Here is a 53,952-nt window from a genome sequence, read left to right on the forward strand (position 1 = left end):
TGGTTACAATGACCGTGGCGAGATGGTTACCTTTTCTCGTGGTGGTTCCGACATCACCGGTGCGATTTTAGCTCGCGGCTTAATGGCAGAAGTCTATGAAAACTTTACAGACGTCTCTGCTATTTACGCCGTCAACCCCCGGTTGGTCAGCCACCCAGCAGCTATTAAGAACATGTCTTATAGTGAAATGCGAGAATTATCCTACGCTGGCTTTGCCGTCTTCCACGATGAAGCCATTATCCCAGCTATTCAAGCTCAGGTACCAATTAACGTCAAAAATACCAATGACCCAACTGCTCCTGGTACTTGGATTGGCCCAGCCGAACAAAATAAACCGGAACGCCGTGTAACAGGAATTGCCGCTTCAGACAACTTCTGTGCCCTTTACCTGCACCGATACCTGTTAAACAAGGAAATCGGCTTTACCATGCGCATTCTAAAAATTTTAGACCGGCATGGCGTTCCTTACGAACACATGCCTTCTGGAATTGATGATTTAACGATTATCTTCAACAAAAAGAGCCTCAATAAGGAACAAATCGAACAAATCCAAACAGATATTGAGCGTGAATTGTCCCCCGATACAATGGCTTGGCATGATGACTTTGCCATTATCATGGTTGTCGGTCAAGGAATGATTAACCGTGTTGGTGCCTTTACCGAAATCGTTACACCACTAAAGGACGCCGGTATTTCGTTGCAGATGGTGAACCAAGGTGCTTCTGAAATTTCAATTATGCTTGGTGTCGAATCCAAGGACGTTGATAACGCGGTCAAAGCCATTTATCACAACATCTTTTAAATCAAAATTAGTTTAGGCAAGACCATTGCACCACGATGGTCTTGCTTTTTTTTGCCCTCGGTTAAATTAGACGGTTAAGGTTTGCAAATCACACAAAAAAGAAGCCAAAACCTTTGGTAAGTTTGGCTTCTAATAGAAAAAGGCCGAACGGTTAAACCATTCAGCCTTTTTCTGATTTATTCGAACAAATTAAGCTTGTTGTACTTTGGCGTATGACTCAGACACAGGCTTTGTAACGATTTCGTTGATTTCACCCAACAACGTGTTCAAAATCTGTTCTGCAGCCATCAAGTCCTTAATCTTGTCGTTTTCTTGGACTTGCTTAGCGACAGCATCCCATTCCTTTTCTTGGTCAGGAGTAGGTTGTTGCTGTGCTTGCATCATTTGTTGCACAGTCATTTGGATTGCCTGGAATTGCTTAAACAAATCCTTCGCAGCATCATCGCCTTGAACTGCGTCAAAGGCAGTTTGCCATGACTTATATTGATCAGTTTCGACCAAAACCTTAGCCATTTCGTTTGCGTTATCGTAAATGTTAACTGTCATTATTATCCCTTTCAAATGCAAATCGGAGTAGTGAAATCACTAATAATTTCTATTTAAATGCTCCTGTAATAGTATCCCATACTTTAGCCGCACCAGCAACTGTGGTATTCACACCGTTACTAAAGTTATTTGCTGCGTTCGTGAACCAATTTGATGATGAAGATGATGAAGTATTAGTATTGCTAGTGTTCGTTTGACTAGCGTCTGAAACACTAAAGTTATCACCTGTCGTATTTGGTAAAATTTGACCCAATGAAGTCTTCACGAAGTAACCAATTGTCCCCATCAAGCCGATTGGTAGAGAACTTGTATTGTCGCCTTCCAAACCTTCCCAAGAAACTTGAACGATATCCTTGGTATAAGCCACAGCCCATGAATCCTTTGAGGAGTTCGCATTGTTTGAATCATTAGGATTTTCAGTAGTTCCAGTTTTACCGGCAATCTTATAACCAGATGGTGCTGCACCCGTTCCAGTTCCGCTGGTATAGGTACCAAGCATCATTTTTGTCATATTATCCGCAACTGATTTTGAAATCACTTGCTTTTGAGTTACCTTTGGCTGAGCCACAATCACCTTGCCAGAAGAATCAACAATTTTGGTAATATAGTGGGCTTGTGACATCGTTCCACCGTTTGCAAAAGCCGTATAGGCGGACGCCATTTGAGATGGTGACACACCAGTCGTCAAACCACCAAGGGCCAAAGCATAGTTTTTATCTGCATCAACCAGTGGCAAGCCAAACTTCTTACCAGAGTCCCAACCAACATTTACACCTAACTTATTCAGCAAATAAACAGCTGGAATATTGTAAGAATGCTCTAAGGCCACGTACATTGGTACATCGGCCGTTTCGACATTCAGCGCATTATTTGGCGAATAATTATTCGTACCAAAAGTCATCTTCTTATTAGGTAACTTGGTATTAATACTGTAACCAGCTTCCAATGCTGGCGCGTAAACAACCAAAGGCTTAATAATGGATCCGGGCTGCAATTGTGACTGAGTGGCACGGTTAAAGCCACGGAAAGTGTGTTGGGTTTCACGGCCACCAATAACGGCTCGAACACCACCTGTCTTAGCATCTAAGACAATCGAAGCCGCCTGTGCCTGTGACTGATTTCCAAAGAGACTACTCTTTTGGAAATCGTTTTGCATGTTTTCCTGGTCTTTTTGGTTCAGGGTTGTATAGATTTTATACCCCCGGTTCATGATGTCTTTTTCGTCCAAACCATACTTATTGACGGCTTCGTTAATCACGGCATCAAAGAACCATGGATAATGATACGACTCATCACCCGTATAGTTGTCATGCAGCACAATGTCAGTTGCCTGGGCAGCCTTTTCCTGCTCCTTAGTCAACTTCTTGTTTTCATACATTGTCTGCAAAACCAAATTTCTTCGAGCCTTCGATCGATCTGGATTATCGATTGGGTTAAAGCCAGATGGATTCGTCAGCATACCGGCCAAAGTAGCTGCCTGTTCGGTTGTCAAGTCCTTGGCGTGAACACCGAAGTACTTCTCTGAAGCATCTTCAACCCCCCAAACACCATGACCAAACCATGCATTATTCAGGTACATCGTCAAAATCTGATTTTTCGAATAAACCTGTTCAACTTGCATGGACAAGAAAATTTCTTTGGCCTTTCGAGTGAAGGTTTGCTCTTGAGTCAAATAGGCATTTTTTACCAGTTGCTGAGTGATCGTTGACCCACCACCAGAGATGACATGTGAACCGGTCAAGCGGTTACGAACAAACAAGTATGCTGCTCGACCAAGGCCAGAAACGGAGAACCCGTGTTCCTTATAAAAGTTACGATCTTCAATCGACAAAACGGCATCGCGCATGTTCTGTGAAATCTGATCATATTTAACATACGTACCCTTTTGCGAGTACAACGACCCAGCGTAGTTATTCGAACTATCGTAGATATTCGTCGTTTGTGACAGTGATGATTCTAGCTTTTGTACATGCGTCGTCTTGGCCATCGTCACTAAGTAGACTGAGGTCACTAAGAACAGCGACATAAAAATCAGAATCAGAAGTCGACCGATTTGATAGCGGTTCCAAGTCGGGGCCGTTCGTTTCCAAAAGGCTGTATTTTTAAGTGAAAATTTTGCTTTCATCCGTTTTCCTTTAACCAACAGGGCTCATGCCTGCCGCATAACGCACAGGTGGTCACCGATAAAAAGAGTTTTTACATTTCCTTTGGTGCTTGCACACCAAGAATTGAGAGTGCAATTGTCAAAGTCGTGGATACGGCCTTAACCAAAGCGAGACGACCATTCAAGTTTTCATCTTCTGCCAAAATCTTAGAATTAGCATAGTACTTATTGAACGAGCGAGCCAGCGTTAATGCATATTTAGCAATCACTGATGGTTCGCGGTGGTCAAAGGCCCGCGCAACAGTATCAGGGAAGTTCGCCAAAGTCGTGACAATGTCCCATGTTTGCGGATCATCAAGGCTGATTTGTCCTTCGTCAACGGCAACGCCAGCCTTCCGGAGGATTGATTGGGCCCGTGCATTCGTATACTGCACGTATGGTCCGGTATCCCCTTCAAAGCGAACGACTTCACCAAGGTTAAAGTCAAAGTTGTTGGTCCGGTCATTCATCAAATCGTGGAAGACCACCGCTCCAGCACCGACTTCTTCGGCAACCTGGTCTTTATTGGCCAAATCAGGATTTTTTTCGTTAATTTGTGAAAGAGCAAGCTCGTGGGCATCATCCAAAACATCCTTTAGCAAGACAACGTCACCCTTACGAGTTGACATCTTCTTACCGTTAAAGGTAATCAAACCAAAGGAAATGTGTTCAACATCATCTGCCCATGGTAGGCCAAGCAAAGTCAAAACAGCCTTCAACTGGACAAAGTGCTCACGCTGTTCGCCACCAACGACATACAAAGACTTCGCAAAATCATAAGTTTCCTTACGGTAAATGGCCGCTGCCAAATCACGAGTCATGTACAAAGTAGCACCATCAGTTCGCTTAATCATCGCTGGGGTCAAGTTCTCATTGATTGAGGACAAGTCAACGATTTGCGCCCCTTGTGATTCCTGCAAGAGGTTCTTTGCTTCCAACATATCAACAACCTTATCCATCTTGTCATTGTAGAAAGCTTCCCCATTAAAGGAATCAAATTCGATACCCAAACGGTCATAAATTTCCGTAAATTCCTTCAATGATTCCTCACGGAACCAGGCCCATAAGCGCTTCGCCTCTGGGTCGCCATCTTCAAGCTTTTTAAACCAAGCACGACCCTCATCATCCAATGATGGGTCTTCCTTCGCCTTATCGTGGAATTCCACATAGTACTTCAAAAGAGTAGCAATTGGGTCGGCCTTAACTTCTTCTTCCGATCCCCATGTCTTATAAGCGTAAATCAGCTTACCAAACTGGGTTCCCCAGTCACCAAGATGATTAATTTTAACTGGCTGGTAACCATTTTCTTCAGCTAAGTTCGCCAAAGCATTGCCAATCACTGTTGAACGCAAGTGTCCCATTGACATTGGCTTAGCAATGTTTGGTGATGACATATCCAAAGCGATGTTTCGCCCCTGACCTCGGTCATTCTTTCCGTATTGGTCGCCAGCAGTCAAAACAGCGGTCAATGTCTCTTGTGTCATCGCCTTCTTATCCAAGAAGAAGTTGATGTAAGGGCCAGTTGCGACAACCTTTTCAAAGCCACTTTGGTCGATTTGTTCGACAAGGTCGGCCGCAATTTGCTGTGGGGCCTTCTTTAAGACCTTTGCCAAAGTAAAAGTTGGAAAGGCCAAGTCACCCATCTTAGTATCCTTGGGCGCTTCCACCTTGCTTGCGATTTCTTCAGCTGTCATGTCAGGTAGGACCGCCTGTAAGGCGGAAGTCACTGCTTGATTCGTTGCCATTGTATTATCCTTTTATTAAAAATTTCACTATCTTGCAAAAGAGGACTCGTCTCTTATTAACCAAAGAGACGAGCCCTGCCCGCGGTACCACTCTAATAGCCATGCTGGCCACTTTGTTATCAAATTTTGAGCAGAAAAAGCCGCGCGGGCCAGGGCCAGCCCTTAACTCACACTAACGTTAAGGTCACTGCAAAGCTGGGCACCTGCCTTCTATCTTTTTCAATTACAACCAGGATGTCTTATTCAGACTTTTCGTCCTGGGGTGCTGCCTTGATGACTTCCACATCGGCCATTCGAACAACAGCGCGGTGGTTCATTTCATTGACGGCTGGTTGGTCGGCTGGATCATTTTCGATGATTTCGACCAACAATGCATTTTCGTAAACCTTTTCAACCTTACCGGTAAAGGGGTTTTCAAGGTTCCCGTATGCTGGGGCGAGCAACTCATCCCCCACGTGATACTTGGATTCTTGCTTTTCGTCTTCCTTGCTCATCACAGCCTCCTGCTTACTTTCATATAGGTCACTATTATACCATAAAGTTTTAAGATGTTAGTAAATCAGCTACCAAGGCGATAATGTCTTCGGCAACTTCTGTCTTCAATTTGGCCGCTACCTGGATTGGCTCCTGGTCAGCGGTGACCAACGTCACCTTGTTTGTGTCCTTATTGAAGCCAGCGCCTGCCTCCAAAACATTATTGGCCACAATCAAATCGGCATGCTTTTTGACTAATTTAGCCTGGGCATTTTCGACCAGATTTTCAGTCTCGGCCGCAAAGCCAACGACGACCTGTCCCGGCTTTTTCGTCTCACCAACGGTCTTTAAGATGTCGGGATTTTGCACCAAATCTAAAATCATGTGCTCATCACCATGCTTCTTGACCTTGTGATCAGCTACTTCAGCCACTCGGAAATCAGATACCGCTGCAGCGCCGATGTAAACATCAGCTGTGGCCATTTCTTTTTGAACGGCTGCCAACATCTCTCTCGTGTCACCAACCAAAATAACCTGAATGGCTGGGCTTACCTGCCGTGAGGTGGCCGCCACCAATGTGACGGTCGCACCAGCTGCGCGGGCCGCTTCGGCTAGGGCATAACCCATTTTACCAGAAGACTTATTGGTCAAATAGCGCACCGGATCAATTGGTTCCCGCGTTCCACCCGCGGTAATCACAACTTTTTTGCCGGCTAGGGGCTTTTCCTCAAAAACAGCATCTTGGAAGTCGTCAGAGTGTAAATCAGCAACGGCCTTCACGATTTCAGCTGGTTCCACCATTCTGCCCTTGGCTTCATAGCCTTCGGCCAAGAAACCACTAGCCGGTCCGATAAAGTCAAAACCGTCTTGCTTTAGTTGGTCAACATTTCGCTGCACCGCGGGATTACTCCACATCACGTCATTCATCGCGGGTACAGCCACCTTATGGGCTGCGCTAGCCATGACCGTTGCCGTTAACACGTTGTCGGCAAGTCCCGAAGCTAATTTAGCCAGGGTATTGGCCGTCAAAGGTGCCAGCACAATCAAGTCAGCCCACTTCGCTAAGTGAACGTGGTCAACAGCGCTGCTAGGTCCTTGCCAACTTGCATCAGTCAAAACGGGACGCGTCGAAAGCACCGCCAAAGTCTTAGCCGGTAAAAATTCTTGAGCCGCATCAGTCATCACCACTTTGACGTTCGCCCCAGCCTTAATCAATAGCCGCGTTAATTCGGCTGCCTTATAGGCTGCGACGCCGCCCGTTACGGCTAAGAGGACGTTTTTATCTTGGTAAAAAGCTGTCATGGCTAATCCTCCACGAGTAATCCCTGGCCGGCCAAAAGGGCCTGCTGGCATTGCTTCACAGCGGCATAGTCACCGATGTAGGGTGTATCAACGCCATCGACCTTTTGATAAGGGTCCTCACCCTTGCCGGCAACCACAACCAAGTCATTTTCGCCAGCCAAATCAATCGCCTGGTGAATAGCGGTAATCCGGTCCATCTCAAAGTGAACTTGGACATGGTCATTCGTGATACCATCAGCAATCGTTTGAGCAATTGTCAATGGGCTTTCGTACTGGGGGTCGTCAGCCGTCAAGAAGACTTGGTCAGCCTTTTGTGACAAGACCTTGGCAAAATCAGCTCGGCGAGAAACACCCTTATTTCCTGGTGCACCCAGAACAACAATGACTTGTCCATCTGGGGACTGTGCTTTGGCAAAGGCCAAAAGCGATAGTAAGGAAACGTAGTTGTGAGCGTAATCGACAAAGGCGACCCCATGACCAGGCAACTTTAATGAAAGCATCCGGCCTGGAATCGTGACCTCATCCAGCCCCTTCACCATTGACTGATGGTCAGCTCCAGCTAACCCAACCATCATCAGTGATGCCACGGCGTTTTCCTCGTTGAAGTCGCCGGGAAGGTTCAAGCGGTAGCCACCACTAATCGCTTGTAAATCAGGCACCGCCGTGCCAGCTGTCACCGTAAAGTGTGACTCATGCAAAGCAGACTCTTGACTCGTAAAGGTCACTAATGGTTGCTGACCATTTGCAGGCATCGTTCCGGCGCGACCATATGTCAACACGCGGTCATGCCGACTAGCAGCACGGTCAAAGATTTCTTGGTAATGATCCATTCCCGCGTTTAAAATCACGTGGTCGGAATTATCCAATAGCATTTCCTTATGTGCCAAATAATCAGCAAAAGTTGGATGCTCGTTTGGTCCGATATGGTCCGGTGAAATATTCAAAAAGGCCCCAACGTTAAAGCGCAAACCATAAACACGGTTGCGCAAGTATGCCTGTGAGGAAACTTCCATCACCAAGTGGGTCATCCCATTGTCGACCGCACGGCGCATGTCTTTAAAGAGTTCAAAAGATTCGGGCGTGGTCAAATCTGATTTTTTCTTATCTGCTGGATTTGGGCCAACAATCCGATCGACCGTTGAAAACAGCGCCGTCTTCCCCGCAGTTGCTTCTTTCAGCATCGTATAGGCAAAGTAGGCAGCCGTTGTCTTCCCTTTGGTTCCCGTAAAAGCGCCAATCCAAAGCTGGTCTTGCGGGTAATCAAAGTAGGCCATTGCCAACACTGATAAAGCCTTTTGACTATCAGTCACCAACCACTGGGGTAAATCAGCACCCAAATCATGGTCGGCTACCAAGGCCGTCACACCATCGACCCCGGCAAGGTATTCCGCCTTAAAGGCCCCTTTGACAACAAAGAGCGTCTGGTCCTGGACCTGACGGGTATCATAGTGAAGGTGGTCAAAGACCAAATCATCAGTTGGTTCACTGACGAGCAGGTCGTGTTTTTGTAAAATTTTTGTTACATCTTGTCTAGTTAATCGCATAGACTCATTATAGCATAGGCCAACAAAAAGCGAACCTTTAAAAAGACTGAAACCAAGCCTTTTTTAGCAAAAAAAACCGAGAAAACTCGGTCTTATATGCAGCCATTTTCTGGCAGTTACATTACTAAGATGGGGGGCCTACCTTTTTCTATCAGTTAACTTATTTCGTTTTCGCTAACTTCAAACCCCATAAATTAAAGGACGTCTTTATTATCAGTCCACTTATTTTCTTAATACCGATTTTAAGGCGATTGGCGTGAAAATTGTCGTTAACAAAATGACGAGCGTCAACATCGCATAATGACCCGAACTCAACGCATGAGCTGACAGTGCCAAATCAGCAATCACAATGGCCATCTCACCACGTGAGACCATCCCAACACCGACAACCCGAGCATCGCGAACCGGCACTTTGACCAGCCGGGCTCCAAAGTAAGCCCCAAAGAACTTCGTCAAAATCGCGAAGACTGTCAAAAGTGCAATCAACGGCAGATTAGCTAACTGGCCAACTAGCGTAACCTTTAACCCGATATTAACAAAGAAAATCGGAATAAAGACGGTTTGACCAATTAAAGTGACGCCGTGTTCAATCGCCGCGGCTGATTTCTGCCGAGAAAAGAGCACGCCGACAACAAAGGCCACGATGGCTCCTGAAAGGCCAATTTTTTCTGACAAAGTGGCACTAAGCAAAACAATGTCCAGCGCAAAGGTCAAAACAGCACCCGGCAGTGATAAACGACCGATTGCCGGCAATATTTTTGGTAATACGTAAAGCAAAATCGCCACTAACACAAGCAAAAACATGACCATCAATAAAATGGTAAACCATAGGAGGCGCTGAGTCTCCTCGCCAATTCCAAAGACCGTCTGGTAGACCGTCCACATCAAAATCGCCAAAATGTCATCTAAAACGGCTGCTCCCAAGATGGTCGCTCCGGCGTCTGATTTGACCTGATGATACTCAGTTAAAATTTGCGCCGTAATTGAAACGGATGTGGCCGAGAAGAGCACCGCCCAAAAAAGAGACTTTTCATCCGTCATCCCCAGGGCCAGTCCCAAAACCAAAAAGACCACAAAGGGTGTGACCACTCCGGCTAAAGCGACCGTTACCGCCTGCCGGGCATGACGCTTTAACAGCCCCAAATCAGATTCGATGCCGGCCAAAAACATCAAGAGCAAAACCCCGACCTCTGCCCACGTGGCCAAACTGTGATTAGCAGACAGCAGGTGGAAACCTGCCGGTCCCCAAATAATTCCCGCACCAATTTGACCAACAACAGTTGGCAGGCGCAAGCGCTCCGCTAACCAAGACATCGTCAAGGCCCCGAACAAAGTCAATCCAAATGTCCAAATCGTCATTTTCTTCCTCCCCATTTATATCCAGATCAGCTTGAAATGAGCAAAGAAAAAAGGCCCACTCCAAGTGAACCTAACTCCCCCGTTAGGCTCCGCCTTGAGTATGACCTCAACCAAAATTTTTATTCAGTACTGTTATTATAGCATTAATTAAAACAAGAACTCAAATCAATCACCACGTCCAGGTGTATTTGAACAAGCATCCCAACCTCCCTGTTGGCACTCGGACATCTTGGTGTTATAATGATGGTGTAGAAAAAGCGCTGTAGCAGCAACTCCAACGCTTTCTAGCAAACCCGTAAAACGGTGGCTACCTTTAGTTATTGTAAATAACCATCAGCGTGTCAAAGCTGTGATGGTTATTTTTTTGGCTTAATTTAATAATCAAACTTAACGAGCAGATAATTAAACCATTGCAGGTGTTCCCATCGTCAACTAACACAAGGGTTCAAGTCACTCATTGTGTCCAGGTGCATTTTAACAAGCATCCCAACCTCCCTGTTGGCACTCGGACATCTTGGTGTTATAATGACGGTGTAGAAAAAGCGCTGTAGCAGCAACTACAGCGCCTTCTAGCAAACCCGTAAAACGGTGGCTATCTGATTAGTTATAAATAACCATCAGCGTGTCAAAGCTGTGATGGTTATTTTTTTTGGCTTAATTTAATAAGCTCAATCACTAATCCCAGCAATATCAGAACAAAAGTTCCGAAAGCCAGCATTAACTGTAAGGCAGTCGTCACCGACACCTTGGCATCTCCTTTCTTAGAATGTGATTGTTGGTTTTGACACCATACGCACCACCTCCTTTGAAAAAGGATAGCCACCATCCACGCTTGTTTGCTATACAAATACTATAGCATAAAATCCCCGAAAGCATTGATATAAAGCTATTTTTAGACATTTATAATCAATTTATTCAATACCATACAAAAATAAAAAGGCACCGATTTACCACACCTAATGAGTCCATCAAAAATGAATTCACTACCACAATTTAAAAGCAACTTAAAAGGACTGACACCGAAAAATATCGGTTATCAGTCCTTTTGATTTATTCAAATAATACGTCTTAATTTGTTGGTTTATCTCAACGCACGTTAACCAATCACAATGATGACATCGCTTAACGTGCAGGTGTCTGCAAGAGATCACCAACGTGTTCCGCCAATAGAGCACGTACTTGGTCCGTTGCGTGAGTTTCCATCAGCAATTGGCGCAGCTGAGAAGCATGAGGGAAGCCCCGCAGGTAAATCTTAAAGTAACGCTTCAATGCTTCAAAGTTCTTGATAGAAGCCGTCTTATTCACTTCATCAAACAAGTCCAATTGCAATTCCAAAAGAGCAATTGATTCTGCCAATGTGTGGTCCTGATGGCCTGGTTCAAAGGCGTATGGGTCGTTTAAGACGCCACGGCCAATCATCACCCCATCAATACCAGGATGTTCGGCTGCCAAAGTCAAACCGTGCTCGTAGTCCTTGACATCCCCATTGATTTGGAGAAGTGTATCCGGTGCCAACCGATCACGCATGGCAATAATGTCATCAATTAACTCAAAGTGAGCATCAACCTTTGACATTTCCTTTCGAGTCCGTAAATGAATCGTCAGAACTTGAACATCTTGTTCGAAAATCATCGTCAACCAGTCGTGGTACTCCTCGACTTTATAAAAGCCTAACCGCGTCTTCACAGATACGGGCAAACCACTTTCCTTAGCTGCAGCAATCAAGGCCTTAGCTCGGTCCGGATGGCGGATCAAATCAGACCCGGCATCGTTCTTGATAACCGTGCCATCTGGACAGCCCATGTTTAAATCAACGGCCTCATAACCCATTTCAGGGAGCAACTTAGCTGCTCCAGCAATCACTTCTGGCTTTGAACCCCAGATTTGAGCAATCGGCATTTTTTCGCCCGGCGCAACCGCTAACCGACCCTGAACGGAAAACTTTGCCTCAGGGTGAACCATTGAGGCAGCGTTCGTGAACTCCGTATAATACACATCCGGCCCACCAGCTTTGGCAACCACGCGACGGAAAATTGTATCCGTGACCGCTTCCATTGGTGCCATTGAAAAGAATGGTCGCTTGTTCCCGTTTTCATCTTTGGCTTCATCTACAATCTTTTGCCAAAATGCACTCTTAGCAGTTGTCATAAGCCCTCCTTTCGGCTTTTTAAAAGCCCAGTAAAATCAACCTTACTATTTTAGCATGATTAGCTGTCTTTTTCAAAAATCGAGGTCTTCAATGAAAATCTTCCACGAAATCTACCAAAAGAAAAAACCGACACCACCATAGATATGACTTCCGAAACTTGTTCATCAAATTTCATCGTTCGTATCAACACAGTGGCAATCGGTCCAGTGTTACTTTCTGATTTTTAAAAAGAGTTCGGTTATTCTGCCGTTTTAATTTCCTGTAAAACCTGAGCCAAAGCTCGGGCACGGTCGTGATAGGTAACTAATTCGGACAGGGTCATTTCGGACAAAGTCAGCCCATTTTCGGCCTCCATAATGTCATCCAATCCGCCAATTAAGTCCCCACGTCGTGCCTCCGTAGCAATCTTAACGCCACCCTTGCCGGCACCAGTATACAGTTGACCGGACGGGCTGCAAGCGGCCAAAACAGCCAAAAGGTAGGCCGACCGATCCTGCCCTTGATCATAAAGGCTCAAAATATAGTCGATCTCGGCTTCCTTACCAATCACATTCAAGCTCTTAAATTCACGCGAAGAGGTCACACCAAAACGGTCGGGAAAAGCATGCAAGTATAGACCGGTGTCATCGGCTAAAATCCAATCATCCGGTAAATACTGGTGAATAAAAGTTGCTTTGGCCTTTGCATTCTCTAACTGTGAATCGGTCGTTTCCTCCGGAAAAGCCAATTCTTTTCCCAAAATATCTCGATAATTGGTCACGCTATGACCCATTTCTTGAGCCAAAACGGCCATTTCCTTAGTCTTAGCAGAATTATTCGAAGCAAATACAAAGTCCATGTCGGCAGTTCTCTTTCCTACAAATTTAAGTTTTCCAGGAGTTTAACCTTGGTCACCTCACCCGCATAAAGCGTCTGCTGTTGACCCGTAGCATCCTCGACCATGATTAAACCACCCTGGTCGCTAATACCGGTCACTATCCCAGTTTTTTCATCTGTACCAACCTTAACAGTTATAGTGTGACCAATCAATAAGGAAAGCTCTCGATACGCCGGCAGATACGCACCACTTTGGTAGGTATCCGTCATTTTTATGAGGTTAACAATCAATTGAGCCAAAATCACATTTAAGTCCAAATCAGCTTCGCCATCTGCCAGTACTGTCCCCGCCTTGGACTCGAGTCCATCTGGAAAAGCACCTGGCATTAGGTTAATGGCAAAGCCAAGGATCACAGCCGAATATTGTTGGCTCTCAAAGTCAAAAATCCCCTCCGTAATCACGCCACCAATTTTATGGTCATGTAAAATCAGGTCGTTGACCCATTTTAGTTGGAAAGGGGCATTCGGGAAAAAAGTTTGCAACCCCTGAACGAGGGCAACGGCTGCTGATGTCGTTAAGAGACTCGGTGCTAATTGTGTGCCAACCGGTACAGGCATTGCTAACGAAACGTATAACCCGCGGTCCTTTGGCGAATAAAACGTTCTACCCTGGCGACCATAGCCACCACTTTGCTCTCTAGCCACCAACAAGGCCGGTCTTATCAACGGCTGCTTGGCAACCATGTCCTTAGCATAGGCCTGGGTAGAATCAATTTGTTCAAAAACTTGCACCTCTGGCTGCTGATTTTCAACCAAATCAGAACCCAAAAGATGCAGCCACTGATTTAGCACGAGAGCATCCACTTGCTGACTGCGTAAGTAAGCATAGCCAGCCTTCTTGCGACTCGCAATTTGATGGCCGTCAGCCTTTAACGACCGCACGGCCTTCCAGATTGATTCACGTGATAAATCCAAGGACTGGGCCAAGCTGTCGCCAGAAAAATAAACACCAGGTTGCGTTAATAAAATAGCTAAAACTCGATTTTTGGTACTGAATTCCTGTTTCTTCATCAAGTCTTCCTTCCAATCGTCACCGACTAGTACGGCCGCAAAGCAGCCTCATCGCAACCGCTAAAACCTTAATGCTGACTCGCCTGCCAAAGAGCCTGATCTAAGAAGACTGCTAGAGCAATTTTCAGTAAATCACCAGGTACAAAGGCCATGTTTGCCCAGTAGGCAGACCAGAAGCCAAGCCCCTGGTTAAAGTGCAGCCAAGCGGCTCCCATGCCAAAGTCCAAAATCAAATCAACGATGATTAGTAAAATAACACTCTGCCACCAAGCCGGTTGGGCTAAGTTTCGATGACCAAAAACCAAGCGATTCAAACCCCAGTAAACGGCCGGGAAAAGCAACCAAGCCCAGATATAACCAGCTGTTGGACCAATCAAGACAGCTAAACCACCTCGACCACCGGAAAGGACAGGCAAACCGACTGCTGCCAAAAGCAAGAAAACGGTCATTACCATCGTTCCTCGTTTCGGCCCTAAGATAAGGACCACCAGCATAACGGCTAAGTTCTGGAGTACGATTGGTACCGGTAGGAAGCCTAGCGGAATTCCTGGAATCATTGCAAAAACAATTAATAGCGCAACAAAAACAGCGCCTTTCGTTAAGTCTTGTAAACGTGATGTTGTTGTCATCAACATGCTCCTCTTTTTTAGTAACCCTATTTAATTTGACTAGGTAACTAAAATATTAGCAAGAAATACTTCGATTGTCAAAATAAAACCAGTAATCGTAATCGATTACTGATTTTATACTTATTATTGCCGTTCCTTAATCGTAAAGGAACGCTTATTATTGGCTGATTTTGCCCGAGATTGTGTATTTTTACCCTTTGAAGGGACAGAAGTTTGCTTTGGCGAATTAGGTGACATGTTATTGCCTTGCTTTGCCCGTTGCAACTTTGAATTCTTACCAGCCTGGCCCGCCTTGGTACTTTGACCTTGGCGAGTGTTCTTCTGGTTGAATCCATCCTGACGGTTTTGACCTTGAGTCTTCGACTTTTGGCGTTGACCGCTACCTTGACCGCCCTTCGTTCCTTGACGCCGGCGTTTTGGTCCACCGGCCTGGTTGGCCTTCTGCTGTTGATTGCGGTGACGGTTATTAACTGTCGACTCCTTCTTAGCCAAGTCTTGACTAGCAGTTTCTCCCCCCTGCTTCTGATTAGATGATTCTTGAACCGCCTTATTAGTATTCCGCTCAATTTTTTTAAAGCGATGTTGATTATTATTCCGCCTTGAGCCGTTTCCGTTTTGACCACGCTTAGCCGAACCACTGCTATTCTTTCTTTGGTCACTATCCTGTCCATCCCTGTTACTTGGGCGTTGGTTACGACCATTAGAAACCTTAGCAGTTTTACGGCCATTAGTGGGTTTCTTTGGACTTGATGGCTTGCGTGCCGGCTTCTTAGGGTTAGCAGCCTCCCAGTCGGCTAAGAAATCATGAACCCTAACGGGACGGAAGGCCGGAGCAGCATTCGATAAGACAAAGTAAGGGGCACCGAAATTAACATATTCATACAGATAATCAGCCAAGGCACTGATTTTTTGGTCAGCAGTCACTTCCCGGTCTTCTTGGTAAAAACCACGCAGACGCAGTTGGTCGGCTGAAATGTCACCAACAATGTAGTCATACTGCTTTAAAAGTGGGGTATAGCGGATTGCTAATTTGCTCGCATCAAAGGCATCCTTGAAGTTTTCCTGCAAAGTCAATTTCAAGCCATCAATAGTAATTTCATCCCCAAAAACGCTGACCTGAAATTCTTTTTCACGCTCAGCTTGTTGGGTAATTGTCCGTTCTTTAAGACTTTCGTGGTTCATAATTCCTCTTCAGCCACTAGTAGCTCTTCAATCTACTGGGCATGTTTTTGATAATATTGTGCGAGTAATTCTCGCAGAAAGATTTTTTGATTGATTTTAGCGGGCGCCTCATCCAACACTTGAAAAAAGTTAATCCAGCGATAATGGTCCAAGGTTGCAATTTGATAAGCTTTTTCCGGTTCAACTACCCGACCCGCATACCGCAATTGGCCGTCATCATTACGGTCAAGGCCATCAATCAATAGGTGGCCAAAGACCTTACCGCGGAAACCAGACCCCTTCATCTTTTGATCGACCAAATCAGTGCGCCGCTCTTGGAACTCAGCGGCCAAGGCCATCAATTCCGCCCCAGTTAAAGTCGTCACCATTGGGTGAATCGCATGTGGCATGGATTCTAGGAAGTCTTCAGCCGTATCCGTTCCTTCCGGCAAATCCTGTAAGAACAGGCCAGAAGAACAAAAGGCAACGGGCAAGCCCGTCGTCTCCTTCAAGGCAGCCAAACAGGCCTGTCCCTGATCAGAAACTGTTTGTTCCTGGTTAAAATGAACAATTTTCTTTTCTTCTTCCAGTTCTGCCCCTTGATCATGAAGAGCCTGAATCTCGGCTAAATCACCAGGTTCGGTTGCTAATTCACCGAGCGGAATGGCTCGTGCCTGTTTCGAAACCACATGATGCTGGTCGTCTACAACCAAATCAATTTGGCCAGCATGGTCACCGTAACGTCCTGCAGCCGCCAACAACGTACCGTGATTCATTTCACCATCAGGCAAAACATGGTGCGTATGTGCCCCAATAATCACGTCTAAATCGTATTTTTCAGCCAAATCACGGTCGGTTGGTAAGCCCAAGTGCGAAAGCAAGATCACCAAGTCAGCCACTTTTCGCAGTTTTGGTACCAAGTCGTCCAAAACGTCTTCAACCGGTAGCGGTTGCCAGTCCAGTGACCGGTAAGTCATTTGATAGGGAGCCGTCAAACCAATAACAGCCACCTTCGTTTGATTGTTAGTGGTCAATATCTTGTAAGGTTCTGCCCAGGCAGGCTGATTTCCCCCTGGCAATTCCTTCAAGTTCGCCAGAGTCACCGGATAATTTGCTTGATTATATAAATGATTCAAATCAGCATGGGCCATGCCCAAACCTTCATTATTACCAATCGTAACAGCGTCATAATGAGCAGCATTCATCAAGTCGACATTCGCCTTGCCCAAAGTAGCGTCGGTTAGCGGATGAAAGCGGTCAATAGCATCACCAATATCGAAGTTAAAAGTTGTATCCGCAGTCTTTTCAGCTAGCAAAAAGCGATGTATGCGTGGCCAGGCCTCAAAGTGCGAATGCAAATCATTGGTGTGTCGTAATTGTATGGCTTCCATAGCTTACCCCCGTTCATCTTATCTTATCATTAAAGGACGTTTTTCAGAAAGCTTTTATTAAAAAAGTATCCACAAAAAATAAGGTCTAAATCGTCGAATAGCAAAACGCCTTCTTTGATAAAAATTAAATAACCTCATCGCCTAGTCGAATTAAATCACTAAGTTATTTTCCAAAATTAAAAAGGCCGAACACATCCGAGTTCGGTCTTTATTGAAATCACTTATACAATTAGTCAACTGGTAAAACAATCAAGTCCTTTGGCAAATCAGCAGTCAAAACTTCATGGCCATCCTTTGTAATCAAGACATCGTCTTCAATCCGGACACCACCCTTGCCGGCCAAATAAATTCCAGGTTCAACCGTCAAAAGGTTACCAACCTGAACTTCATCACTTGACCGTGATGAAAGGTAAGGACCTTCGTGAATATCCAAACCAGCACCGTGGCCAGTTGAGTGTTGGAATTCTTCGCCGTACCCCTTTTCCGTGATAAAGTCACGGGCAACGCGGTCAACTTCAGAAGCTGAAATGCCAGCCTTCAAAACATCAATCGTGTTTTCGTTGGCTTCCTTGACGATTTCATAAATCTTCTTCAATTCAGGATCAACTTCGCCCAAGGCAAACGTCCGGGTAACGTCAGAAGTATAGCCATCAACGTAGTAACCGAAGTCAACAGTGACCAATTCACCAGCTTCCAACTTCTTATCGCTGGCCATTCCGTGTGGCATCGCTGAACGGTAGCCAGAAGCGACAATCGTTTCAAAGGAAGGCTTTTCCGCCCCAAATTCCTTTTGCAAGACATCCAAACGGTTGGCAACTTCCTTTTCAGTCATCCCAACCTTAACTTCCTTCAACAAAGCATTGAAGGCCTTGATTGATGCTTGAGCAGCCTTACGCAAGGCATCAGCTTCTTGGTCATCCTTTGTTTCACGCAACGCTTCAACAGCACCTGGAACGGCGTCAAAACTTACATTGGCTGGTAACAAGTCATCCAACTCTTCATAGAAAGCATATGGCAAATCAGATTCGAAGCCGAGCTTCTCAATCCCGAATTCGCGAACAACTTCCACAGCCTTTTCGTAGTATTGACGCGTAACCTTCAGTGAAACACCCTGTGGTAACGTACCAACATACTCGTTTTCGTAACGAGCATCGGTAATGAAAGCGGCATCGGCCAATGATACAACCAAGACACCGTCACCAGGAACCCCACCAAAACCAATCAGGTAGTTCAAGTTCGAGGCATTGGAAATAATCATTCCCTGCAAGTCCAACTTCTTCAACAGCTTTTGAAACTTGTTCAAACGTTCTTCATAAAATCCCACGGTATGACCCTCCAAATTTTAATATATCTTGCGGTTATTGTACCATAAGTTTGAAGCTCTCTAAAAGAAAGTTCTCATTTTATTTTAAGAAATACAAAATGCTCGTCCAATGTTTCAAAAGACCGAATAAAGCAAAATTTGGGCAAAAAAAACAGCCGAAGCTGTTTTTCCCAATTAGTTAGGCGTTAGCAAGTAACTGATTGTATTCTTCCCGAGTATAAACGGAAACTTGGCGCTTGTCGCGACCCTTGCGTTCGAACTTAACAACACCGTCAGTCAAAGCAAAAAGTGTGTCATCGCCACCCTTTTTAACGTTTTGACCTGGGTAGATGTGCGTTCCACGTTGGCGGTAAATGATTGAACCAGCAGTCAAGGCTTGTCCATCAGCGACCTTCGTACCTAAACGACGACCAGCTGAGTCACGACCGTTGGCAGATGATCCCCCCCCCTTGTGGTGGGCAAAGAGTTGCAAGTTATCTTGATTCATCAACATAAGTCTATTCTCCTTTAACAGTGATGATTACGCGATGGAATCAATCTTCACGCGTGTATATGGTTGGCGGTGTCCCTGCTTTGTGTGGGAATGCTTCTTAGGACGGTACTTGAAAGTAACAACCTTCTTTTCCTTACCCTGCTTTTCAACAGTTCCAGAAACCTTAGCACCATCAACAAATGGGGTACCGATCTTTGAGTCAGTCAAGACGACTTGGTCGAAAAAAACCTTGTCCCCTTCTTGTGCGTCCAACTTTTCAACAAAGATGGTATCGCCTTCAGCGACTTTGTATTGCTTGCCGCCAGTAACAATAATTGCGTAGGCCATTATTGAATTCTCCTTTTATACTTAGACTCACCATCTCGAGGCGGCTATCGCTAGCTTCTTGAACCTGAGATGTGTGGTTGTAGCTGCGCTAACAACTAATTAATTTTATCAAAGTTCCCTCGTTTTATCAAGGAAATCTTTATTTTTAGCCGTTTTGACGCATAATCGAAGCAATGATTCCAATGCGACTCCACTAATTTAGATTTGCTTAATTTTGCATCATTAGCAACTAAACGTCAAAATCAAAAAGTAATAGTCCCGTCTTTTTCGTCCTTGTCATCGTTACCCGCCAAATTTCACGAAATTCTTCGAGAATTTCATCATAGGTCAGCGCCATCGAATCTTGTAGCCACAAAGACACACAAGCCCAAAAACCAGCGACAATGATTTCCCATTGATAAATCAAGTGTTTCTTTAATTTTTCATCACTTACATCAGCCAAGGCTCGATCACGTTGTTCGCGTAGTGCAGCCATTAAATCAACCATTAAAGACTTATCCTGACCGTTATTCAAAACGGCATTATAGAATATTCCTTGCTCTGAAATAACTTCCAACACTTCACGTACACGAAACTTTCCTTCAGTCTTTTCCGTAAACTGACGAATAAGTTCCCGATTGACATCATTGATCAAGTCCGCCTTATTATTATAGTGTCGGTAAAAGGTTCCGCGAGTCACGCGACCCTTCAACAGTAATTCGGCAATTGAGAAACGATCTGTTCTTGATAATAATTCAATCGCTGCTGAACGAAGAACCTGCCTTGAACGTAAGACACGAGCATCCGTTAACTTCTTAGTCATGTAACTTCTCCAATCTTTAAAAGGATAAAGCGATTCAACTTGTCTTGATTATAACAACAAAGAATTAAATTGACTTAAATATCAAGCAGATTAACACAAAAGGTCGAATAATTGTCCTAAACGACAATTATCGACCTTTTTCGTTGGTAAAAATATGACCGCTACCAAGCCTTATTTAGCATCAGCTGCCTTTGTAGCTCGTGACCATGGCGAGAAGAACAAGCCAATCACATCGTTTCCTAAATAAAGGATATAAGTTGCAAACAAGACCCAGTTGGCGTCCCCCTGCAATGCCGTTACTCCCCAAAGAGTCACTGACATTAAGCCTTGCAGTGTCCACATCCAATACTGTGAGTGGAACTTAGCAATTGTTAATGCAGCCCCTGTTACACCAATCGCAGCAGTGAAAGCATCAAGCCATGGCCGTGGGGAAATCAGCAAGTGCGTATCCATCATGAAGAGCAAGAAGAACGCCACTACGAACGTTACCAAAGCCAAAAGCCAACCGTTCGTGTTCATTGCCTTAATCTTCCGATTTTGCCAAGCGTTACCAAAAAACATGAAATTCAAATCCAATGACACCACATAAACCATCTGCATCACGATATCAGAGTAGTTTTTTGAGTGAAAGGCGACAATAGAGATCAAAATTGCTGAGATAAAACCAAGCAGGCCGTTAATTCGCTTGTTGGCCGTAATAGCCAAAGTACAAGCGAAACCGATTGCTCCACCAATCATGGACAAAATCGACAAAGTTTCCAAGCCATGTGGGAAACCGGTAGCCAAGATGACTACTAGACCAATTTCCAACCAGATGTAAGATTGCTTATCCCAACCAGAAAATCCCTCTTTATAATAAGACCAGGTGAAAATCTGTTTCATGTTCGTCTTTACGTCCTGCCAAGTATAACCAGACGTCGATTGTTCGTTACTCATAAATCTCCTCCAACGGCTCAGGGACAGTCTTCCCCGAACATTTTTAATGTACGTTGCCAAAGATGTTAACCAAAACCACCCCTAGGACCAAAAAGGTCAGGCCAACGATTGTTTGCCAGTTCAAATGCACGTTGAACAAGACAACACTTAAGCACGTGACAACTAGTATACCACTTGCAGACCAGATTGCATAAGCGAGGTAAACGGGCATCGATTTGACGACAAGCGCCAAAAGGTAGAAGGATAGGGCATAGCAGCTAAGAGTCAAAATTGTTGGTAACAATTTTGTAAAACCAGCCGTACTGCCAATCAAAGTCGTACCAGTCGTTTCAGCGATAATGGCCACGGCCAAATAAAAATAAGTTAACATTTCTATCTCCTTTTATGTCTGTACCCACAATTATCAGTGATGAACCTCTAGATAACAAGGATTTCCTTGTAACAATAGGCGAACGGGCTTTCCCCAACTTCTTTGTTGCCACAAATTTTTAATAGTAATTTTGTCTATTTTTTGCTATTCTTAATAGTGTTAGTTTTCTATCTTTTGCATCGGTAGCTCAGCTGGATAGAGCAGCCGGTTTCTACCCGGCAGGTCGTGGGTTCGACTCCCTCTCGGTGCATCGATTGTGTTGATATATCAACGTTTGTAAACATTCCACACGACTTTCACACGATAATGCATAAAAAACACCCCAATCTCAATCACGAGACTAGGGTGTTTTTTAATTGTCGTGCTTATTACAATTCATCAATCATAGACTGACTTGGTTCTTCTGTTCGATGAACATAATCACCTAGTTCGAAGATTTCCTGCTGATCAGTTAGTGTCTTCTTAAACTCATCAAGCAAGAAATGGAACAGCACTTTATCATCATCGTTGGGTTCTTCTTGATACAATTCAAGTTGGCTTTCCAGAATTTCCTTAAATTCTTTCCTGAAAACATCACGAATAATCTTATATTGTTCTGGCAACTCTACTGTGTTAATTCGCTTGTCGTACAAATCAGACAGTTTTTGGGCTGAGTCTAGTGATACGTTGCTAATTTCTCGTTGGCCATTCATTAGCCTATTTACAACTGGCTGGGATACTCCTGATTCTTTTGCAATGGCATATCCACTTATTCCGCTATTAAATAGTATCTCGATTTTTTGTTTAATTTCCATAATTTTCCTCCAATAAAAAAAGCCTTTAGGCTTCAGTGATATTTGTCAAACTCTTAATGTTATCGTTGTAGAATTCATTGTAATTTTTAATTTCTACCAACCAATTATTAATTTTGCTTACCCGGATTTCTCCTTGACGACTGTAGAAATCAAAAGCGTCTTCGATTTCGCTCTGCTTGATTCGGAATTCGTTCATGAATTTCGCTTGTTCTGTCGTCATGTTACCCCACGCCTCTTCACGATGGAACTTATCGATTGTATTATCTACTTGCTTCCAATTTCCAATAAAAGTTTCAACTAATTGTACGTCTGTCATGATTATTTCCTCTTTCTTTTTGCTTCTTACTATACTTATAGTATATATAACAATTGGTATATAGTCAACTCTTTTTAAAAAGTTTTTTTATTTTTTTGCACAAAAAAAGACCTGCCAATCGTGGCAGGTCCATGATAGTAAGAAAACCTCGAAAGAGGTAAATAAATTATATCATATGTACGCCCCGAAGGGCTTTTTTATTTAGCTTGCAAGGATGATAATTGCTTGCTAATCTCGTCCAACAACTTCATTTGCATCTTTTGGATTTCCAAATTGTTGGGTTGGTCTTCATGAATAATATGGTCCAGCTTTGAGTGAAGAATCCTGATTTCTTCTTCTGATTTCAAGTTGATGTGATAATCATTCTTCGAGTTCATCCGGTCATAGTCACTGGCACGATTCTGACTCATCATAATCAATGGCGCCTGGAGTGCAGACACCATAGATAAGAAGAGGTTAAGCAGAATGAATGGAAATGGGTCGAAATTAGCCCCAAATAGGTGTAATGAGTTGATTGTAATCCAACTAACCAGCACGACGATAAAACCAATCAGGAACGTCCAACTACCGCCAAATTTGGCCACTCTATCAGCTACCTTTTGGCGAAATGTCATTGATTGCTGAACTTGCTTATCCACGTCAACAATATCATAGCTGTGGTCGTTCATCATCTTGCCCATTCGCTTGTCCAAACGATTGGTGCGCTTGTGGTCTTCTTTAATAATCTTATCTAACTTATCGTTATTCACATCACTCTCCTATCAAGCGTGATTCCAGAACTTATCGGCATCGAACCAAATGATACCGTTGCCGTCCAAGAAATCGATTCCGACTGCATTAGCATTCTCTGAATAGCGGTCAATCGTACCAGATTGGTATTGTGGCTTGAACTGAACTTGAGCGCCGTCTTCAAACGTACGGCCGTTTGGATCAGACAAATCATTCAACAAATCAGTTGGAATACCATTGTCTGTCCATGAGAATGGGTCAGCGCACAAGTCATCGTCCATCACTTGGTAAATTCCGTTCACTCGTTGACAAGTGTTGCAAGTGAAGGCCCCACGCAGAACGAATCGGTCGCCACCGGCTTGGAACTTTTGAATTGCGGTTTGTGCCACTGGTTGTGGAGCGGAAGTGGCTGTTTGAGTTGGCACATAACCACCGCCATTGTTAATAGCATTAGCTCGGTCAGCAATTTCTTGCAACTTGCCAACCAATTGACCTGGGCAGGCTGTGCTAATGAATTGCGAGTGTGGGAATAGATTCTTATATGGTACAACTTGGCCGAATCCGTAACGCTTGGCAATGTCAGCTACCAACTTAGCACTCGATTCAACAGTGGCCTGTGCAATGTCATAAGTTGGTGCACCGTTGATATTGCAATGTTCAATACCAATTGAGGTCAAATTGGCATTCCAATCACCAGCATGCCACGCTGTGTTGTCTTCGTCTACATAGGAGCGGATCTCGCCATTTGGACCAATACCATAGTGAGCCGAAGCTGGGCGACTGTTCCAAATGCCAGGAACTGAATCATAGTCAGTCGTGGCCATATGGTGAATTACAATCTTATTAACCGAGTTACCCTGCCGCCCTTGGGTGAAATTAGGGAACGATTGAAATCCATATTGTGTTGCTAATCCTGATACTGTCATATTCTTCCTCCTTACTTATTCAACTCTGCAATTGCTTTTTCAACATAGCTCTCAATTTCGGCTTGGGTGAACTTTCCAGCCAATTTGTTATTAGCAATTCGTGATGTTAAATCATCTACTGCCTTCTTTCGATTTGGCAACGTGTTCAAGTCTGAATTGACCAATGCTGCTACCGCTTGGTTTGCCCATTCAGTAGCTGTCTTAACATGTTCGTTGCGTGTGTGTGCCTTGATGTAGTTATTGAATTTGTAAATTGGTGTGGCAAATACAATAATCATCATCAAGCCGAAAGTAAGCAGTGATTGTGCATCTGTAAAATTCATAATTTCCTCCAAATAAAAAAGAAGACTATTGCTAGTCTTCTTGATGTGATGTTTTTTCTAGAACGGTAATTCGTGTCTCGTGGTCATCCACTCGTTCATCAATTCGGTCAACGTCTGATTGCATCAATTTCAACGTTGAATTTAGCCCGGCAAAACTCTCGTTCAGTCGCTCCATTGAGCTGGTCAGTGGCTTAATAACCACGTATTTCAGCCCATAAGATAGCGCCGTGATTGATGAAGCAATGATGCCAACGAGGCTCGCCCATTCGTCAATTCCCCAATTTTGCATTTAGCCCCCTTTATTCTGCATAATCCTCGTTGGTTAGTTCTTTGTATTCATCAGTCGTGATGTATTCATATTTCACGCACGATTGAACAAACGCTTTATCCACGTATTGCGGGTACAATCCTTTTAACATATCAAACATTAGCAACACCTCCAGTCACCGCTGTTGTCGTTTGTGATGTCGATTGACTAGTTGACTGTGATGCAGACTGACTATCCTGTTGCGCTACATTCGATTGCTTAGCTAGTTGAGCAGTCAATGAGGCGATTTGTGCTTTGTTCATTACAGAATCCGCCTTCAATTGGACAATCATTTGCAATAAGTTAGCCAACTGCTGTTGTTGCGGGTCTACATTTTGCTGAGCGTTTTTCTTTTGTTCCGCCAAGTAATCATCAATCGACTGGCCGTCCCATTTGTTATCAGATTGATTCCATACTGGGTTCATAACACCGTTTGGGTCAATTGATGTTGTATTTTCTGGTTGAGTAGCGGCATAGACGGCTCGCGTGTACGCCTTAGTTGTAGCGTCAAACTCAAAGAACCATGTCTTGTTCTCACCACCACTCTGTTGCACTGAGTTAAAATCTTGGTTATTTTCCATTTCTATCCTCCTTACGATGGGAAATCGTCAGTGGTTGCCCAAACGGCGAATCCATATGCGTAATTGTCACCACCGTTGTTGTCAGAAGCCTTAAGCGGACTATCAATAATATCGACATCGCCACTAGGGTGGTATCTCATAATTGTCTTGGTATAACCGGCGGAAGCAATTCCTTGTGATTCGTATGCCGGGCGGAATCCAGCTGGAATCTTCCAACCAATCGTTGTGAAAGCACCGTGGTCAGTCAAGATACTCCCGTAAATTTGAACGACAACAATATTTCCAACTCGATAAATATGTGCGTTCAAACCGTTATCCCATACATTTGTCTCAACAGTTTTTTTAGAATGCGCACCCCAGTAGAAAATTGCATCACCGCCTGATACCGTCAGTCCGTTTTTAAAATTAGTCCAACCGTTATTAACGATATTCGTGACAGAAACACCGCCATCAAATGATGACCAACCAGGGACGTTTATTGATTTGAACGTCTGATCATTATTTGAATTAACATAATCTGCTGTACCAGATTTATCTGCATACGATGATTTATCCGCTTGTCCTGCTGTATCTGCTTTTCCTTGCAATCCATTAGGGGCGATAATTTTTTGATCAAACGTATTATTACCCTTAAATTCGTTATCTTTTCCCTTTTGAGCAAACAAGTCCGAATTATATTGTGTATTCAAATTATCAATGGTCACTTGAACAGATTTCAACGCATTTTCTAGCGACGTCAAATCAGTTCCGGCTGAATGGATACGATTGTTAAAATCATCAATTACTTTCTGTACGCTATCGAGATACATCTGTGATTGAGTCTGTGTCACTAGCATCGTGTTTTCGATAACGTTAAACGACACCGGAATTGATGTAATAATCGTGTCGTTCTGCTTAATTTGAATGTATGAATCTTGTACCGCACCAGGCGCTTGATACACTTCACTTGGAATGAGCAAAGAAAAATGACCAGTGGACAATCCAGTCTGGTCATTCATTGTTGATGCAGTTTTTACGACGCCTGACGCGTCTTTAACGAAAAGTGTGACAGTCTTGCCTGTCAAATCGTAACCTTGCGGGCCATTCTTCAACCACAAGAACACTTCTCGGTTGTTATCACCTTGCCGGCCGTTTAACGCCGGAACAAAAGTAGTTGAATTAATATCAGTAATGTTGATATTTAATTCGGCATAATTTTTTACTGCCATATTTCCTCCTATTTAGAAATTACATTATTTTCAACCAAAATATTTCTTAGTTGATTCAACAAATCCTGCATGTTTTGCAATTTTTCGTTGTAGTAATTGAACAATTTATCTGCTTCAATCAAATCAATATTGATTAAATCGATAGGTTGCAGTTCTTCACCATCGTTTGTGATAAACCCGTTCTTGTTGGTCAATTGGATTAACCAATTCACGCAACTACGCGACAAGTTCAAATCGTTATAAATCTGCCGATAGTCGTTCACATCATAGCGTGAATAACTATCATTAAATGATAATTCTGGGTATTCTTCGATTAACCCAATTCCAATTAGTGCTTGGATAACAGAACTATAATTATTTTTAATATCATTAAACGATTGCTCAATTTCGTTAAAATTCATCTAACCCCCCATATTAATGTGTAATTTTTAATTTCTGGAATCGTGAAATTGCCCCATTGGTCTTGTGGTAATTCAATAGGTTCAGGGTTTTCAATCGTAGCGCAATAAACGTGGCTAAATTTAGAATTAAACTTAGCCTGCTCGTTATAAACTGGGTCAGGTAGCTTTCTGTCAGCATTTGCGTCTTGCCAATCATTTCCATTTAATCCGTTCGTATTGATAATCGAAGCAGATGTAACCCAAGGGTCACTATTCTCAATAACAGTAAATTTAGTATTATCAACGTAATTCTTGCTATTAGAATGATTGTTTAGCACGAAATAATCAGTTGGGTTATTGATTATTAACTCACGCCGATAAGCAACCATGAAATCATATTGCTTGGGCAAATAATCAATTAATTCTTGAGTCATTGATACATCAGAATTAGGGAAATACTCACGACTTAGCATGTGTTCGCCCATCTCTAGATGACTAGCACCGCCAGCTATAATGACATCGTTCAACAATTTCACGCCGTCGGTATTAAATTGATAATTCGTGTTCCACCAGTTCTTATTCTTATGAATATAGGCTGGGATGATTAGCCCAATGTCACTTCTAACATTCCGCATTTGGCGGATTTTTTGGTAGATTTCATCATAAGTTTTCGCCTCAAAATCCCACTGTTCGCTGTATAAGTAATTAACAGACTCACTGGATATTGGATTAAATCCATAAGTTGCTACTGCATTAACACCTAGTTGTTTATTATTGCCGAAGTAATCTCTTGCGCTTTTAACAAAATATTTATATCCGACATTAGCTAACCAATTACTGTCAACAACATCAGCGTTGAATGGATATTTAGATCCAAAATCTCCCAACGTGTCAATGTGCCAACCATCGAACGGTAAGGCATTGAATACATCCTGCCATCTGTCAAAAATCAATTTCTTGGTATCGTCATTTAAGAAATTTAGAATGTATAAGTCATTCTTGAACATAGGGTGAGGTAGACGATTAACTGTTACACCATCAGGATTATGTGAGGTAGTCTTGTTGTCGTATAAGAACGACCAGTCGTTTAAACCGTTAATATTCTGATTAGTGCTTGCCCCATACATCAACCCGTAAGCCATCGAACGCATGTTGCGTTCCTTACATAATTCAATATATTTTTGAATAACGTCCAACCGTGTTGGCCGATTAGCGAAATCAGTCCAATATGCAGATGGTTGGTTATGATCGCCTGTATAGAGTGGAATATCATGGTACTCGAACCAGTCATAATATTGAACATAATTAATATGCAAACGGTTTAAATACTCAATAATCTTTTTTTGTTCGTTAGGATCGTAATTATCGTATTTCGACAAGAATCCCATAATTGGGAACACGCCAGGGTTACTGTTGACATTAACAGCAATATAATCGCTAAACACAATATTCCCGCTGTTGTCTAAATTAGAGAACTTAACAAGATACTGGGCATTGTCGTCGCCATTTACCTGCCATTGATATTGGAAATTATTACCGTAGCCGAGCACGTCTTCCGAACCTATATTCTGTTCGTTCCTAAATTTAGTAATACGAACCTTGGCAACGCTTTGATTCATTTTAAGGTTAAACGTAACAACATCATTTGGATTATAAATAGCCTTGTCAGTTTTCAAGTTCGAAAACTTATTAGCTAAATCTGCACTGTTTGTGTTCAATTCATTTTTTAAAACAAAATCATCAATTGATTTTCCATTCAGTTTCCCATCGATTGTTGTATCGCCGCTTACGTACAAGCTGTCGAAATTTGCCCAACCGTGGTTTGTTAACCCGGTGTATACTTCTAATCCTCCATGTGCTGTTGACCATCCATAGAGAAAAACAGATTGCATTTTTTGATTAACATCTTCGTACAAGCTCTTAGCAATGTCTGCAGTTCCTGATGTATCAGAGCGCTTAACGTTTTGAACGTTTACAATTCCATTTGAAATTGATTTTGATACAAAGTCAGTGGTGGCATATCCTGATAACTTATCATCTAATCCATCGACTGCTTGAACGTGGGTCTTGACGTACGCCCTATTACCATTGGCGTCAGGATATTGCACAATTGGTGTATCAGTCATCTTCACTTACCTTTCCGACTGTCCACATATTGAATGAAAAGCCTTTGTTTTTATTGTTTAGTTGGATATTGGACAGTTTCTTAGCATTAGCATTGAATGAATCTAAGAAGTTTTGCTTCGTGTTGTTCAACGTCACTTGCATGTTGTTCTTCAAGAACGGCGTATCGACAATGGACACAACCTGCAACTTTGTCGTGATTCCATTTTCTGGAATAACCAAAGTCCAAATATCGCCCATATGCACGTCGTTTTCTTGCACGTTGACTGTCAACGTCAAATTAGGCACTGTGACCATTTTTGCTTTGGCACTGACAATGTTGGGCCCAGTGTTGTTGTCTTTGTCGTTTTCAACTCGTTCACCGTCTCGAATACCCCACTGTTTTATTGAGTCATCGTCTGTGACATAAAACGGATTAAACTGTGATGTTTCGTTAGTCGATACAACCTGGACACGATTGACAATGCCCGACGAATCATACTGTAACTGCACATCACTCGTGTTGTTTCGATAGAAGAACTGTCTACCTACATCATTGGTCCAATTGGCTTCGCTGTATAAGTTAACAGTGTAGTTATCTGGAACAATGGCATACACATTGAATGTTGAAGCAATCGTACTTAGTCCGTCCGTGATGGTACAGTTTCCAAAATCAGTAATAGTGTGGGAACTATTCAAATTACCAACCACATTGAACGAATACCCCTGTATATCGCCCGTCAAAAACTGTAAGGCGGACTGAATCGTATAGGAAACATCCCCTTTTTGTACGGTGTTTTGTCGCCGATTATTAAGCTGATAAAAGACATGAGTAGCCGTGATTTGAACAGTGTGTACACCGCCAGAATATCCGTCTGTTGACTGTTTGATAATATACTCTTGCCCTGACCAAAACACGCTGTTTTCGACTGTTAAGAGGCTAAAAGCAAGGCTCTCATCATCGTATGCTGTAAACGCAATCTGATAGCTATTGTTCTTCTCCCATGTTGTTTGCAACGTTGAAAAATCAAGTGATGGTACTGGCACGGTCGTTGTCTGGTCTCTTGATCGCACCACCAACTTATCTTGGCTTTTCAATTAAAAGTACAAGAACGGGAACGACACCGTGACGTCAACATTTGATAGACCAGTTACCGTTATGTTGTTATCGCCACGGGCTAGAATGATGTGGCCAAAGTCCGTATCAATTCCGCCCTGTGTGCCGTTTTTAGCGAGTGTAATACCGTTCATGGTCAATGTGTCCGAGTTACCCAAACTGGTATTAGCGGTGAAACTAGTGCCGTTTGTAGCATTGCTAATCGTCACATTCTGACCTGTTCCCTTAATTGTCCAAGTCAATTGATGATGTTGGATATAGGGGTCAATATCCAGGTCACTTGGGTTGAACACATTGAAGTTATTACTATTGAAGTGGTAACTAGGTAGATTGTCCAAATCCAAGTTCATACCAAACGACAACTTATCTTGATTATCAGCCAGCTCATCACTGTTAAACGGAGTCAACTTAGTACCGCTGACGATTGTAAAAGCCAAATCAATCTTAGCGTCGTCACTGTTCGCCAGTGGGTTAATGTCAGTTGGATTAGCCAACACCCATACCGCCTTACCCGGATCGTCACTTGAACGAATCCGAATTGGAACTCGTGCATACAACTCACGTTGTAGTGCCGATTTCGCCAAATTGAACTCTGACCGATTGCGTGCCTCAATGAAAAAAGAAGCAACCGCCGTTGAACTATTGAAAGACACTGTCTGCAATAGTTGGCCATCACTTCCCTGGATTGAATTATAAGTCGGGGTCAATTGGGGTGCCCCGACATTTAGCTCTAAAAAATGCACAGAAGTCAATTTATCTGACAAATTAAATTCGTCATGACCCTTGCGCATAACGTAGAAATCTGACATTTATTCCTCCTAAATTGATTGATAATTGCGAATGGTATTATCACGAGCCATTTGCTCATAGACGGCCTTTAAGCCACTATTTTGCGAACCAGAACTTAACTGTTCTTTATTGACTCCTAGAATCATGCTAAGCAGTGTAATCATTTGGTCCATCTTACCGACAACTTCTGAATTATCATTCGTGTTCTGACTAGATTGACCATCACGAGCGGCCATTGCTACTGCGGTCTTACCCAATAATTCAAAACCACGAGATGACTTCATTGAATCAAGCGGAATAATCATTTCCGGCTTATTTCCTTCAGCAATCTGGGCAATTTGATGGCGTGATACTAGACCACCATTTGCATAGCCGTGCCCTTCGCCAATTCCTGACATGTTCATGCCATAACGGTTCTTAATGTAGGCAATAGCAGCCAACAAGTTGTCATAACCATTGAAGATGTTCTTGTGACCAGGGAAAGCATAACGATTAAACGTTGCGCTAATCGTTTGCATCAATCCCTTAGCTAAGTCACCAGTCTTCGTGTTGATGTCGGTATAACCCCCTTGGACAGCCTCTTCATTACCGCTTGATTCAGTACTAATTTGCTTCAAGATTTTATTGACCGCCCAAGACTCGGTACTCATACCGTTTTCTTTCAACGCATCAATAACTTGGTCACGCCAACGTTCAACACCAGAACCGCTTGGTGCGTTACGTCCGAGACTAGACTTAATCGCTTCGAGTCCCTTCTTGAACCAGTCAGCAATTGGATTGTACAGGTTATCAAAGACTCCGTGAGCCATGTCGCCGAAGCTATGCAAGCCATCATACATGCCCTTGGTGCCCTTGACAATCAAATCAGTCACATTCTTAAGCGGGTCCTTCAAGAATTTAGTGACCATTTCGTATTTATCGCCGACCCATTCACCAACGCCTTTAGCAGCACTAACAACACTACCAACGATTCCACCGTTTGCGTATTTCTCAACGCCAGCAGCCTGCATGATTTGCTTGGTTTGATCGCCGTTATAAATTTGAGTGCCAACTGGAAGTGGCAACACATGGTCACGCTTATTCGACATCTTAAGCTGACCATTCGGTAGTTGAATCAATTCTTTCCAATTCTCGCCTTTGCCGTCGTTTACCATTGACATACGGGTCTCAACGACACCACCACGTTCAAACTTGACTGGTTTCAAATGATGAACACTGGTTTCGTGTCCGGTAAAGAATTTCCAAACAGAATCGATAGCATCAATACCACCGTTAATGATTTTAAGCACGCCGTTGATACCATCTTGGGCAAATCCCTTAATGTCCTTCCAGATGCCACCGAAGAAATCAGATAATCCAGACCACATTCCATTCCAAGTGTTACCAATCTTATCAAGCACACCCTTAATGACGTCGTGCATGCCATTAATAGTGTTAGAGGTGAACTTTGACATTCCCTTCCAGATATTGCCAAAGAACGAACTAACGCCATTCCAAACACTGTTCCAAATGTTAGAAATAGCATTTATAACATTTGATATGACATTATGAATAGTCTTCAGTGATGATTTGACACCATCAGCCATTGAATCAAAGACATTCTTAAAGAATTTACCAATACCATCAATAAATTCTCTGAACGGCTTGAAATGCTTGTAAAGTAAGGCAATCGCACCGCCAATTGGATTAACAATAAACAGTGCAATTTCTTTCCAGTCTTTCTTGAAGAAATTAATAACGCCTTTGAACAATTTACCAATTTCTTTTGGTAGCTTTTTGAACCATTTAATCACGCCTTCAAATAGTTTCTTGGAACCTTTGACGATGTCATCAACAAATTTTTTGAATTTCTTGTTGTGTTTGTAAAGTTCAACAAGTCCAAGAATTAATCCAGCTATGGCCGTAACAATAAGTCCAATCACACTTGCTTTCACCGCAACATTCAACGCCTTCTGAGCAACAGTTGAACTTTTAATTGCTAATCCAAGTGCTTTGAATGCTTTGACACCATTGTTAATGATAGTAAAGCCTTTCATCACGGCAAGAGTTCCTTTGAAAGCAACTCCTAATGCTAAGACTGTTCCTGCTAATATTTTGAACGTCGTTTTGTGTTTTGTAGCAAGTTCACCAGCCTTCATTAACATCGGAACAAGTAGTTTCATCATCATTCCGCCTGTAGAAAGCGCAGCTCCTCCTACCGCCTTTATCCCTTGGGCAAGCTTAATAATGTCGTCAGAATGCTTGGCTACATAGTTGCCAAATCGTTCAACTGCATTAGTTGCATTAACCATTGCATGGTTGACAAATTCGTCAAAGTCTTTGCTCTTAAACGATTTGCCAAATGCTGACGTAATTGTATTGAACGTCTTGCTTAATTGCTGGCCAAACTTGTCAAACAAATTAACCGTTCGGTCATCAGCCACCCAATCAGACACAGCTTTAAACAGCGGGTTTTTCGTCTCCAGCAATGGTCTTGTAATTGACCCTGCCAACACATGGCTTTGTGCCTTGATTCGGCGTTGCATACCAGTAAACGTAGACATCATGTTTTCACTGGCGTCTTTGTATTTATCGCCTAATTCATTAATAACGTTAGTGGCATCTTGAGCGGAAATCTTGCCATCCGACATTTGTTTCCGCAGTTGTTCCATCGTTAAATTAGAATTATGTTGAACTTCTTTTTCGTATTCCAACAGTTTTTCGCCATACATTGGCAACTGATCAGAAATCATGTTGAAGTCGCCCAACTGCAACTTTGAAGACGACATCATATGAGTGAAGTTGAGACCCAGTCGTTCAACTTCCTCACTATTCATTCCCAACGTATCAGCCAACGTCAACATGGAACCAGTTAGCTTTTCAGTAGGTTCTTTCTGGTTGAAAACGTGATAGAACTGTTGTTGCAATTCATTAACAACATCGTTTGATTGGCCAAACGCCTTAGACATGGAATTAATGGAGTTAACCATATCCTTACCTTTTTCGGCAGAACCTGTCAACGTGTTCCAAGTGGCACCCATTACTTGTTGTTCTTTGTTGAAATCAGTACCGGCTTTTAACGCGTCAACCAAATGAGCTTTCGATGAGGCCAGTCCATTAACAAACGCAGCGGAAACAATGTTGGCCCCAAAGACCTTGCCAAATAAATGACCGCTCTTGTTTACACGTTCATTCATTTTAGCTAATCGCTCGTTAACCTTATCAAGACTAGACGTGTTGATTTTAATACCATGGCTGTTCATGGTCCGAATCTCTGAATTAGCCTCGGCAATCTTGGCCTTCATTTGAGCCACACGAAGTTCTTGTTTCTTGTAAGCTTCCGAGTTTTTATCGCCAGACGAAGCTAATTTGTCCAGTTCAGCCTGTTGTATCTTCAAGATACCATTCAGGCTCTCACGATTCTTGGCTAACCCTTCCAGCTTTACCTTGTTAGCCTCATTCTCCTTGCCTTCAGCCTTTAACTGCTTCACATTGGCTTCGGTTAATTCGGTGTTGTGCTTAATGTCATCATTAAGCTTAGCCATACCAGACGATTGGTATTTGTAGGACTGTTCCGCCCTATCCAACTGGCCATTGTAACTGTTTAACTGCCGTTCAGCTTTCGCCAATTCAGCCGTCAACATGCCTTGCAACTTTTGGCCTTTTTCCGTTGACGTGTTGGTGTTAGCCAACGCCTGTTTCAACGATTCAACCTTAGTTGTCTGTTTTTCAACAGCCGTCGTCAAACCTTCATATTTGGCTTTTGAGGCGCCTAACTGGTCGCCAGCGGACCTCATTTGCGCTTCTTGCACTTTCCACTCGTTTGTTGACTTCTTGACGTCATCAGTGAACTCTTTCAACGTTTTGGAAGCTGAAGTTGTATCAAGAGATAGCTTGGTCGCCATCTCATTTGTGATTTTAGCCATTTATACCTCCTTTCCTTGCTGGTCTTCCGTCAGATTGTCTGGATCAATACCAATCTCTTTCAAGAACGCATTTCGAGACAATGGACGGTCTTCCTTAGATTTGGCGTTCATAACTTCCATCATCAGGAAATAGTCTTGCTCTTCATACTCTTCTGGCATGACGTGCAGGTTAACCATCGCCTGCTGTTCGTTGTACGCCAAGTCCTTGAGCGCATTATCTAAGTAGTCATAGCGCTCGCTTAAGCTTTTAAACTGTCATCACCAGCCTTTTCAGCCTTAGAACCAGTAACTTCTTCAGCAAGTTTCATGGCAAATTCCATCAATTCATCCAAGTCCTTTTCTTCGTCAATCTTTTCAACCTGCTTGTCACTCAACTTCAACGTTTCAGCGATGTATTGAGTGGCTGTATCTGCCATTTCAATCATGCTGGCCATGTTTTGTTCGTTAAGTTCCAATGCTTCAAGACTGTCCAGGTCTTCAATGGCGTCGTTCTTCTTTTCATTGCGCTTCTGGTCCAATTGCACCTTGTTCAGCGAACGCAAGAATGCAATCGCCTTCTTGAAATTCTTGGTAGTGGTCTTAACTTCCACCTTCTTTGCTTGTCCCAACAATTCCTTAACATCGATTTTTACTGACATACTATATCTCCTTGTTTTGTATAGTTAGTGGCGCCCTTTTGGGCATAATAAAAAGCCGTCCGAAGACGACTTGTAAAAAATTAATTAGATGATGAAGTTGGCGCTGGTGTTGATGGTGCTGATACCGCCGTTCCTGTTGCTGATGGGAAAATGTCGTTGAACATCTTTTGTTTGTCGAAGTTTGGAAGCCATGAGAAGTAGCGCTTACCAAATCCATCGTCGCCACGTTCCAAATGTCCGAACGTCAAAACGTCTTGTGTTCGCTTTTCAGCAGTATCGTTCGTTGCGACGTTTTCTGATGCTTCTGTGACAATACCTTGGAAGAATCCGAAATAAACTGCTTCTTGGTCGCCAAACGCATCTGCTGACTCAACCAACAAAGCAATTCGGTTGTTAGAGTTTGCCTTACCATTGATGGTGAAGCCACCTCGACTGTCTGGCGCAGCGCCCAACATCCGTTGCTTAACTTCTGCTGGCACATGGTTAACCGTCAATACAGTTTGAGCGTTACCCTTAGCGGCTGACTTGTAAACCAGCTTGTTTGATCCATAAATATCTGACAAAGCACCTTGCAAGTTTGTCATGTTGGCTGATGCAATACCCATAGATGATGACTGGTCAATCATGAATACACCGCTCGTATCTGACGCATCACCATTGATACCGTTGACACCAGTGATTACCTTGCCGTCATCACCAATACGGGCAACCCATGCCCGCCCAATTCCTAATGTAGCCATTTAAATACCTCTTTCTGTCTTCGAGACAATAATTGTTTGATAATCTTGGAATGTGTCGGGGTCTTGAATACGACCTCGAACATTTGAAATTACATATCCGTTTGAATTTAAAAAGCACATTAGATCTAACTCAACCGAGTCATAATCCAATGTGCTTTTTGTGCTATAAAAAATTTGAATTTCTAAGTCATACTGCATGTTTTGGAATGTGTTTGACCCGAAATCTTTAATTTGTTGCGTGCTATCCGTAATAAAGATAAACGTGCTGTCCGATGGCGCGCTCGATGGAATAGATTTGACGTATACCCTGTCTGCCCAATCGAAATGCCCGTTTAAATTCTTGTATAAATTACTTAATACAGTCATTTTTTGGCCTTTCTCAATTGAATATCAGACAATTTCTTAGCCATTGCTTCGTTCGCCGCTCCTTGAAACTCGACAAAACCTTTATCGATAAAGTGAGTCGGTGCTTTCTTGACCGTTCCATCGTTCACAAAACGGGCAATTCGAGCATGGTTAACACCATCTTTGCCTTTTTTGGCAAAACCAAAACCAGTATGACCATCTTCTGGTTCACCCTGAATTGGTCCAATCTCGAAACTATCCTTCAAATGGTCAATTCGTCCATGTTTTCGTCTGCCGTTGTATGGCGTAACCGACGGCATGTTTTCCTTCAGAACGTCAGCGCCACTTTTCGTGACTTCCTCACGCTCTTCAACCGTCAAGTTAACTAAACCGCCTAATTGGTTCAACATGCCATTCATTTGATTTTCAAAATCACTCATGGCTTATCCACCTCCTTCAATGTCAGCAAATCAAAGGTGTCACGCAACGAACGGTTATCCGGACTAAAAATGACGAACCGATAGACAACTCCATCAATTCGTACCTGCATGTTCGGCTTGATTTCAGGGTCGTGTCGTACGACAATCTGCCTCGTATCAGTTTTAGTTACACCCAACAATTGATATTGTTGATTGAACGTCTGATTACGCCAGCCAAACCAACGGGAAAACGAATAAGTGAACTTATCTTCTGGGTTGCCGTTCGTCTCATTCGGGACAGAATCGACATAACCAAATTCGCACCGTTCAGTAAACTCATTTGGATTTATCTGCATTCTTAGCCTCCTCAAACAACACATATTCGCCACGTAATTGGCCAATAATCGACTCAACCGCAACGTCTACTGGATAGGACTGAACCAATGATAACGACGTTCTAAACGTGTAATAACTGCTTGCAAGAGCAATTACTGCCGTTGTAAATAGCGGTTTTACCCGTTCTTCAGTGTAAAAATCATCATAATCATATCCAATAGCATTCTTAATATAAGACTCGGCAGCAGTTGAATAACCAGTTAGTAACGTATCGTCAGCACTGCTATCAATCCTTAAGGACAGCTTCAACTTATCAATTGATACTAGCATTGTGTCCTCCTATTAGCCGCCCCATTCTGATTGGGTACTGTTTATTTATCCGGCGACTGAAATTGATTACTTACCTGTTGCTGCGGCTGCTGTACCGTTGAACTGTTGGTCTGCCAATGCAGCAAATGAAGCAACTACATAGGCATCTGAATCAGTTGGTTGTACATCGAAACGGTCGATGACCTTCAATTTGGTAGTGTCAGTTTCAAATGAACCAGCGCCGACATTAGTTGTCTGAATCGTCATGTCTTCGCGATCAAACAATGTAATTGCTTGGTCCAATGCACCGAAGTACAATGGGTGATTTCCTGAAATGTCAGGCAACCAACGGTCTGACACTACCTTCAATTGGTGTCCCAAGATAGTGTATTGGTCTGGCTGAGTTGGGTCTTGTTCCAACAAATACTTACCAGTAGCGGTCTTAACTTTGCTCAAAGCCACCCAACCAGCTTGGTTCGTCACAAATGATGACAACATGTGGATGGCAGGGTCGAGTTGTCCCATCAAATCCTTAATGTCATCAAACTTAGCAACCGTTGCCTTCTTGGGAGCTTGGTTCAATTGGCTGATGATGGCTTGATTACGAGTAACAACGACCTTGCGTGATACCCATGTTGTCAACCATCCCATGATGTTTTCGGCAGTGTCCTTCAACAACGAGTTAGTGACTGTTTGCATACCTCCATATCGCTTGATAAGGTACTTGACAACTGTCAAATGTGGTGAATCGATTTCGCTAATTAACGCATCATCTGCATCCAAGTTTTGCAATGGCGTAATGTCAGTCCACTTTTCATACACACGAGAACCTGACAACGTGCCGACTGTTTCGACCTTGACCAACTCCTGCAATGATTCGTATTGACGAACCAAAAGATGAATTTGAGTCTGGATGTCTTGCGGAATTGTCAATCCTGCATTACTTCCTGAATCGTCAGTTCTTGAGTTAATCGAATTCAAAAAACGTGGGTTTCCAGTAACCATGTCCTTGAAATCTTGAACGAATGAACCCTTTACATCTTCTTCCTTCTTAGTCAATGGTTCTGCCTTCGTGTTCATCACTTCCAATGCTTGTGCATCTTGGGCTTGTTCCAAGTTTTGCTTTGCCAAGTCACGCTTAGCAATTGCGTTGTCGATTTGGTTCTTCACTTCAGCAACTTCTTCTGCTGTGACCTCATCGTTGATGGCCATTGCTTGCGCCTTGGCCTGCAAGTCTGACACCTTTTGCCCGGCATCAGTAAATACCTTGTTCAGTTCATTAATGTTCATACACTTTCTCCTTAAATTTTTCCTAACAAAATAGCCGCCTTCTGATTTCGTAAATCAGATAAGCGACTATCACTTGTTTCTTCAGTTGTTGATTTTTCCGTCTTTTCTGACGGGTCTTGTTCGATCACTGGTTCTTCAACCTGCTCGTGTTGTTCTTCCAAATCAGCCTTCGCTTTCAAATTCATGAACTTGGCTACTGCTGATTTCGGAATAATATCAGTCACAGCGTTGGCAACCTGCAACGTTGGCTCTTCAGCGAACATAATGTTGTCTGCAAATCCTTTGTCAACGGCATCCTTTGCCCCAATCCATGTCTCGTTCGACATCATGTTCAACAACTGCCCTTGGTCAATGCCTGTCTTTTGTTCATATGCTGAAGCAATCGACTGGTCAATTCCTGACAATGCGTTGATTTGCTTCCCCAAGTCGTCCTTGTTTCCTTGAGCGACCGTTGAAGCCTGATGAATCATGATTTGGGCTGTCGGACTAATGTTGACTGTATCGCCAGCCATTGCGATTACCGAAGCGGCTGACGCAGCCAACCCTTGAATGTTGACAACAATATTATTCGGTGCAGAACGCAACATTGTGTAAATTTCGGAAGCGGCAAATACATCGCCACCGTTTGACGCAATGTTGACAGTCACATCGTCATTGTCATTCGCCTCATCAATTGCAGCACTAACTGTATTAGGTGAGATTGAACTCATGCCGAAATAGTCGTACATCATCGCTGTATCGTTATCTACAACTGGACCCTTCACATCAATAGTTGTCATTAGCTTTCCTCCTTTCCACCAGCGCTTGGTGGTTCTGCTGGTGCAACATACTCAGGCATGTCTTCTGGCAAATATCCCGAGTTCTTCAGCAACCACTGGGCTTGTTCTGGTGAGAGTGTTCCATACTGTGAGAGTAATTGGATATTAGAGGCGAAGTCGTTGTTCAGTGGGTCGAGTGCAGGCTTCAAATCAATCGATACCTTCGCGCCCAACTTATTAGATAGTTCAGACGTGATTGAGTTGGCGAATCGCATCAATGCCTTGGCGTATTCACCGCCAATCATATTAAGAGACGATTGTTGATCACCCTGACCGTTCAAAACAGAATCAGGAACGCCATATACCTTGGCAATCTGTGTCCCCGTCCAATCTGTTTGCGCCAATAGCTTTGACACATCGTTCTTAACTTCCAATGGCGAATAATCAGACAAGTTGTCCAGCACAATTGGTCCGCCGTTTGAGTCGTTAATCTGTTGCATGAACTTTCGTGAAGCAGCAGCACGGGTTTTATCGTTTAGCAGACCCATATCCATCTTCAAGATTCCAGGCGACAGCACCGACTGAGTTAACGCATTCAACGTCAGCTTGTTGGAATTGTCCTTAATCTTAAACTCATTGGACAAAGCACTAAGTGGACTTATACCAGTAGCCCCACCGTTCTGACTCATCATTCTAAAATGAATCATGTCGTTAGCTGGAATTGCTTCTTTGTATCCAACCAATGGACTGTCGAATGAAGCGTTGTAATAAACGCCCGAAAAGTCTTCTAACGCGTAAATCGTCACTTGGCTTGGGCGCAAATACTCCCAACGCATATCATTACCGTTGACATTGCGCCATCGATAGATAAATGCTTCGCCACCTAACAACAATTGCGCGAATACTGACTGCCAGAACGCGTGACTGTTTGACCAATTGTTCGTTGGATTATCAATCATCGCCTGCGACTGCTTTTTATTAGCGTTCAATTTTGAGGTCGCTAAATCTGAACTCAATTGATAGATAATCGAGTACACATCAGAATTTTCCAATGCTTTTTCTGCCGAAACATACTTATTGTCATTGTTATCAACGTTCAGATAATTGATGACATCACCGTCTGTAACTCCAATTTCAACACCACCAGGAACCGCCAATCCATTTTGGAAATTCGGCTTAAAAAGTGGCATTATTCATTTCCTCCTTTCATTTGGTACGCCAGCAATTCACTTGCCAGCGCGACCAAAAACGAAGTGATCGCAATACTTAGAAATCCCCATCGATTTCCAAAAGAAAACGCGAAAATATTGATAAATATCATCGAAATCGTGAAAAAAATGACATCAAAAAAGCGCCATATAGGCGCTAATAGTTGTTTAATCATGTTGTATATCTCCTAAATCATTCCTGATTCATTGAGTAAGAACTCTAACTTTTGTTCGTCAGTCATTCGTTCATACTGTTGGTTCGGGTCATTGACCGTTGAAAAACTCTCAAAATGGTACATTGCTTGATACATGGCATCAATAATGGCATCGACCACATCAATTTTTAGCGTTGCCTTAGCCTTATCGACTTGAATACCAATCTTGTCTTCAACAATTTGGGCATTTATCAGTGCCTTTTCCATGATTTTGTCGTCAAATCGTGTCAGCGAACCTTCCACCATGGACGACTGCAGGAACTTAGTAGGGTCTTTCAGCTCACTAGTTCGTTGACGAACAGCCAACAGTGGCCACGAGCTATTGGACTCTAACTGTTTGATAGCAGGCGTCGCACCCCAGGCATCGTAACCAAAGAACACAACGTCCAATCGATGGTCTTCAACAAACTCACGCATCCATTGATAAACTTGATCAGAATTAATCAGCCCTTGTGGATGGCTCGTGATCGTACAATATCCCAGTTCTGCAAGGTGTCGATAATCAATACCATCTTGCTTTTCTTTTGCTTCAATCGAACCCGCCTTTTCCCACGGAATAAAACTATGCTGGTAAACGTGCCACTTGCGTTCGCCATTCTCTTCGTAAGGAAAGACAAAACCAATGGCCGTGTTATCCGAGAACATTGAGTAATCAAAGCCCATATACACTTGGCGACCATCAATGTCGAAGCTTGGAACAACCGACTTCTCAATGTCGGCCAATTTCAAGAACGAATTAGTCGATTCTTGTAGCCACATGTTCAAGTTTTTATTCTGGAAGTCTGAAATCGTTCCAGATAATGCGTTAGAATTCCTTTCGTCTGTAAGTCCACTTATAAGATTATCTCTTTGACTAGCTGACCCCAATAACGGATTTGACTTTATCCACGTTTCTGGCTTAAATGTCTCATCAAGTCCATCTTGCGACCAGATGAGTCCAAGGTAGGTGTCAGCATCTCTACTCCAATCTTGTTCCATTGCTTGTTGTACCATTCGTTGGTCATCATGGAATGGGACGTTAGGATCGGGATATGCGGTAGAAATTTGCACGAACTGTCGATTTTTGACCTTAACTTGTCCGGAGACAATCTTTGAAATTCGTTCTCGACTTGTGATTTCGCCAATTTCGTCCACGATTGCGGTTGTAAAATGGTACGAATCGTATTGACCAGATTCGTGACTAATTGCTCTAATAACATTGTTTGGCCTCTTCATTATCACTTGATCACTCTGGACTGCTAATTCAACATTTTCAGCAAGCTTTTTAAACATTGAAGATTTAGACAACGACTTAAGCATGGTACTAACATAACCGAATAACTTATTTGTTTGCTTATAGTTAATTGACGATACTAAAAAATCTTGATTTTCTAATCCAAGACTTTCTATCAAGTATGAATAAGCCATCAAGATAGCCATTAAATAAGTCTTGCCCTGTCCACGGGCTACCGAAACAATGGCACGACTAAATCGTTTGCCATCGTTTTTACCGCGCCATCCTATCAGTTGCGCAAGAATAAACTTTTGCCAAGACATAAGTTTAGACGGCTCCCCAGTATCTACATCAGGACACATAGAAGCGAATAACAGAATCTGTTCTACTTTTTTCAAATCATAAACAAATTCAAATTCACCATCTTCCTGTCTTTGCAAATCTCGAATATGGCGAAAACAAGCCAATTTCATTAAATAACCAACTTGTTCTTTTCCATCAAGCACATTCAAAGCATATCTAGTACCTTCGTCAATATACTTCATCCGAATTTCGTTAATATTTAACTGTTTAAAAGCGCTATCTACATCATGGCTAATTGTCAAATCAATTTTCATCATCCAAATACCTTTCTTAGCGCAACAATCGAATTTTCTTCATCGTCATCATTCAATCCGTTAAACAACTCTTGTCGGCTTTTTGGAGACAATCCAAGTTCTTTACCAATGTTGGTCAAGTTCTTTAACGAATCAGAATAAATTTGTGTCATCGGATTGCGCTTATAGCCTTTGAAATCTTTTTCAATGACATCTCCAGCTGCGTTTTGAACCGAAACATAAATAGGTTGAACTTCGCCATTCTCCTGGATATGCTTGTACGCATTTCGATAAATTTCGTACTGCGTACAGTACATTTCAATTAGTTTCCCATCTGACGGTTTCAACTCTTTTATTTGGCCTAATGCCCCGACCAGAAAACGCCATGTTGTCTGTGCTTGCCGGCTCATATAGTCTGGCGCACGTTCCGACAAACCGTTGGCAGTAGTGCGTTTACGCTTATTTTCAGCCATCCGTCGTCCTCCTTTCTTGACGGGTCACCCCCCCACCCTAAAATTTTTAAAAATTGAACTTTTACGCAAGATGACGATATGTGAGCGCTCTCTTGTTATTCGAACGTTAGGGGGGGTATTTTAAATTTAAAATCTATTTTAGTGTAATTATACCGGCGTAATAAAAAAACGCTTAAAACGCCTGTTAGGCACGTTAAACGTCATTCATCATTTTATTGATTGTTTTCACGTCGTTGATTGGACGCACAGACCTTAGCGTGTTGCCTTGACCTGTGCCATACCATCTTTGTTCCCATTTTGTCTTCTTGGTGTGACAAGATGGACAGATAACCGCTAGGTTGTCGATGTTATCCTTCAAGTTACTGTCAAACTCTACTGGCACAATGTGGTCCGCTGTCTTGGCAGTCGTCACAATTTCGTTCACCAAACAATACTGGCACAGATAATGTTGTGACTCGAGTGTCAACTGTCGCAACTGTACCCATTGTTTTGTTCGATAGAACTTGTACTGATCAATCTTAGTCTCATCACGATTACGCACATGATGATTGTAATGGTAGTTGTTACGTTTGGGTTTGGGTTCATCCATTGCTAAATCTTGGTGTCGCTTGCAGTAACGTGAATCAAACGCCACCATTGCATGGCAACCATTTGCTCGACATCGTTTAACTCTTGGCATGAGACAACCACCCCACTATCAACATCACTGCTAACACAATCAGTGCTGCCTTTAATCCAAAGAACAACCAGACAATCACCAACGTCAGTGCTATAGCATCGACCATCAGTTCAATCAGGAACAACGCTATAACGATTATTAATAAAGCTATTATCATTTGTCTAACCACCTCATATGCTTGTAGTAATTGATCGCACCATTTCGAAATCCTGCCCGCATGTTAGCGTGTCGATAATCATGTTTGTCTGGCCGTTCATCAGTCACAGTAGCGAACTGTTTATTGACAGACGTTGCCTGTTCTTTATGTCGCTTCATTCTTGTTTCACTGTCTTCGTACATGGCATTTCCTCCAAATAAAAAATGACCATTTCCTAATCGGAAACAGTCATCATATGTACCGCCAGCCATTCCAGACTGACTATTTTTCTTCAAAGGAGTCTAGGTTTTTCCGCACCTATCTATGTGTACTTATTCCGAAATAAGCACAATATCAATATACCATCTCAACAAACACCCTATCACCACTGTTTTACTACTCAATTCCCACTGGACATGTAAGTTTTAAAAAACTTTCACTCCAAAGCGCAAATCGATAATAAGCAGTCTCCAATAACTTTTCGACGTTACTTGGTGAATATCCAATCGTTTCGGCAATATCAAGAATGGGTAAGCATTTGAAATGGCGTAAATAAATCACGCGGGCATACCGGTCATCCATATTATTCAACGTCACACGTATCAATCTAATTGTTTCCTTGGCGCTTTGATTGCCAATTAATTCCACAACCGCTTTATCCACTCTGTTTCCAGCATCATGGCTCATTGGCATGTCATTGATAACTGGTGAATGGTATAAAGAATCAGCGTTTGATACTTGTGCCAAATCCATCAAGTCTTTAAATTCGCTTGGCTTATTGACTGCAAGCGGATTGCCAAAGAAATCAGATACATTCTTAATTGTTCGCTCACGATCGTACCCCACACTATCCTCCTACTATTCTGTTATCGTTAGCTGATGTTCGTAGATGAAACTGTCAGCCCCATGCTTGTCCGTCTCTTTAAATCCTTGTTCGCCAATCTTCTCAATGCGCCAAACGCCAAGAATTGAGTTGTACTCATATACGTAATATTGATTGCCATCTTTGTCTTGATATTTGTCCATTACTTACTCCAAACTGACATGAAACGTCCATACAGTGCTGTCATCAAGTAGAATGCCATCGTCAACAACATTGGCAGTGAACTTGCAGAATATCCAGCAGATAATGCAGTAAACCACAGCGCAATATTGACAACGTCAGCAGCCAACCACAATGTGTAGCTGTCGCCATACCCCAAGAACACATACATCGATGCAAACGCCCCGATTACCAACGTCAATGAGTCCCATGCTGGGTTAGTATCGCCTAACCAAGTGTAGACAACGATAAGTGGAATCCAGATAACGAACATCAATGCTACTGTTGACATCCAGTTTCCGATACTCAAATGCTTCACACCATTCTTAATTCGATGTCCCCAATTCTTCCATGTCACAATCAGTGGAACATCAATCAATGCCACGAATACTAATTGATCTAACACACTGGCATAGTGTCCAGCAGTCCAATTGACATAGATAAATCCAAGTGCGCTAATCAGACCGAGAAGCCCATTGATAGGCTTACCAATCATCATGTAAACTGTGCATGCTGACCCAACTAGCGTGGCCACTAATGTGATAATTGATAGCCTATTAATAGGTGCTACCAAGAATAGTGCCAACTGCACGCCAACCATAAACGAAAGCATTACTGCTCCTGCTGTGTTCAACGACTTGATTTCTTGACCCAACCACTTAATATAATTTTTCATTCTTATTCTCCTATGCAAAAATTTGAATTACAAATCCAATAGCCAATGTCCAAACAATAATTGATGTTCCACCTATCGCATTTCTATATTTAAACTCGATTGCTTCACGGCTATCTTGATAAGCCAAATTATTCACCGATGAGGGACTATAAATTAAAAAGTCAATCAATAGAACAATTCCGAATGACAGCCAATATCCAATATGATTTGCACCAAGTTGTATTACATACCAGTTCCACATCGTCATGAATACAAATGGTGTCAAGATAACATTAATAATTGAAAAAAATGCCGTTGTTGTTTTCATTTGTTTATCTGTCATTACTTACCCTCCAACAATTCTGGGTTCTCGTGAACGTTGCCGATGACTTTTAGTCTGATTGTTTCTTTAAATATACCAATTGCCCAATTAAAGTTTTCAATCCAATACCCATCTTCTATAAATTTAACTATTCCAATATTAACTAGATCAGTTATCTTGTCGTCACCAGGAGCCATAGGAATTGTTTCAACAATATCGCCTTCATAAATATCTCGGCCGTTCACATCATGAAGGCCTGTGAACTGTTCAATTAATAAATTTTCTTGAATGCTAACAGGGTCTGAATAGTGAACAACATTAGTCACATCTTTATAATCGTGAACTCGCACGTAGCTGGGGACATATTCTTCGTTGAGATTTGGCGAATAAGATAGCTCGATAACTGCACCAAACAGTTTGATATTACTGTCCCACGCCCTAAACTTAATCTCTCTCATGATTATTCACCCCATTCTGCAATGTATTTATCTTTGGGCAAGACTCTAATATGCCCATCTGATGTTTTGACTTTGTAAAACTCTTTGTAATTTTCCCTGGCCATTAAGTCAGATATAAATCCATCTGTTATATCAGTTACGGTAATATCTAATTCTTTACCGCGTCCATCTTTTAATTTTTCTCCAACTTTAAAAATGAATGGTTCGTTGATGCCTAGAAATTCACCACTTGGAAATACAGCTCCTAATCCAACGCTCTGTAAACTTAGTATCTTCATCACTCTTCCCCTTCGATATTGTCATCAATTACTTTAGAAACAGTATCAGCAATTAAATTCATGACTCTCTTCTTCTCTTTGTAGCTTATTTTTTCGTTCGACAATACATATTGAATATCCTGATTGATGCCGTAATAGCACCCTTCAATTTCGCTGCTTAATCTCATCAGTCAACCTCTTTCACCTAATTCATAAACGCTTAATCGTCATTTCAAACTTAGAACCGTCGCTTAACGTGAATGGCGTTGTCTTTCCTAGCATCATTTGAATTACTATCTCGTTACCAAAATTGCCCATCATTCCACCTCTTCCTTTTCATACATGTCTGGATTGTATCCAGCTTCGATGACTTCTTTTTCGGTAAACTTTTCATCGTATTTGACAACTTCGTCCTTATAAGCTGACAAAGTAATCAATCCTTCATACGTTTCTAGGTAAATGTCATGTCCGTATCGATTAGTCTTCTTATATCGCCAGTAATACTTCTTCTCTTTTTCAACGTACTTTTCTTTCGCTTCGTCTCGAGTAATCGGGTTCATGATTGCCACAATTTCTGGCCAATCATTAATAAGGTCAAAATCATTAAATAATTCTTCTTGTATTAGATAGACTAAGCTGTTGTTTAAAAGTCCCATATTGTAATCTTTTTTAAACCTATCAAAGCAATCAACAATCTTCTGATACTCTTTTTCCGTAAATTTTTTAGTCATCACTCAACCTCTTCCTTTTCATACATATCTGGGATATAACCAGCTTCGATGACTTCTCTTTCAGTTAAGAGGTCGCTGTCATCTACCCAAGACAAATGAATAATTCCAGATGTTTTTACAAGAAGCCACTCATCACCATCTTCATCAGTCTTCTTATATCGCCAGTAATACTTCTTCTCTTTCTCGACAAACTTCTCTTTCGCTTCGTCTCGAGTAATTGGGTTGATGATTGCAACAATTTCTTGCCAATCTAAGCTATAGTCATAATCGCTAATAAATTTTGTGAAAATCTCATCAACAACATGGCTATTTAGCAGACCCATATCTTGGTTTTCGTTTAACCCATCAAAAAAATCAACAATCTTCTGATACTCTTTTTCCGTAAATTTTTTAATCATTCTCAACCTCTTTTTTAGTTTCTTCAAAAATTCGTTCGATTCTAGTTAGCATGTCATTTTGACCGCTTTTAAATCCGGCCTTCTTCCCTTTTTTTAATCCGATATCGTACCAAATGAAACAGGCAATCGCTTCTCCTGTAAATCCAGCTAATACTATAATTGCGTTAATCATGTTTTTCCTTTCTGGTTACACAAAAGTAGTCACAAAAGGGGTCTCAAACTCCTATATATATATACATATATAAATATTAGTAAAGTATAAGTAACCGGTAACCTAACACTATTCATCCTTACTCTCACAACGCTTTCAGCGGTTACCTCTGTTTTAAAAAGTTACGTAACTTTTCCAAAAAATCTGTGATTTTTTTAACTATCGATTTTCTAGAAGTAACCTTTTTACCCCTTTGAAGTAACCTTTTTTGCTTATTGAGTAACCCCTTTTTTGACAAAGCAACGTACTGTTTTTCTATTGATTTTCTTCGGCTTTTTTTCATAACCTTCACGCTGCATAACCATTTGAATCTGATTACGAAGTTCTTTTTGCTGGTAATCAATCATCTGGTTGTACAGCTCTTGTTCAACTGACGCGTTCAACTCACTCACCCGAATTGACTCGTCAAACTCGTGTTCTGATTTCAAAACATTCATAATAACGTCGTCAATTTCAGCAAATACATTCAAATTTTCCGTCATGCTTTCAAAATTAATCGACTCCATCTGCTTGTTGATGTCATCAATTGTTTTATCTGGTTGTGCAATCACATCAGAATAATAGTCACGCGCTTCAGCTAATACGTTTTCATACCAGCTATCAGGCAACTTGAACGCGTTTTGCTTGATTTTATAATCGTTTACAATGACCGGGATAATTCGACGATTACCACCCAAGTCAGTTAGATAGGAACTATCGTTTGTTGTTCTTGAGATGACGAAGTGGCGTTTTTTCGTTTCGCTGTTTCGTGCATAAGCAGGTCGATAAGTGAACTCATTCGTTGAAACAAATTTCTTGAACACCTTGTCACTATTGATCGCCGTCACTTGCATTTCGTCATCGTTCACTATTAGGTTTTTCATCATGATTTCAAAATCGTCTTTTTTGGTAAAAGACATGAATTGGTCGGTATAATACTGACCACCTAATCGCTTTAAGAACGACGTCTTACCAGTTCCTTGATTGCCAATAATATCCAATGTGTATTGAAATTTACCAGTATCGACACCATACGCCCCACCGACTAAATTGATAACCCAAATGCCAATCGCCTTGTTGATGTCTTGATTTTCGACGCCGAACAACTCTTCACCAATCGTCCATAGCCTGCTCTTTTTGTCCCACTTCTTGGACTCAATCCAGTCATAAACAGATGAAAAAACATGCTGACTAGCAGCAGACTCGATGGCTTCGAACAATTTATTCATTGGATAACCAGTGTCGTATTTACGCTCCAAGAACGCTTGGATAAGCCGTGCCTTGTTGTCGGTCATTTGACCAGCTTCAACTAACACCTCTTGCCCTTGTACGTCTTTTTTTAGCATAATTTGGCCGATGAACTCATCATATTGAATGTCAAAGTTATCCAGAAGTGTTTCGGCCATGACTGTTGTTTTAGTTGCCATTTGTCCATTTCCTCCAACTTCCTTCGATTGTCTTTTCGATTTCTGACTGTGTTAGCCCTGATTGTTGATTGGCCAAGTCGATAATGGCGTAAATAGCCTGCTTTGGAAAGCCCATCGTCATCAGTGTCCACACGAGTACCGACATGTTTCGATTTCTTGTGCCGTTTTCGCCGAATCCTTCGGTTATCATGGCTAACTCTGGTATCGTCAGGCTACTCTGTCCTTCAAATGAGTTATTGACCCTTTGGCCCTTTGCCTTGTTTTCGTGATAAAACTCGAGCAACTCATCAGGCAATTCAACACATTCAGATAGGTCAGTGTCTGGGTCAACCACAGCATAATTGTTCTTACTGGCCTTAATATCGAGACCTTTTTCAATGCCAATAACTTGGGTCAGACTCTCGTTGTTTTTAAAGAACACATGGACACCACGTCCTGACACCGACTTTTCAATCACACCATCTTCAATCGTTGGGAAGCGGACTTGAAACGATGTATATTCGTGCATATCATCAAAATCGAAACAGACATAATCTGATCCAGACATCACGAACGCAATGGCATAATGGCGTTTCCAGTTAGACAATACCCATAACTTATCTAACTTGTCAGTTGCGTAAGCTAGGATTGGCTTCTTACTGGCATGTCCTTCGTCATCGTAACTAACTTGAATGGGTGTAATGTCATATCCTTCGTTTAACCATCTAATGGCCTCTGTCTTGGTTGCCATTATTCCATATCAAACGGTACGTCAATTGGGTCTAGGAACGTGTACTTTGAGAACGCTGTTTCACCTTTCTTTGCTTCAGGCGTTTCTTTCAAAATCTTAACCTTCAGCGTCTTCTTGTCAGCAACTGGTTGCAAGGCTTCAACGACCGCTTGATTACCTTGGCGGATGGTATCCAAGTCAACAACCTTCTTCATTTCCTTGTTGAACAAAATCAATGGACGCATGAGTTGGAACACATTTGATTGCCAAGCCTTTGATGATAACTTCGAGCCGTCTGTCTTCTTCTGTGATACCGACACTCGATAGCCGTTATCTGATGTCCCTTCGCTATCTTCAAATGTAAACTGTACTGCTGTCCAGCTAGAAGTCTTTGATTGGAACAAAGACACTTCGGTCAATACAGCGTTTGTTGTGCCGTCTTCAAACCCGAACGCAGATGGTTGCGCCGTGTTTTCGTCCATGTTGTCAAACCAGTTTTCCATATCTAAAGCCATTTTTATAATCTCCTATTTTCTTCTTAATTAAAGTCCCATTGATTCAAGGGCTTGTGCTGATTTCTTGTTCTTGTCAATCACTGTGTTAAGTGGTGCAGGCAACTTACCGTCGTCCCATTCATAACGACGCTTCTTCCACTTAGCTTCGTGCTTGTTGTTGATCTCGATAAGTGCGTCTGAATAACCGCCAATAATGTTGAACAACTTTGGCTTAAGCACGATAACTAACCCTTCTTCATCATCCATGTTGGCCCGCAAGAGATAATAAACAGTCAAATCAGAAGTGGTAAGTGCGTTGATGATATTGCTAAATGCTTTGTTAAACTCTCCAAATCCCGCACCATAATCACCAGCTTCTTTGAGCGAACTGGCGTTGTGCTTTTCCAAAACTTCCAATTCCAACATGTTGGCCATATCTTCTGCCGTATCAATCACGAGTGTTTTGTAGCCAGCTTCTGGCGCTTGTTCAATCACGTCCATCACATCTTGATAAGACTTAGGACGAACGGCGTTATAACCAGCATTGTCGGCGTTTCCATCAAATGATAGAAAGAGTGGCCTGTTAGACTTGCCGGCAAATGTCGTCTTCCCAGCCATGGGCTCTCCGTATACCACAATGGCTTGTGGGTCAGGCTTTTGTAACTTAATTTCTTGAAATTTTGATACCTTAATCATCAATATTCCCCTTCCTGCAATTTCACTCGAATCAATTCTTGATTCTTGTATGCCTTTGTCAATCGGTTAAATAATTCTGGTTCAATTTCCGGATTGTGACCTAGTCGAAATAGCTTTATGTGTAAATCATCAAGTGATACTGCTTGTTCAGTAATTAGTTTTTGTTCACGAGTTAAATAAATGTAATCAGTCATCTTCTATCTCCTTTTGAACGATGTATTCGATCCATTTCCCGACAACATGAGATGAAACGACAATATATCCTTCATCTAGATACTTATCGATGTTCCCTTTTCTGTTAGTTGAGTATGAAGAATAAGGAACATCTCTTGTTGTTTCTTCAAAACTTACTGCTCTAGCTTGCTTAAGCATTAATCACACCCCCAAACTGTTCATAAGCCCATTGGCTTCCATCGTTGATTGCTTCGAGATTATCTGGACAGTCAACATAATGTACTGCCTGTTCAATCTCATCTGCCATCTCGTTTGCATATCGTAAAATCTCATCGTGGTCCATCTTGTAGTCGTAGATGAACGGCTTGTCTGGGTCCTTCTTGATATACAAGAGGTGGGCTTCTTTTCTGTCGAACATGAAGGCATAGTAAGCGATTTGCTTTTTGTACTCTTCTTGTCGATTGTCACGAAATGACCCATACTCAATAAAGCCATCGAAGTCCATAGGTGCTACCGTCTTGAAATCAAACACTGCGTTTTTCGTTAGCATGTCAGCTCGACCAGTAGCAGTGAATCGCACGCCTTGACCCGTTTCGGTTTCTTCGTTGATTTCAACTTCAAAATCAGCTTTTCCAAATCGTTCAACGTATTCATGTACACGACTACCGATGACTTCGGCATCTGTGTAGGCTTTTTTAAATTGCCCTTTCGTTTTGCCTGCCTTACTGATTAGCAGGCCTTTGTCTTCGTCCGATATATCTTGTGTCTTGTCACGACCTTCAGCAACGTTGTGGACGATTGTTCCAAACAATAGTGCGTCCTTACTTCCTTCCCACCATGGATGCTCGCCAATATAATCTTGGTAAGCACGCAGTGGGTTTTTTCTAAACTTGAAAGCCCTTGTGGGGCTCATATGAATCTTGTCCATTTACAACCCTTTCATCGATTTTGTGGTTGCACCAACGGCAACGTTCTTCAACAATTGTTTGATTATTTTTGTGTTTAACAACTAATTTCGGTGCGTCATGAGCAAAACAAAGTGAACAGAAAATATCATTCAACATTTGTTTCCTCTTTCTTATAATTTTTCAATCGTGATTTTGTAAATACCACCATTGATAACAATGTGTTCTGATTCTGGCTGTTTTTGGTCTTTTGATGTGAACGCCAGTCGAACGACTTTGTCGCCCACGTCAATTAACCATTTTTGCAATTCGCTCATTCTCATATCTAATCCTCGAACATTTCTGAATTGAAGCTTTCTTTCATCTCAAGCGAGTTCCAGATAGCGTCGTCAATCGTTCCGTGTACGACTAAGTAATCTCGTGTAATTTTGCTATCTTGTCCAATTCGATAGTTCCGATATTTCGACTGGTCAAAATCGATAAAGCTATCAGGCAATGACCACCAAATGGCGTGTTTGTATTCGTTTAATGTCATCCCCGAACCAGCCGTTGTTTGGATCAAGATGAAATCACCCTGGCTGTCATACTCATGGCCGTTAACGTGGCCAACCTTGAAATCTTTCAACGCCTCGTCTAATAGTTGCAGTTCGTTATCATAGGTGTAGAAGATAAGTGTCTTCTCATCGCCGTATGACTCTTTAACACTATCCAGCCAATCGAGTTTGGCTTTATTATTTTGATTTTGGCGTTGATAGATACGTCGAGCAGTTGGATTAGCGAAGATAACTTTGTCGTCTTTTTTGTAAGACATTTTGGTCTTCTTGTACTCACGGTCTGGTTTGAAGCTGATAACATGCTCCGTCACATCTGGCAGTTCTGTAATATCATCAAGCGTGACAACGTCAGACGTGATGGACTTAAACCACTTCGTCAGGTTTTCGGTATTCTTACCAACTTTCCAAATTGGAAACTTAGACCAACCTGGGTGTTCTGCAACTTTATATAAATCTCTGAACTGTTTCTTAGTCGGAACGTGGCCAAAGTACAGCGCGTACATTTCCAAATCGTCTAGTTTCCCGTTCGTTGGTGTACCTGATAGGAAGACAAAACCTGCACAGCATTTAATCAACATTCTTAACTTTTCAGAACGTCCTGACGTGTTCTTAAACTTATGGGCTTCATCAATAATTAGTACCTTGTTTTGCACGTCTGCGTTGTTCAGCTTCTTAACACCATCAGTCGTGATAACCTGCATGCCGTTCTTAAATCCAACTAGT

At 42.4% G+C, this 53,952-nt stretch carries 68 protein-coding genes, 1 tRNA gene and 1 other annotated feature (2 of these 70 only partly in view); of the genes, 2 read left to right on the forward strand and 67 right to left on the reverse strand.

Annotated elements, in window-relative coordinates; genetic code table 11:
- A protein-coding gene (locus tag FT12353_RS00820) for an aspartate kinase (protein ID WP_203617080.1) crosses the window boundary here: on the forward strand, nucleotides 1–802 show its 3' portion. Its footprint begins 548 nt before the window's first position; 802 of the gene's 1,350 nt are visible here — the last part of the coding sequence; its start codon lies off the left edge, out of view; its stop codon occupies nucleotides 800–802.
- A gap of 189 nt (nucleotides 803–991) precedes the next feature.
- Here the strand turns inward: FT12353_RS00820 and FT12353_RS00825 are convergent, their stop codons facing one another.
- From FT12353_RS00825 to FT12353_RS00920, 20 genes are all read right to left on the reverse strand, one after another.
- Entirely contained in the window at nucleotides 992–1,348 is a 357-nt protein-coding gene (locus tag FT12353_RS00825; protein ID WP_059393414.1) for a YlbF family regulator, read from the reverse strand.
- A gap of 49 nt (nucleotides 1,349–1,397) precedes the next feature.
- On the reverse strand, nucleotides 1,398–3,473 hold the full coding sequence (locus FT12353_RS00830) for a PBP1A family penicillin-binding protein (RefSeq protein ID WP_203617083.1): 2,076 nt from the start codon (nucleotides 3,471–3,473) through the stop codon (nucleotides 1,398–1,400).
- A gap of 71 nt (nucleotides 3,474–3,544) precedes the next feature.
- The gene (argS, locus tag FT12353_RS00835) at nucleotides 3,545–5,236 is read right to left on the reverse strand and encodes an arginine--tRNA ligase (protein ID WP_059393416.1); all 1,692 of its coding nucleotides are present in this window, start codon (nucleotides 5,234–5,236) and stop codon (nucleotides 3,545–3,547) included.
- 239 nt (nucleotides 5,237–5,475) lie between these two features.
- Nucleotides 5,476–5,730 carry a hypothetical protein gene (locus tag FT12353_RS00840; RefSeq protein WP_059393417.1) on the reverse strand — a complete coding sequence of 85 codons (255 nt, stop codon included), beginning with the start codon at nucleotides 5,728–5,730 and terminating at the stop codon, nucleotides 5,476–5,478.
- A gap of 49 nt (nucleotides 5,731–5,779) precedes the next feature.
- Nucleotides 5,780–7,012, reverse strand: coding sequence for a bifunctional phosphopantothenoylcysteine decarboxylase/phosphopantothenate--cysteine ligase CoaBC (gene coaBC / locus FT12353_RS00845; protein ID WP_203617086.1), 1,233 nt, complete (start codon nucleotides 7,010–7,012; stop codon nucleotides 5,780–5,782).
- A gap of 2 nt (nucleotides 7,013–7,014) precedes the next feature.
- On the reverse strand, nucleotides 7,015–8,556 hold the full coding sequence (murE, locus tag FT12353_RS00850) for a UDP-N-acetylmuramyl-tripeptide synthetase (RefSeq protein WP_203617089.1): 1,542 nt from the start codon (nucleotides 8,554–8,556) through the stop codon (nucleotides 7,015–7,017).
- 222 nt (nucleotides 8,557–8,778) lie between these two features.
- Nucleotides 8,779–9,915: a cation:proton antiporter gene (locus FT12353_RS00855; protein ID WP_203617092.1), complete on the reverse strand. Its 1,137-nt coding sequence runs from the start codon at nucleotides 9,913–9,915 to the stop codon at nucleotides 8,779–8,781.
- 640 nt (nucleotides 9,916–10,555) lie between these two features.
- Nucleotides 10,556–10,741, reverse strand: a complete 186-nt coding sequence (locus tag FT12353_RS08605) for a putative holin-like toxin (RefSeq protein ID WP_083994356.1) — start codon at nucleotides 10,739–10,741, stop codon at nucleotides 10,556–10,558.
- 296 nt (nucleotides 10,742–11,037) lie between these two features.
- Nucleotides 11,038–12,063 (reverse strand): tRNA dihydrouridine synthase, encoded by a 1,026-nt coding sequence (locus FT12353_RS00865; RefSeq protein WP_059393422.1) that lies wholly within the window; start codon nucleotides 12,061–12,063, stop codon nucleotides 11,038–11,040.
- 239 nt (nucleotides 12,064–12,302) lie between these two features.
- Nucleotides 12,303–12,902 (reverse strand): non-canonical purine NTP pyrophosphatase, encoded by a 600-nt coding sequence (locus FT12353_RS00870; RefSeq protein ID WP_059393423.1) that lies wholly within the window; start codon nucleotides 12,900–12,902, stop codon nucleotides 12,303–12,305.
- A gap of 17 nt (nucleotides 12,903–12,919) precedes the next feature.
- A complete protein-coding gene (locus FT12353_RS00875) occupies nucleotides 12,920–13,951 on the reverse strand; it encodes a biotin--[acetyl-CoA-carboxylase] ligase (RefSeq protein ID WP_059393424.1) in 1,032 nt (343 codons plus the stop codon).
- Nucleotides 13,952–14,019: 68 nt separating this feature from the next.
- Nucleotides 14,020–14,580, reverse strand: a complete 561-nt coding sequence (locus tag FT12353_RS00880) for a biotin transporter BioY (protein WP_203617094.1) — start codon at nucleotides 14,578–14,580, stop codon at nucleotides 14,020–14,022.
- A 123-nt stretch (nucleotides 14,581–14,703) separates the two neighbouring features.
- Nucleotides 14,704–15,762 carry a YutD family protein gene (locus FT12353_RS08615; RefSeq protein WP_203617096.1) on the reverse strand — a complete coding sequence of 353 codons (1,059 nt, stop codon included), beginning with the start codon at nucleotides 15,760–15,762 and terminating at the stop codon, nucleotides 14,704–14,706.
- A 32-nt stretch (nucleotides 15,763–15,794) separates the two neighbouring features.
- Nucleotides 15,795–17,132: a bifunctional metallophosphatase/5'-nucleotidase gene (locus FT12353_RS00890; protein ID WP_203617098.1), complete on the reverse strand. Its 1,338-nt coding sequence runs from the start codon at nucleotides 17,130–17,132 to the stop codon at nucleotides 15,795–15,797.
- Nucleotides 17,133–17,361: 229 nt separating this feature from the next.
- Nucleotides 17,362–18,456, reverse strand: a complete 1,095-nt coding sequence (locus tag FT12353_RS00895) for a M24 family metallopeptidase (protein ID WP_168778231.1) — start codon at nucleotides 18,454–18,456, stop codon at nucleotides 17,362–17,364.
- 178 nt (nucleotides 18,457–18,634) lie between these two features.
- Nucleotides 18,635–18,949 carry a 50S ribosomal protein L27 gene (gene rpmA, locus FT12353_RS00900; RefSeq protein WP_047975143.1) on the reverse strand — a complete coding sequence of 105 codons (315 nt, stop codon included), beginning with the start codon at nucleotides 18,947–18,949 and terminating at the stop codon, nucleotides 18,635–18,637.
- 27 nt (nucleotides 18,950–18,976) lie between these two features.
- Nucleotides 18,977–19,276 (reverse strand): 50S ribosomal protein L21, encoded by a 300-nt coding sequence (gene rplU / locus FT12353_RS00905; protein WP_059393428.1) that lies wholly within the window; start codon nucleotides 19,274–19,276, stop codon nucleotides 18,977–18,979.
- Nucleotides 19,277–19,289: 13 nt separating this feature from the next.
- Nucleotides 19,290–19,365 (reverse strand) — a sequence feature (ribosomal protein L21 leader region).
- A gap of 140 nt (nucleotides 19,366–19,505) precedes the next feature.
- Nucleotides 19,506–20,078, reverse strand: a complete 573-nt coding sequence (locus tag FT12353_RS00910) for a TetR/AcrR family transcriptional regulator (RefSeq protein ID WP_059393429.1) — start codon at nucleotides 20,076–20,078, stop codon at nucleotides 19,506–19,508.
- Nucleotides 20,079–20,249: 171 nt separating this feature from the next.
- On the reverse strand, nucleotides 20,250–21,014 hold the full coding sequence (pnuC, locus tag FT12353_RS00915) for a nicotinamide riboside transporter PnuC (protein ID WP_059393430.1): 765 nt from the start codon (nucleotides 21,012–21,014) through the stop codon (nucleotides 20,250–20,252).
- A 43-nt stretch (nucleotides 21,015–21,057) separates the two neighbouring features.
- Nucleotides 21,058–21,384, reverse strand: a complete 327-nt coding sequence (locus FT12353_RS00920) for a DMT family transporter (RefSeq protein ID WP_059393431.1) — start codon at nucleotides 21,382–21,384, stop codon at nucleotides 21,058–21,060.
- Nucleotides 21,385–21,560: 176 nt separating this feature from the next.
- Here FT12353_RS00920 and FT12353_RS00925 point away from each other — a divergent pair.
- A tRNA-Arg gene (locus FT12353_RS00925) sits at nucleotides 21,561–21,634 on the forward strand.
- 118 nt (nucleotides 21,635–21,752) lie between these two features.
- On the opposite strand, the gene FT12353_RS00930 is transcribed toward FT12353_RS00925, so the two are convergent.
- From FT12353_RS00930 to FT12353_RS01165, 47 genes are all read right to left on the reverse strand, one after another.
- Nucleotides 21,753–22,178 carry a helix-turn-helix domain-containing protein gene (locus tag FT12353_RS00930; RefSeq protein ID WP_203617100.1) on the reverse strand — a complete coding sequence of 142 codons (426 nt, stop codon included), beginning with the start codon at nucleotides 22,176–22,178 and terminating at the stop codon, nucleotides 21,753–21,755.
- Nucleotides 22,179–22,203: 25 nt separating this feature from the next.
- The gene (locus FT12353_RS00935) at nucleotides 22,204–22,494 is read right to left on the reverse strand and encodes a hypothetical protein (RefSeq protein WP_203617103.1); all 291 of its coding nucleotides are present in this window, start codon (nucleotides 22,492–22,494) and stop codon (nucleotides 22,204–22,206) included.
- Nucleotides 22,495–22,691: 197 nt separating this feature from the next.
- The gene (locus FT12353_RS00940; protein WP_239061148.1) at nucleotides 22,692–23,243 is read right to left on the reverse strand and encodes a DUF1003 domain-containing protein; all 552 of its coding nucleotides are present in this window, start codon (nucleotides 23,241–23,243) and stop codon (nucleotides 22,692–22,694) included.
- A 12-nt stretch (nucleotides 23,244–23,255) separates the two neighbouring features.
- Nucleotides 23,256–24,149, reverse strand: coding sequence for an N-acetylmuramoyl-L-alanine amidase (locus FT12353_RS00945; protein ID WP_203617115.1), 894 nt, complete (start codon nucleotides 24,147–24,149; stop codon nucleotides 23,256–23,258).
- Nucleotides 24,150–24,160: 11 nt separating this feature from the next.
- Nucleotides 24,161–24,472, reverse strand: a complete 312-nt coding sequence (locus tag FT12353_RS00950; RefSeq protein WP_047975459.1) for a phage holin, LLH family — start codon at nucleotides 24,470–24,472, stop codon at nucleotides 24,161–24,163.
- Nucleotides 24,473–24,503: 31 nt separating this feature from the next.
- Complete coding sequence (locus FT12353_RS00955; protein ID WP_203617118.1) at nucleotides 24,504–24,761, reverse strand: hypothetical protein; 258 nt, start codon at nucleotides 24,759–24,761, stop codon at nucleotides 24,504–24,506.
- Nucleotides 24,762–24,892: 131 nt separating this feature from the next.
- The gene (locus FT12353_RS00965) at nucleotides 24,893–25,360 is read right to left on the reverse strand and encodes a hypothetical protein (protein ID WP_203617123.1); all 468 of its coding nucleotides are present in this window, start codon (nucleotides 25,358–25,360) and stop codon (nucleotides 24,893–24,895) included.
- 11 nt (nucleotides 25,361–25,371) lie between these two features.
- On the reverse strand, nucleotides 25,372–26,568 hold the full coding sequence (locus FT12353_RS00970) for a BppU family phage baseplate upper protein (protein WP_203617138.1): 1,197 nt from the start codon (nucleotides 26,566–26,568) through the stop codon (nucleotides 25,372–25,374).
- Nucleotides 26,569–26,576: 8 nt separating this feature from the next.
- Nucleotides 26,577–26,969, reverse strand: coding sequence for a hypothetical protein (locus FT12353_RS00975; RefSeq protein WP_203617141.1), 393 nt, complete (start codon nucleotides 26,967–26,969; stop codon nucleotides 26,577–26,579).
- Nucleotides 26,966–29,074: a glycoside hydrolase family 66 protein gene (locus FT12353_RS00980; RefSeq protein WP_203617144.1), complete on the reverse strand. Its 2,109-nt coding sequence runs from the start codon at nucleotides 29,072–29,074 to the stop codon at nucleotides 26,966–26,968. The genes FT12353_RS00975 and FT12353_RS00980 overlap by 4 nt, the downstream gene beginning before the upstream one ends.
- Complete coding sequence (locus tag FT12353_RS00985; protein WP_203617147.1) at nucleotides 29,067–30,128, reverse strand: phage tail protein; 1,062 nt, start codon at nucleotides 30,126–30,128, stop codon at nucleotides 29,067–29,069. Before FT12353_RS00985 ends, FT12353_RS00980 begins: the two co-directional genes overlap by 8 nt.
- A 21-nt stretch (nucleotides 30,129–30,149) precedes the next feature.
- Entirely contained in the window at nucleotides 30,150–30,977 is an 828-nt protein-coding gene (locus FT12353_RS00990; RefSeq protein ID WP_203617150.1) for a phage tail domain-containing protein, read from the reverse strand.
- Between the two features lie 9 nt (nucleotides 30,978–30,986).
- Nucleotides 30,987–34,862 carry a tape measure protein gene (locus tag FT12353_RS00995; RefSeq protein ID WP_203617164.1) on the reverse strand — a complete coding sequence of 1,292 codons (3,876 nt, stop codon included), beginning with the start codon at nucleotides 34,860–34,862 and terminating at the stop codon, nucleotides 30,987–30,989.
- On the reverse strand, nucleotides 34,863–35,063 hold the full coding sequence (locus FT12353_RS01000) for a hypothetical protein (RefSeq protein ID WP_203617167.1): 201 nt from the start codon (nucleotides 35,061–35,063) through the stop codon (nucleotides 34,863–34,865).
- A 38-nt stretch (nucleotides 35,064–35,101) separates the two neighbouring features.
- On the reverse strand, nucleotides 35,102–35,500 hold the full coding sequence (locus FT12353_RS01005) for a phage tail tube assembly chaperone (RefSeq protein WP_203617170.1): 399 nt from the start codon (nucleotides 35,498–35,500) through the stop codon (nucleotides 35,102–35,104).
- Nucleotides 35,501–35,580: 80 nt separating this feature from the next.
- Entirely contained in the window at nucleotides 35,581–36,240 is a 660-nt protein-coding gene (locus FT12353_RS01010) for a major tail protein (protein WP_203617173.1), read from the reverse strand.
- Entirely contained in the window at nucleotides 36,241–36,606 is a 366-nt protein-coding gene (locus FT12353_RS08625; RefSeq protein WP_203617176.1) for a DUF806 family protein, read from the reverse strand.
- A complete protein-coding gene (locus FT12353_RS01020) occupies nucleotides 36,603–37,025 on the reverse strand; it encodes an HK97-gp10 family putative phage morphogenesis protein (RefSeq protein ID WP_203617179.1) in 423 nt (140 codons plus the stop codon). The genes FT12353_RS08625 and FT12353_RS01020 overlap by 4 nt, the downstream gene beginning before the upstream one ends.
- On the reverse strand, nucleotides 37,022–37,360 hold the full coding sequence (locus tag FT12353_RS01025) for a phage head closure protein (RefSeq protein WP_203617182.1): 339 nt from the start codon (nucleotides 37,358–37,360) through the stop codon (nucleotides 37,022–37,024). The genes FT12353_RS01020 and FT12353_RS01025 overlap by 4 nt, the downstream gene beginning before the upstream one ends.
- Nucleotides 37,341–37,670, reverse strand: coding sequence for a head-tail connector protein (locus FT12353_RS01030; protein WP_203617186.1), 330 nt, complete (start codon nucleotides 37,668–37,670; stop codon nucleotides 37,341–37,343). The genes FT12353_RS01025 and FT12353_RS01030 overlap by 20 nt, the downstream gene beginning before the upstream one ends.
- Before the next feature lie 66 nt (nucleotides 37,671–37,736).
- Nucleotides 37,737–38,939: a phage major capsid protein gene (locus FT12353_RS01035; RefSeq protein WP_203617188.1), complete on the reverse strand. Its 1,203-nt coding sequence runs from the start codon at nucleotides 38,937–38,939 to the stop codon at nucleotides 37,737–37,739.
- Between the two features lie 11 nt (nucleotides 38,940–38,950).
- Nucleotides 38,951–39,718, reverse strand: a complete 768-nt coding sequence (locus FT12353_RS01040; RefSeq protein ID WP_203617191.1) for a head maturation protease, ClpP-related — start codon at nucleotides 39,716–39,718, stop codon at nucleotides 38,951–38,953.
- Nucleotides 39,718–40,887 carry a phage portal protein gene (locus tag FT12353_RS01045; protein WP_203617194.1) on the reverse strand — a complete coding sequence of 390 codons (1,170 nt, stop codon included), beginning with the start codon at nucleotides 40,885–40,887 and terminating at the stop codon, nucleotides 39,718–39,720. Before FT12353_RS01045 ends, FT12353_RS01040 begins: the two co-directional genes overlap by 1 nt.
- Complete coding sequence (locus FT12353_RS01050; RefSeq protein WP_047975444.1) at nucleotides 40,887–41,081, reverse strand: DUF1056 family protein; 195 nt, start codon at nucleotides 41,079–41,081, stop codon at nucleotides 40,887–40,889. The genes FT12353_RS01045 and FT12353_RS01050 overlap by 1 nt, the downstream gene beginning before the upstream one ends.
- 12 nt (nucleotides 41,082–41,093) lie before the next feature.
- A complete protein-coding gene (locus FT12353_RS01055) occupies nucleotides 41,094–42,950 on the reverse strand; it encodes a terminase large subunit (protein WP_203617826.1) in 1,857 nt (618 codons plus the stop codon).
- Nucleotides 42,950–43,402, reverse strand: coding sequence for a phage terminase small subunit P27 family (locus tag FT12353_RS01060; protein WP_203617197.1), 453 nt, complete (start codon nucleotides 43,400–43,402; stop codon nucleotides 42,950–42,952). Before FT12353_RS01060 ends, FT12353_RS01055 begins: the two co-directional genes overlap by 1 nt.
- A 193-nt stretch (nucleotides 43,403–43,595) precedes the next feature.
- Nucleotides 43,596–44,081 carry an HNH endonuclease gene (locus FT12353_RS01065; protein ID WP_203617200.1) on the reverse strand — a complete coding sequence of 162 codons (486 nt, stop codon included), beginning with the start codon at nucleotides 44,079–44,081 and terminating at the stop codon, nucleotides 43,596–43,598.
- Entirely contained in the window at nucleotides 44,068–44,238 is a 171-nt protein-coding gene (locus tag FT12353_RS01070) for a hypothetical protein (RefSeq protein ID WP_203617203.1), read from the reverse strand. The genes FT12353_RS01065 and FT12353_RS01070 overlap by 14 nt, the downstream gene beginning before the upstream one ends.
- A 375-nt stretch (nucleotides 44,239–44,613) precedes the next feature.
- Entirely contained in the window at nucleotides 44,614–45,063 is a 450-nt protein-coding gene (locus FT12353_RS01075) for an RNA polymerase sigma factor (RefSeq protein WP_203617206.1), read from the reverse strand.
- A 12-nt stretch (nucleotides 45,064–45,075) separates the two neighbouring features.
- Complete coding sequence (locus FT12353_RS01080) at nucleotides 45,076–45,243, reverse strand: hypothetical protein (RefSeq protein ID WP_203617209.1); 168 nt, start codon at nucleotides 45,241–45,243, stop codon at nucleotides 45,076–45,078.
- The gene (gene pnuC, locus FT12353_RS01085; protein ID WP_203617221.1) at nucleotides 45,243–45,935 is read right to left on the reverse strand and encodes a nicotinamide riboside transporter PnuC; all 693 of its coding nucleotides are present in this window, start codon (nucleotides 45,933–45,935) and stop codon (nucleotides 45,243–45,245) included. Before pnuC (FT12353_RS01085) ends, FT12353_RS01080 begins: the two co-directional genes overlap by 1 nt.
- 10 nt (nucleotides 45,936–45,945) lie before the next feature.
- A complete protein-coding gene (locus FT12353_RS01090; RefSeq protein ID WP_203617224.1) occupies nucleotides 45,946–46,257 on the reverse strand; it encodes a hypothetical protein in 312 nt (103 codons plus the stop codon).
- Nucleotides 46,257–46,694, reverse strand: a complete 438-nt coding sequence (locus FT12353_RS01095; RefSeq protein WP_203617227.1) for a YopX family phage-derived protein — start codon at nucleotides 46,692–46,694, stop codon at nucleotides 46,257–46,259. The genes FT12353_RS01090 and FT12353_RS01095 overlap by 1 nt, the downstream gene beginning before the upstream one ends.
- A gap of 2 nt (nucleotides 46,695–46,696) precedes the next feature.
- Nucleotides 46,697–46,972 carry a hypothetical protein gene (locus tag FT12353_RS01100; protein ID WP_203617230.1) on the reverse strand — a complete coding sequence of 92 codons (276 nt, stop codon included), beginning with the start codon at nucleotides 46,970–46,972 and terminating at the stop codon, nucleotides 46,697–46,699.
- On the reverse strand, nucleotides 46,972–47,139 hold the full coding sequence (locus FT12353_RS01105) for a hypothetical protein (RefSeq protein ID WP_203617232.1): 168 nt from the start codon (nucleotides 47,137–47,139) through the stop codon (nucleotides 46,972–46,974). Before FT12353_RS01105 ends, FT12353_RS01100 begins: the two co-directional genes overlap by 1 nt.
- 129 nt (nucleotides 47,140–47,268) lie before the next feature.
- On the reverse strand, nucleotides 47,269–47,682 hold the full coding sequence (locus FT12353_RS01110; RefSeq protein WP_203617235.1) for a hypothetical protein: 414 nt from the start codon (nucleotides 47,680–47,682) through the stop codon (nucleotides 47,269–47,271).
- Nucleotides 47,682–48,080 (reverse strand): hypothetical protein, encoded by a 399-nt coding sequence (locus FT12353_RS01115; protein ID WP_203617238.1) that lies wholly within the window; start codon nucleotides 48,078–48,080, stop codon nucleotides 47,682–47,684. The genes FT12353_RS01110 and FT12353_RS01115 overlap by 1 nt, the downstream gene beginning before the upstream one ends.
- Nucleotides 48,073–48,252, reverse strand: coding sequence for a hypothetical protein (locus FT12353_RS01120; RefSeq protein WP_203617241.1), 180 nt, complete (start codon nucleotides 48,250–48,252; stop codon nucleotides 48,073–48,075). The genes FT12353_RS01115 and FT12353_RS01120 overlap by 8 nt, the downstream gene beginning before the upstream one ends.
- A 251-nt stretch (nucleotides 48,253–48,503) precedes the next feature.
- A complete protein-coding gene (locus FT12353_RS01125; RefSeq protein WP_203617244.1) occupies nucleotides 48,504–49,697 on the reverse strand; it encodes a VapE domain-containing protein in 1,194 nt (397 codons plus the stop codon).
- Nucleotides 49,687–50,427: a hypothetical protein gene (locus FT12353_RS01130; protein ID WP_203617247.1), complete on the reverse strand. Its 741-nt coding sequence runs from the start codon at nucleotides 50,425–50,427 to the stop codon at nucleotides 49,687–49,689. The genes FT12353_RS01125 and FT12353_RS01130 overlap by 11 nt, the downstream gene beginning before the upstream one ends.
- The gene (locus tag FT12353_RS01135) at nucleotides 50,427–50,921 is read right to left on the reverse strand and encodes a hypothetical protein (protein ID WP_203617251.1); all 495 of its coding nucleotides are present in this window, start codon (nucleotides 50,919–50,921) and stop codon (nucleotides 50,427–50,429) included. Before FT12353_RS01135 ends, FT12353_RS01130 begins: the two co-directional genes overlap by 1 nt.
- A gap of 27 nt (nucleotides 50,922–50,948) precedes the next feature.
- Nucleotides 50,949–51,596: an AAA family ATPase gene (locus FT12353_RS01140; protein ID WP_203617253.1), complete on the reverse strand. Its 648-nt coding sequence runs from the start codon at nucleotides 51,594–51,596 to the stop codon at nucleotides 50,949–50,951.
- Entirely contained in the window at nucleotides 51,596–51,790 is a 195-nt protein-coding gene (locus FT12353_RS01145; protein ID WP_203617256.1) for a hypothetical protein, read from the reverse strand. Before FT12353_RS01145 ends, FT12353_RS01140 begins: the two co-directional genes overlap by 1 nt.
- Entirely contained in the window at nucleotides 51,783–51,968 is a 186-nt protein-coding gene (locus tag FT12353_RS01150; RefSeq protein ID WP_203617259.1) for a hypothetical protein, read from the reverse strand. Before FT12353_RS01150 ends, FT12353_RS01145 begins: the two co-directional genes overlap by 8 nt.
- Nucleotides 51,961–52,698 carry a PD-(D/E)XK nuclease family protein gene (locus FT12353_RS01155; RefSeq protein ID WP_203617262.1) on the reverse strand — a complete coding sequence of 246 codons (738 nt, stop codon included), beginning with the start codon at nucleotides 52,696–52,698 and terminating at the stop codon, nucleotides 51,961–51,963. The genes FT12353_RS01150 and FT12353_RS01155 overlap by 8 nt, the downstream gene beginning before the upstream one ends.
- 150 nt (nucleotides 52,699–52,848) lie before the next feature.
- Complete coding sequence (locus FT12353_RS01160) at nucleotides 52,849–52,992, reverse strand: hypothetical protein (RefSeq protein WP_203617265.1); 144 nt, start codon at nucleotides 52,990–52,992, stop codon at nucleotides 52,849–52,851.
- A gap of 8 nt (nucleotides 52,993–53,000) precedes the next feature.
- Nucleotides 53,001–53,952, reverse strand: the 3' portion of a protein-coding gene (locus tag FT12353_RS01165; protein ID WP_239061151.1) for a DEAD/DEAH box helicase. 209 nt of this gene lie beyond the right edge of the window; 952 of the gene's 1,161 nt are visible here — the last part of the coding sequence; its start codon lies beyond the right edge, outside the window; the stop codon is at nucleotides 53,001–53,003.

This window comes from Fructobacillus tropaeoli, assembly GCF_016860625.1.
In the GTDB taxonomy this organism is placed as follows: domain Bacteria; phylum Bacillota; class Bacilli; order Lactobacillales; family Lactobacillaceae; genus Fructobacillus; species Fructobacillus tropaeoli.

Excerpts from the sequence above, each read along its gene's own strand:
- FT12353_RS00825 (WP_059393414.1), bottom strand. The coding sequence starts at position 1,348 with ATGACAGTTAACATTTACGATAACGCAAACGAAATGGCTAAGGTTTTG.
- FT12353_RS00830 (WP_203617083.1), bottom strand. The coding sequence starts at position 3,473 with ATGAAAGCAAAATTTTCACTTAAAAATACAGCCTTTTGGAAACGAACG.
- argS (WP_059393416.1), bottom strand. The coding sequence starts at position 5,236 with ATGGCAACGAATCAAGCAGTGACTTCCGCCTTACAGGCGGTCCTACCT.
- FT12353_RS00840 (WP_059393417.1), bottom strand. The coding sequence starts at position 5,730 with ATGAGCAAGGAAGACGAAAAGCAAGAATCCAAGTATCACGTGGGGGAT.
- coaBC (WP_203617086.1), bottom strand. The coding sequence starts at position 7,012 with ATGACAGCTTTTTACCAAGATAAAAACGTCCTCTTAGCCGTAACGGGC.
- murE (WP_203617089.1), bottom strand. The coding sequence starts at position 8,556 with ATGCGATTAACTAGACAAGATGTAACAAAAATTTTACAAAAACACGAC.
- FT12353_RS00855 (WP_203617092.1), bottom strand. The coding sequence starts at position 9,915 with ATGACGATTTGGACATTTGGATTGACTTTGTTCGGGGCCTTGACGATG.
- FT12353_RS08605 (WP_083994356.1), bottom strand. The coding sequence starts at position 10,741 with ATGGTGGCTATCCTTTTTCAAAGGAGGTGGTGCGTATGGTGTCAAAAC.
- FT12353_RS00865 (WP_059393422.1), bottom strand. The coding sequence starts at position 12,063 with ATGACAACTGCTAAGAGTGCATTTTGGCAAAAGATTGTAGATGAAGCC.
- FT12353_RS00870 (WP_059393423.1), bottom strand. The coding sequence starts at position 12,902 with ATGGACTTTGTATTTGCTTCGAATAATTCTGCTAAGACTAAGGAAATG.
- FT12353_RS00875 (WP_059393424.1), bottom strand. The coding sequence starts at position 13,951 with ATGAAGAAACAGGAATTCAGTACCAAAAATCGAGTTTTAGCTATTTTA.
- FT12353_RS00880 (WP_203617094.1), bottom strand. The coding sequence starts at position 14,580 with ATGACAACAACATCACGTTTACAAGACTTAACGAAAGGCGCTGTTTTT.
- FT12353_RS08615 (WP_203617096.1), bottom strand. The coding sequence starts at position 15,762 with ATGAACCACGAAAGTCTTAAAGAACGGACAATTACCCAACAAGCTGAG.
- FT12353_RS00890 (WP_203617098.1), bottom strand. The coding sequence starts at position 17,132 with ATGGAAGCCATACAATTACGACACACCAATGATTTGCATTCGCACTTT.
- rpmA (WP_047975143.1), bottom strand. The coding sequence starts at position 18,949 with ATGTTGATGAATCAAGATAACTTGCAACTCTTTGCCCACCACAAGGGG.
- rplU (WP_059393428.1), bottom strand. The coding sequence starts at position 19,276 with ATGGCCTACGCAATTATTGTTACTGGCGGCAAGCAATACAAAGTCGCT.
- FT12353_RS00910 (WP_059393429.1), bottom strand. The coding sequence starts at position 20,078 with ATGACTAAGAAGTTAACGGATGCTCGTGTCTTACGTTCAAGGCAGGTT.
- pnuC (WP_059393430.1), bottom strand. The coding sequence starts at position 21,014 with ATGAGTAACGAACAATCGACGTCTGGTTATACTTGGCAGGACGTAAAG.
- FT12353_RS00920 (WP_059393431.1), bottom strand. The coding sequence starts at position 21,384 with ATGTTAACTTATTTTTATTTGGCCGTGGCCATTATCGCTGAAACGACT.
- FT12353_RS00930 (WP_203617100.1), bottom strand. The coding sequence starts at position 22,178 with ATGGAAATTAAACAAAAAATCGAGATACTATTTAATAGCGGAATAAGT.
- FT12353_RS00935 (WP_203617103.1), bottom strand. The coding sequence starts at position 22,494 with ATGACAGACGTACAATTAGTTGAAACTTTTATTGGAAATTGGAAGCAA.
- FT12353_RS00945 (WP_203617115.1), bottom strand. The coding sequence starts at position 24,149 with ATGACAGTATCAGGATTAGCAACACAATATGGATTTCAATCGTTCCCT.
- FT12353_RS00950 (WP_047975459.1), bottom strand. The coding sequence starts at position 24,472 with ATGAATTTTACAGATGCACAATCACTGCTTACTTTCGGCTTGATGATG.
- FT12353_RS00955 (WP_203617118.1), bottom strand. The coding sequence starts at position 24,761 with ATGCAAAATTGGGGAATTGACGAATGGGCGAGCCTCGTTGGCATCATT.
- FT12353_RS00965 (WP_203617123.1), bottom strand. The coding sequence starts at position 25,360 with ATGGAAAATAACCAAGATTTTAACTCAGTGCAACAGAGTGGTGGTGAG.
- FT12353_RS00970 (WP_203617138.1), bottom strand. The coding sequence starts at position 26,568 with ATGGCAGTAAAAAATTATGCCGAATTAAATATCAACATTACTGATATT.
- FT12353_RS00975 (WP_203617141.1), bottom strand. The coding sequence starts at position 26,969 with ATGAATTTTAACGAAATTGAGCAATCGTTTAATGATATTAAAAATAAT.
- FT12353_RS00980 (WP_203617144.1), bottom strand. The coding sequence starts at position 29,074 with ATGACTGATACACCAATTGTGCAATATCCTGACGCCAATGGTAATAGG.
- FT12353_RS00990 (WP_203617150.1), bottom strand. The coding sequence starts at position 30,977 with ATGTCAGATTTCTACGTTATGCGCAAGGGTCATGACGAATTTAATTTG.
- FT12353_RS00995 (WP_203617164.1), bottom strand. The coding sequence starts at position 34,862 with ATGGCTAAAATCACAAATGAGATGGCGACCAAGCTATCTCTTGATACA.
- FT12353_RS01005 (WP_203617170.1), bottom strand. The coding sequence starts at position 35,500 with ATGTCAGTAAAAATCGATGTTAAGGAATTGTTGGGACAAGCAAAGAAG.
- FT12353_RS01010 (WP_203617173.1), bottom strand. The coding sequence starts at position 36,240 with ATGGCTACATTAGGAATTGGGCGGGCATGGGTTGCCCGTATTGGTGAT.
- FT12353_RS08625 (WP_203617176.1), bottom strand. The coding sequence starts at position 36,606 with ATGACTGTATTAAGTAATTTATACAAGAATTTAAACGGGCATTTCGAT.
- FT12353_RS01020 (WP_203617179.1), bottom strand. The coding sequence starts at position 37,025 with ATGAGTGATTTTGAAAATCAAATGAATGGCATGTTGAACCAATTAGGC.
- FT12353_RS01025 (WP_203617182.1), bottom strand. The coding sequence starts at position 37,360 with ATGCAGATAAATCCAAATGAGTTTACTGAACGGTGCGAATTTGGTTAT.
- FT12353_RS01030 (WP_203617186.1), bottom strand. The coding sequence starts at position 37,670 with ATGCTAGTATCAATTGATAAGTTGAAGCTGTCCTTAAGGATTGATAGC.
- FT12353_RS01035 (WP_203617188.1), bottom strand. The coding sequence starts at position 38,939 with ATGAACATTAATGAACTGAACAAGGTATTTACTGATGCCGGGCAAAAG.
- FT12353_RS01040 (WP_203617191.1), bottom strand. The coding sequence starts at position 39,718 with ATGACAACTATTGATGTGAAGGGTCCAGTTGTAGATAACGATACAGCG.
- FT12353_RS01045 (WP_203617194.1), bottom strand. The coding sequence starts at position 40,887 with ATGCCACTTTTTAAGCCGAATTTCCAAAATGGATTGGCGGTTCCTGGT.
- FT12353_RS01050 (WP_047975444.1), bottom strand. The coding sequence starts at position 41,081 with ATGATTAAACAACTATTAGCGCCTATATGGCGCTTTTTTGATGTCATT.
- FT12353_RS01055 (WP_203617826.1), bottom strand. The coding sequence starts at position 42,950 with ATGAAAATTGATTTGACAATTAGCCATGATGTAGATAGCGCTTTTAAA.
- FT12353_RS01060 (WP_203617197.1), bottom strand. The coding sequence starts at position 43,402 with ATGGCTGAAAATAAGCGTAAACGCACTACTGCCAACGGTTTGTCGGAA.
- FT12353_RS01065 (WP_203617200.1), bottom strand. The coding sequence starts at position 44,081 with ATGCCAAGAGTTAAACGATGTCGAGCAAATGGTTGCCATGCAATGGTG.
- FT12353_RS01070 (WP_203617203.1), bottom strand. The coding sequence starts at position 44,238 with ATGATAATAGCTTTATTAATAATCGTTATAGCGTTGTTCCTGATTGAA.
- FT12353_RS01080 (WP_203617209.1), bottom strand. The coding sequence starts at position 45,243 with ATGGACAAATATCAAGACAAAGATGGCAATCAATATTACGTATATGAG.
- pnuC (WP_203617221.1), bottom strand. The coding sequence starts at position 45,935 with ATGAAAAATTATATTAAGTGGTTGGGTCAAGAAATCAAGTCGTTGAAC.
- FT12353_RS01090 (WP_203617224.1), bottom strand. The coding sequence starts at position 46,257 with ATGACAGATAAACAAATGAAAACAACAACGGCATTTTTTTCAATTATT.
- FT12353_RS01095 (WP_203617227.1), bottom strand. The coding sequence starts at position 46,694 with ATGAGAGAGATTAAGTTTAGGGCGTGGGACAGTAATATCAAACTGTTT.
- FT12353_RS01100 (WP_203617230.1), bottom strand. The coding sequence starts at position 46,972 with ATGAAGATACTAAGTTTACAGAGCGTTGGATTAGGAGCTGTATTTCCA.
- FT12353_RS01105 (WP_203617232.1), bottom strand. The coding sequence starts at position 47,139 with ATGAGATTAAGCAGCGAAATTGAAGGGTGCTATTACGGCATCAATCAG.
- FT12353_RS01110 (WP_203617235.1), bottom strand. The coding sequence starts at position 47,682 with ATGACTAAAAAATTTACGGAAAAAGAGTATCAGAAGATTGTTGATTGC.
- FT12353_RS01115 (WP_203617238.1), bottom strand. The coding sequence starts at position 48,080 with ATGATTAAAAAATTTACGGAAAAAGAGTATCAGAAGATTGTTGATTTT.
- FT12353_RS01120 (WP_203617241.1), bottom strand. The coding sequence starts at position 48,252 with ATGATTAACGCAATTATAGTATTAGCTGGATTTACAGGAGAAGCGATT.
- FT12353_RS01125 (WP_203617244.1), bottom strand. The coding sequence starts at position 49,697 with ATGGCAACTAAAACAACAGTCATGGCCGAAACACTTCTGGATAACTTT.
- FT12353_RS01130 (WP_203617247.1), bottom strand. The coding sequence starts at position 50,427 with ATGGCAACCAAGACAGAGGCCATTAGATGGTTAAACGAAGGATATGAC.
- FT12353_RS01135 (WP_203617251.1), bottom strand. The coding sequence starts at position 50,921 with ATGGCTTTAGATATGGAAAACTGGTTTGACAACATGGACGAAAACACG.
- FT12353_RS01140 (WP_203617253.1), bottom strand. The coding sequence starts at position 51,596 with ATGATTAAGGTATCAAAATTTCAAGAAATTAAGTTACAAAAGCCTGAC.
- FT12353_RS01145 (WP_203617256.1), bottom strand. The coding sequence starts at position 51,790 with ATGACTGATTACATTTATTTAACTCGTGAACAAAAACTAATTACTGAA.
- FT12353_RS01150 (WP_203617259.1), bottom strand. The coding sequence starts at position 51,968 with ATGCTTAAGCAAGCTAGAGCAGTAAGTTTTGAAGAAACAACAAGAGAT.
- FT12353_RS01155 (WP_203617262.1), bottom strand. The coding sequence starts at position 52,698 with ATGGACAAGATTCATATGAGCCCCACAAGGGCTTTCAAGTTTAGAAAA.
- FT12353_RS01160 (WP_203617265.1), bottom strand. The coding sequence starts at position 52,992 with ATGAGCGAATTGCAAAAATGGTTAATTGACGTGGGCGACAAAGTCGTT.